This window comes from Mesorhizobium sp. M0771, from assembly GCF_040320155.1.
GTDB lineage: Bacteria > Pseudomonadota > Alphaproteobacteria > Rhizobiales > Rhizobiaceae > Mesorhizobium.
In genome coordinates, this window is record NZ_JAMYPC010000022.1 from 1 (window position 1) to 57,671 (window position 57,671).

Here is a 57,671-nt window from a genome sequence, read left to right on the forward strand (position 1 = left end):
GATCAGTGCTCCCGCCGAATATGTTTGGTCCCGGCATTTAATGGAGCGCGTCAACAACACCGTCCGGCTGAAGGTTTGGAAGGGATTCATCGTGGGCGGCCGCAAGGGCCCGAACAGGCTTCCGCCTCCACACCTTCAGGCGCGTTCATATTCGTCATCGGACAATTGCAGAAATCGATTGCTTGGATAGGCACACATTTACGAAATGGATTCACTCTCGTTCGCTTCGCCCTTCTGCTGAGCAGTTGCGGGGTCGCAGGCGGCGGGGCATCGCCATCCATGCCTCCTCTCATAGTCGAGGGGGGGGCATTTTCTCAATTTGGGGACAACTGAGACGTCCGGTGCTCTTAGGCAGAGGAATCATACGAGATCCCTCCTGCAACATCATTTCCCGCATCCACAGGCTTGCCGGATCACTATTGTGGAGCGCAGGCCATTGAACGGCCTCCGTGAATGCGGGAGGAAGTGGCGGCGGAAGTTTGACAATCCGCAGGGGTGTTGTTTTTGCGAAATGCTGCGCCAGCCGTAAGGGCATGGTCCCGATGCGGCTGGTGCCTGATACAACGGGCGGGATCAGGCTAAAGCCGTGTACGACAACTTCGATGCGTCTCTCGAAACCGTGCTCGAGCAAATACCATTCCTCCATGGAGAGCTGCCGGGTGTCCCCGAATTTGAACACAACCTGCCCCATCGATAAGTATCGCTCCAATGTAAGTGGCTCTGACAGCTGCTTGTTCGTGCCGCAGCCTACGCACACGAGCATATCTTCGAACAGGGCTGCGCGAGGATGTTTCGACATGAATACTTCCGGCATAATTAGAAAATCAACGTCGCCGCGCCGGAGAAGCTCCTCGGGGTCGTCGGAAATAGGGAGACATTCAAAGCGGACGGCGGGAGCTTCCCGCGCAGCACGTTCTACGATCTTCTTAAAAAATACGAGCGTGATGTAATCGGAAAGGATAATCCGGAAGCGACGATCCGATTGGGCTGGGTTGAAGGCGTCCCAGGAAATAATCGATAGCTGGATGTGCAGCAATGCCTCCCTGACTGCTGGGGCGAGCCCCTCAGCGCGAGGTGTCAAAATGAGCTCGCGGCCGCTCATCGTAAATAGCTCATCGCTGAAATAGGCGCGTAACCGAGCAACGGCGGCGCTCATTGCCGGCTGGCTCAGGTTAATACTGCGGGCCGCCGCGGTGACTTTACGTTCCCTGACCAGAGCGTCCAACACAACGAGGAGATTCAGATCGAGTCCCTTAAAACGCATGTCTTGATCTAGGCGGCGTGTGAATGGGTTGCGACCAAACATTCAATTCGAATGGTGAGTAGCGTCAACGCATCAGCCTTCGACGAAAAAGAGCAATCGAAAAGAAGAAGGGCAAAACTGTGTATATGCAAAGCGCGCCGATATGCAGGCCCATTTTGTCAATCGGACGGCCAAGCATCGCTGGACGAATGAGGTCGATTGCATGTGCGAGCGGTAATAAGGAGGCAGCATACTGAAAAGCGCCGGGCAATTGGTTGACCGGAAACATCGCGCCGCAAAGGAACAGCATGGGTGTAATAACAAGCGTATTATAAAATATGAAATATTCATAACTGGGCGCAAGCGCCGTGACGACCATCGCTAGACTCGCGAAGGCGAGGCCATTGAGAGCGATGACTGGCAGCAAGCAGAGGATGGATGGCCACGATGCGTAGCCGAGCGTGGTAGCAACAATAGTGATTGCTGTGCCCGCCATGAGGGCCTTCGTGGCTGCCCACGCCAATTCGCCGAGTAAGATATCGCCGAGCGTCAGCTGAGTGCATAGCATTCCTTCCCAGGTGCGCTGGTCGCCCATGCGGCCGAAACTCCCGTAGACCGTTTCAGCGGTCGCCGATGCCATCACGCTTGTGGCAACCATGCCAGCCGCGAGAAACGCAATGTACGAAGTGCCCTCAACAGGACCTATCATTGTTCCGATGCCAAAGCCGAGACCGAACAGATAGATCATCGGATCAGCGAGGTTGCCGAGAACCGATGCAAGCCCGATTTTCTTCCATCCAAGATAGTTGCGGCGCCAAACCGCGACCCAATTCCACGCATTGGCGGGCATGCCCGCCGCATAACGTTCGCCCATTGTTCAGTCCTCCATCTCGCGCCCGGTTAACCGCAAAAACACATCCTCGAGATTGGGGGGACGCTGCAGAAGGCGTAGACCCGTGCGCCCGCGTAGCTGCGCCAGCACCTGCTCCGGATCGGGTGCATAGCAAAAAAGCGTCTCACCGCTCACCTCGATGCGTTGTGCGTACGGCCGGATCAGCGCACCTAGTTCATGCGGATTGCCGCCGTAGACCTCCACCACGTCACAGCCGATCTGCTCGTCAATGAGTTCGGACGGGCGACCTTCGGCGATCTTGCGCCCCTCCTCCATAACGCACAGCCGATCGCACAGCCGCTCGGCCTCTTCCATGAAATGGGTAGTCAAAAGAATAGTCTTGCCCCGCGCCAGCAGCGATCGCAGCCGATCCCAGATCAGGTGGCGGGCCTGCGGATCGAGGCCGGTGGTCGGCTCGTCCATCACCAGCAAGTGCGGGTCATTGATGAGCGCACGCGCGAGCGTCAGGCGCCGCTTCATGCCGCCGGACAGTTCGGCGACGCGCGCATCCGCTTTGTTCTCGAGGCGGGCGAACTCAAGCAGCGATGGTATGACCGCATCGATCTGGCGTCTGCTCATCCGGAAGTAACGCCCGAACACCAACAGGTTCTCGCGTACAGTGAACGCGGCATCAAGATTGTCGAACTGCGGGACCACGCCGATGCGCATACGTGCCAAACGCGCGCGCGCCGGCACTGGAGCGCCGAGCACAGTAATCTTGCCCGCATCAGGCGATGTCATGCCGAGGACCATACGCGCAATCGTGCTTTTGCCCGCGCCGTTCGGTCCCAAGAGCCCGAAGCATTCCCCCGCCGCAACGCGGAACGACAGCCTGTCGACAACGAGCTTGTCATAAGTTTTGCTTACGTCAGTAAGGTCGATCGCTATCATGGACATGGGTTCATTTTACCGAGAGGGACGACAAAACTGGCGGTTGCTTGGTTCCCTGCCGACCTGAAACTGTGACTCGTCTTCGTCATCCCCGCCGTCGATAACGAACTGATCGACATCACAAGGATCTAGCCGCTGCTCCGCTAAAGCGGCGACAATTGCGTCGAGATTATCGATGGATTGGTATCGCGGATCGTTGTGCCGCTTTTCCTGGTCATCGCAGAAGACGAGCCGTCCATCCTGGACCAGGGCGATCGCCCCATCATGGGTCAGCTTGGTACCACAGATGCGCATAGTGTCTCCACGTTAACGGCGATAGATTCGAGATTCATCAGGAAGCGGAAATCGGGTTCCGGAAACGGACGAGCAAGCAGTCTTCGTTGACCGACTCGCCCCGACACTCAAGCCGCTCTACTTCGATCAACGTTTCGTTCAGCATGGCGATGACCGGCTCAGCACCAGCGGCGTGACCCCAGCGACGGCAATTAGCATCCCTTGCCGATCCGAAGATCAGATGCCCGCCTGGCGCAAGCACCCGCACCAGGTTTTTGACGGCCGCGCGCATCTCGGCTATGTCTCCGAGGTAGTAGAGGACCTCCGCCACAACGATCACGTCAAACAACTCGTCGGTCGAAAACTGTTGAACATCGCAGACTATCCAGTTGATGCGCGACGGCTCCTTTATCCGTTGACGTGCTCGAGCAATCGCTTGCGCCACGACATCGATGACGGTGAGCCCTTGGCAGTAGGGGGCTAGTTTTTCCGTGAATGCGCCGGCAGCGCACCCGACTTCGAGGGCATTTGTAATGGAGCCTTGGGCAAGCGCCAGCTGGAGCATTTGCGTGTGGCGCTTCCGCTCGAATGGATTGCCGTCGAGGCGCCACGGATCGTCGGCGGCCAATTCCCGATCAAGCAACTGATGATTCACGTTCTGGGTCAAACTCGTGCACCTCTCGTCCATTAGGTATTTGCGATCAATCGTCGCCGCAAATGTTGTCCGACAGGACTAATTCCGAAGAATCCCGCGCAAGACTGAGCCTGCGAAGCGGAGCCGAATGGGGCGAGAGTTCTGCCCTGCTGGAACCAGTGATCGGAGCTTGGGTGGGGGCCTGTTTTCCCCCAGTGTTCGATGTAGCGACAGCAGAGCTTCGCGACAGCCAATCGCTATTGCTCAAGGTACACAGCGCGTAGGCCTTCAACGGAAGCAAGAGAAAGACGTTGATGAACGTGTGCAGCGAAAAGCCAAGAAATCGAAATTGTCGAGCACGAAATGCTACCACGCTGCATCGGAGCAAGGTCATGGACACAATCATCAGTCCTGTCCACCAAGGCACAGTGCCTGTCAGTGCGAAATGCGCGAGGCCCGTTAATACCGATAGGGCGAGGAGTAGCGCGCCGAGATTCTGTCCGACCACGTCCAACGTGAGATAGCTATTTAGGCTAGGCAGCAAGCGCAGCCCAAGCAGTGTGTCCCGGAATGTGCTTCGTGCCCAACGGAGTTGTTGGCGCAGATACGGTCCGAGTCTGTTCGGAACGACTGTGGCCGCGATGGCGCTCGGAACGTATTCGGTTCGAAAGCCTGCTTTCAGCATCAGGATAGTGAGATGGCGATCCTCACCGAAGTCGCTTGGCTTGCCCCGAAAAAATTGCGACTCGTACTGGTCCAGTAACAAAAGGAGCGCAGACCGGCGGTACATGGCACATGGGCCGCAACAGCACATAACGGCACCGAAGCGAGCCTGTGCCGCGCGCTCCTCGTTGCAAGCCAGCCAGTACTCCATGTCTATCAGCCTGGTCAGCCAGCTCTCGGTTCGGTTACTGGCCGTCAACTGACCCATGACTGCGCCGACCGCTGAATCTCGCATCTTCGGTACAAGCTTGGAAATGACGTCGGGCGCGAGTACCGTGTCTGAATCAACGTTAAGCACCAGATCCCCTGATGAGCGTCGTATCGCGGCGATCTGCGCCTTGCGCTTTCCAACATTCTCGGGAAGCAAAATGATGTCGAACCTGGGGTCGCGCGCGTAGTCTTCGTGGACAGTTCCTAAGGCTTCGCGATTTCCAGAACCGTCATCAACCAAATAGACCCGAAGTCTTCCGGCGTATTCTTGGTCTGCAATGGAAGCCAGGCACTCTGAAAGCGTGCGCGGATCCTCGTTGAAGCAGGGGACGATGACATCGACGCTGGGCAGTTTGTCGGAGCCGGCGAGAACCTCCAACGCCGACGAATCCTTTGTCGGCATAGCATAAAGCCCTTGCATGCTCTTATAGGCAGTCGAGAGCAGTGCATAAAGCGAAATGGCCACAGTGCTGGTTGTACCAAGAAGAGTCATGGGATCTCGTTGTTCAGTGATGTTGAGGAAGTGAGCGGATTACAAATCCGCGCTCACGCAGTGCTGGAATCAGCCGGGACAGCGCCGTGACCGTCTGGTCGCGCATGCCGGCGTGAGCGCCCTGGCTCAACTCGCCGGGAGGGCATCCGTCGTGCAAGAGTACAATTGCGCCCGGCCGGACGGAGGCGAGCACTTTATCGATAATCGCCTCGACTCCAGGGCGAGACCAATCTCGAGGGTCGACGGACCAATGAAGGGCCGCCAGCCCGGCGATCTGTGATGCTGTGCAGACTTCTTCGCTCCAGGCGCCGTAGGGCGCGCGAACAAAGCGGACCGAGGCCTGCGGGCACGCTCTCATGATCGCGTCGTTCGCTTCAAAGACCTCACGTTGCACTTCGCCGAAACCGCATTGGTACGGATCCGGATGAGACATCGTGTGGTTGCCTACCTCGTGCCCTTCTGCGATCATCCGTTGGATTAGATATGGGTGCTCTAAGGCGTAGGCGCCGATGACGAAGAAAGTCGCCGGCACCCGCTGCTCTGCCAGCACGTCGAGAATCTCCGGTGTGAAAAGTGGATTGGGACCGTCGTCAAACGTCAGATAAACGCTTCGACGGCCGGTGCCGTCAGAGCACTCACGGCGCACTTCGTACAAGCAATCGGACCGGCTCATAGCTCTGGTCCGTTCCGATCTATCATCGTGCCCGTGGGCCATTCGCTGATCGGCCGTCCAACTGGCAGAACAATTGTGAGTGCGTCATCGATGCGTGTGGGCGGCAGGTCGAGGCGGGCCTCTGGTCGGGTGGAGCGCACGCGAATTCCCGACAAAACGGCCATAGGGCTGTATCGCCGTCCGAACCTCTCAACATGATTCCGCATCGCGTCCCTGACCGTTCCGAAAGCGAATGGAACGCCAAGCTCCTGCAGTATTGGAAGCATGACATGGATTGAATGGGCGATTCCCAGACCCTCAAGGTCCGGACGTACCCCGTACAGGCCCAGTTCAGCCACCAACAGGTCGACCGCGTCGACCTTGATGAAACGGCGCAGTATGCCCATGTGAGCCGCTACACCGCTTGAATCATAGGCGATTACGCGGAGTTCAGGCCTGGCTCCGGCCCAGCTTCGACTACCTTCGAACGGTTCTGCGTTGGACGCCCCAGTCGGCCCGTACGTATCACGAAAGAACTCGGCGAGCTTAACGTGATCGGAGAGCTGCAACTCGTTTTCCCAGCACAACTTCCACTGCACCTGATGGCGCATTCAGGACCTCTCTTCATATTGGTTTTTGCGGCCGCATTACTCGACCAAAGCGGCGTTGGTGGCTGCACTCAGCCGTTGTCGTTGGCGAAGGTGAGCCAGACGCTCTCTCGAGTTCCGGCCCGTGTCGTCGATTTGAGCTTGACGTCGCTCACTTTCCGTTCCTCTAATGCATGGCTCGTAAATTCGTAAAATTGATTGTTTGAATGATACGCATCCACACGTTGGATAGAACATGACATGCGTTTTAAAGGGCTGGATCTAAATCTCCTCGTTGTGCTGGACGCTCTGATGAGGGAGCGTAAAGTCACTGCCGCGGCTCGCAGTATCAACCTGAGCCAGCCGGCCATGAGCGCCGCCGTTGCTCGGCTACGCGCCTATTTCAACGATGAGCTATTTACGATGAACGGCCGCGAGCTCATTTTGACGCCGCGCGCCGACGGGCTCGCCCCAGCAGTCCGGGACGCATTGCTGCACATCCAGCTATCGATTATTTCCCCCGACGCCTTCAACCCGGCCCAATCGGATCGTCTCTTCCGAATCATGCTTTCCGATTACATCACGCTCGTATTTTTTAGGAAGATAGTAGAGCGCGCTGCGCGGGAAGCTCCCGCCGTTCGCTTTGAATGTCTGCCTATTTGCGACGACCCCGAGGAGCTTCTCCGGCGCGGCGACGTTGATTTTCTGATTATGCCGGAAGTGTTCATGTCGAAACATCCTCGGGCAGCCCTGTTCGAAGATAAGCTCGTAGGCGTAGGCTGCGGCACGAACAAGCAGCTGTCGGAGCCACTTACATTCGAGCGATACTTGTGCATGGGGCATGTTGTGCTCAAATTCAGGCACACCCGGCAGCCCACCATGGAGGAATGGTATTTGCTCGAGCACGGTTTCGAGAGACGTATCGAAGTTGTCGTACAGGGCTTTAGCCTGATCCCGCCCGTCCTGTCAGGCACCAACCGCATCGGGACCATGCCCTTACGGCTGGCGCAGCATTTCGCAAAAACAACACCCCTGCGGATTGTCCAACTTCCGCCGCCACTTCCTCCTCCTGCATTCACGGAAGCCGTCCAATGGCCTGAGCTTCACAATAGTGATCCGGCAAGCATGTGGATGCGGGAAATGATGTTGCAGGAGGCATCTCGCCTGGCGCCTTTGCCTGAAGTCATTGAGCGTCTCGGGCACGCCGATCCGACCTTTCGTTTCTTGGTACCGACTGCCACCTCGAAATCGCGTGCGAAGTCCCGGAAGATGTTGAGCCCCACCTAATCACCGCCTGTAAGACAGGCTGATCAGCATGTTCGACAAGCGCCGGCGCGGCGCGTGTTACCTACGTTCTGGGGCTGATCTCAGGCGAGTTGCTCGTCGAGGGTGTGTGGCAGAGTGATGCCAGCTGCCTTGATTGCCCGCTTTGGCCGTAGGTGGTGACGACGCGAGCATTCTTTTCGATGGCGGCTTCTGGAGGCGGACGCGATCGCGTAGGAGCGGTTGCCCTTCGGGCGTCGGGCCTTTGGCCCGGCAGAGCGGCGCAGTTCCTTGCTAAGTGCGAGGGGCCGGAATGAGCAGAACACACGCCCGGGCTGCTACTGAATTGACTGCCGCCTCGATTTGCGTGCGAAGTCCCAGAAGATGGTTAGCCCGGTTAAATTCCTACCTTGCCGGCTGTGCCGCGGCTTTTCACGTGCAGCCAGGCGAGGAGATGGCGGTCGACGAGGTCGATCCCAAATGGACTGTGCTGGCCTCGCTCTGCTATTGCCGTGCGGGATCATTGACCACACCCCCTGCACGAGAACGTCGGGCATGTTGGCAAGTGAAGCCGGTGGAGGTTGACGCTGCGGATCCAGGCAATCTACCTCGCGCTTCCGCCTTAAGGCGCGGCCGTACCCAATTGGCTCTTCGTCCTGGGCCGCGGCTAAAGCCCGTGGGTGCGCCCACCCGTGTGGAGGGACCATCATTCAACTTTCTCTCGTTATGAAAGGAAACTCCCCGCTTAGGATAGAGTCCTTCATATATTTTCCGGCAGATGGATGTCGAACGGCAGAAATGTCTGTCCGGGTGTTTCAGCGGTGCCGGTCTCGATAGCCCGTGTCATCAGCGTTATCAGCTCCTGGCAAAGCCGGCGCATTGGCGTGGCGACCGCCATCGTGACGATGTTATCTGCGAGCGCTGCCCGAGACTCAGGTGTGATTTCATTCACGATCGCGACGAGATCCCGACTTTTGCCCTCTTCTCGGAGCGCGGAGATGGCGCCCTCCATGCCGCCGCCGGCGACATAGAAGCCGACGAGCTCGGGCTCCCGCTGCATGAGATCAAGCGTTGCCTCGTAGGTGATCTGCCGTTTCTCGAGGTTCATGACCGGATCCAGCACCTCGAACGTGGGCGCGTTCTCACGGCAATAGGAGCGAAAGCCGACGTCACGGAGCTCGTGACCCTGGAAACGATGGCTGCCGACAAACACCGCCACTTTGCCGGGCCGTTTTGCGACCTTGGACACCATCCAAGCGGCCGTGCGCCCCACCTTGCGGTTGTTGAGGCCGATATACCCCTGTCGCACGCCGGCGGCGAAGTCGGAAAGCAGCGAGAAAACCGGAATGCCCTTGGCCTTGAGGTCCTCAACCGCTGCTGTGATTTTCGGGTGGTCCGGTGCCACCATCGCGATTGCATGGCAGCGTGCGCCCAACTCCTTGAGCGGCGCGATCAGGTCGCTCGGCATATGTGACGGGGCGAATTCGACGAGCGGAATGCCGTGGAAGGACCGGGCCAAATTGACCGATGCTTCGACCTCGCGCGCAAAATCTTGGTAGAAATGCTGGGCCGGTTTTCTCAAGATGAAGCCCAGACGGTAGTGCGGTAGGTCTCGCCGCAACCGCTGCTTGATTAGCCCGGCAGCATGATAGCCGATCGCCTGGGCGGCGTCGTGGACCCGCCGCGCGGTCTCCTCGCGCACCGGATGGCGGGCGTTCAGAACCCGATCGATCGTTGCTACGCTTACTCGGGCTTCGCGGGCGAGATCGGCAATTGTGGGGCGCTTGGTCATAGGTCCTATTCTGATTGGTTTTTGACGCGGGCCGGCTCTCTGTCCGCCTAACGCGTGTCGGTTTCGGGTGGCAAAGTGAAGACGTCCCCATACGAATGGGCACAGCGTGTTGGACGAACATCATTGCAGACGTAAACCGGCCGGGTATACTGAAAGGCTCATTCGCTTAAAGGGCGGTGACGATTTGCACTCACACATTTAGCGCTTCTGATACATGGTCCGTGAGGAGCCGTTTAGAGGCTGCGGGGCGGTCGTTCAGTTATCGTGACCAGCTAAGCGACTTCACAGGTCGTGGGCCGCCCACCTTACTTGCAGGAGGGTAGCCGGTTTGATGCCTCGGTAAGCAGATGACCGCTGAAGGCAGCTTTCATCTGTGCTCGGTCCAACTCTCCTTCCCAGCGTGCGACGACGAGGGATGCCACTGCGTTGCCGACGCAATTCGTCAGCGCCCGGCATTCGGACATGAATCGGTCGATGCCGAGTATCAGTGCCATCCCAGCAACGGGAACACTCGGAACTACCGCGAGCGTAGCCGCCAGGGTGATGAAGCCCGCACCTGTCACACCTGCAGCGCCCTTGGAGGAAAGCATTGCTACGAGCAGCAGCAGCACCTGATCGCCGATGGACAGATCCGTGTTCGTCGCCTGTGCGATGAAGAGAGCCGCTAGCGTCATGTAGATATTCGTGCCGTCCAGATTGAACGAATATCCGGCCGGGATGACGAGACCCACAACCGAACGCCTGGCGCCCGCCTTCTCCATTTTCTCCATCAGCGACGGGAGCGCCGCCTCCGAGGAGGACGTTGCGAGGACAAGCAGCAGCTCTTCCTTGATGTAACGAATGAGAGAACAAATCGAAAAGCCGTTGTAACGGCAGACTGCGCCGAGAACCCCGAACACGAAGAGGAAGGCGGTGAAATAGAACGTCGCGACCAGCATCGCGAGGTTGACTACCGAACCGATGCCATATCTGCCGATGGTGAAGGCCATCGCGCCAAAAGCGCCGATCGGCGCGGCCTTCATCAGAATTCCGACGAGCTTGAAGACAGGCACAATGAGCGCCTGGAGGAAGGAAACGACAGGCTTGCCCGTCTCTCCGGCCATCGCAAGCGCCATGCCGAACAGAACCGAGAAGAACAGCACCTGCAGGATGTCGCCTTCCGCGAAGGCACCGACGATCGTTGGCGGGATGATGTTCATCAGGAAGCCGGTGACCGACTGCGCTTTGGCTTTTGCGGCATAGGTATTCACGGCCTGGACATCGAGCGAGGCCGGATCGATGTTCAGGCCGTCGCCAGGCTGGACGACATTGGCGACGATGAGGCCGACGATCAGCGCGAGCGTTGAGAAGGTGAGGAAATAAACCATTGCCTTGCCGGCGACCCGGCCGACTTTATGAAGATCGTTCATGCCGGCAATGCCGGTCGCAATTGTCAGGAAGATGACAGGCGCGATGATCATCTTGACCAGCTTGATGAAGGCATCACCCAGCGGCTTCAGGCTCTCGCCGGTCTCCGGATAAAAATAGCCAATTGCGACGCCGAGCGCGATGGCGGCTAGCACCTGGGCGTAGAGCTTGGTGTAGAAGGGTTTGCGGGGCGCGGGACTGGCGCCGCGGACTTGTGCAGCTGACACTGTTTCTCTCTCCCTGACCGGATCGAGGTGGCGTGACTTCTCCCGGGCTTCTCCCTATCGCGGCGCTCCGGTCGAACGCTGCACCAACGCCGCCGCAATACCCATGCCAGATGAATCCGCATCACCTGAACTGATGTGGGCTCGCCAATGATGGAGGAATGCGGTGTCAGACCAGCGGGCAAGGCCGCGGTCCCAACGCCCTTGATGGTCTGTGGCAGAGTGCTGCCGGTCGATCCCTCTGGCTAGCGGTTTTGCTGCACAGAGCGTGGTGGGTTCCTCGTTAGCCGGCTTTGGACCGGGCCCCATCGTTGGCGCCAGCGCGTACCAATAGGTCGCCTGTTCAAGGCCGTCCAGATGACAGGCTAACTTACCCCTGTTCGGAAGCGCTCGTTTCTGGACAGCCTACGACCGTACAGCCACTCCAATGCACAGAATAAATTCGGACGGTCCTTTGGACGACCCATTTTGCAAATCAACGCCCGCAGCAGGGGCAGCCGTTTTCAAGCGGTCGCATCGTAACTGTTCAGACTTTTCGATACGCTCATTGAGTGTGCCGATTTCGGCCCCAGGCTGGTGATGGTGCTGACCACGACGATGCGATTCAGAAGTTGCGAGCACCGCCTACGAAGTCGTACTCGACGCCAGCTTCGCGCCTTCACACCCGACATCGCCGCCGCCTGATCAACTCGAGAAAGATGGCGGTTGCCGCAACCGACCAGTGCCGTTGGCGGTTATTATCGCTCCCGACCCTCCTTCGCGGGCGCTGGTGAATGGCACGGCCCCGCATTTACACTCCGCGCGGTCAGCCGCTCGGGCAACGCATGGCCGGCCCAGGTATTTCTGCTTCAACGCAAAGATAGAACTGATGAATCCTATCATAGGCCGCGAGGTTTCCTTTCACAGATGAAAGAAAGCTCGATTGACTATGCCGCCTCGCTCCAGTCTTTTGAAAACAACGTGTGTTTGCCCGGGGCAAGCCAATAACATGGCCAAGCCTCGTGGAGGGAGTAGCCAAGCGATGCGTCAGGGCTAGACCCGCTTTGCACTCGACCACACGGCGGCGGCACGAGTTCACGTCGGAGCATTTTCGCGCGTGCCCGCGATGTCGCGGCGCACATGCCGCCAGCCTAGATTTGATGGCGCGAGATCGAGGATCACATGCACCACAACATTAGCAAGTCAGAACAGAATGCCCGCGACTGCGGCATATCGCTGCCGAATGCGATAAAGGGTTGTCCAAAGTCCGAAACGAATCCTGCGAGTGTGGCATTGCACGAGCGCGCGCTAACCGGCATCTTCGAAATATCGAAAGTACTCGCCGATGCCGCCCGGCTCGAACTCAAGTTGGCCAAGGTAGTCGATCTCCTGCACTCGTTTGTGCAGATGCGGCACGGCATCATCGCTCTCTGCGATGCCGAGGGCGGACTGGACATCACAGTGGCCAGCGGCTGCGGCACGAACGGCAATGAGCCCTCCCGGTCGCGCCTGCCGCGCAACGCTATCGACCGGATTGTGACGACCGACACGCCGCTCCTCGCCGAGGACATAGCGATGCATCCGACCTTCACTGCCGCTGATATCGAGGTGCTTGGGGCCTCCGACACCGTGTCGTTCATCGGCGTTCCCATTCGTGTTGATGGGAACGCCATAGGCGCGCTGACTTTGGACCGGGTTTTGGAAAGCAGGTCAAGCTATCGGCTCGACGATGATGTCCGGCTGCTTACCATGATTGCCAACATGGTGGGACAGACAGTCAAGTTGCATCGCTTCTCCGCGGCCGACCGCGAGCGAACGCCGGAGCTGGAACATCGGCCGCAAACGAAATTTTCTGATGTTAAGCACCCTGCACCCCGGCGCAAAAAGGTCCGCGTCGAGGGGATGATTGGTGACAGTCCGGCGATAAGCGCCCTGCTGGAGAAGATCGCGGTCGTAGCCAAGGCAAAAACCACAGTTCTGCTGCGAGGTGAGTCCGGTACCGGGAAGGAGCTGGCTGCCAAGGCAATTCACGAGTTGTCGCCGCGCGCCAAGCGGCCCTTCGTTAAACTCAATTGTGCAGCGCTCCCAGAGACAGTCCTGGAATCCGAATTGTTCGGTCATGAGAAGGGTGCCTTCACAAGCGCATTCAATTCCCGCAAGGGGCGCTTTGAGCTCGCTGACAAGGGGACGTTGTTTCTGGATGAGATTGGCGAGATCTCGGCCTCGTTCCAGGCAAAGCTACTGCGCGTGCTGCAGGAGCAGGAGTTTGAGCGCGTCGGCAGCAATCAGACCATCAAGGTAGATGTTCGCGTGATTGCCGCCACGAACAGGAACCTGGAAGAGGCGGTTGCAAGGAATGAGTTCCGCGCCGACCTATACTACCGCATCAACGTGGTTCCCTTGCTGGTACCAGCATTGCGCCAAAGGCGCAGCGATATTCCGCTCCTCGCAGCTGAGTTTCTCAAGAAGTTCAACGACGAGAACGGCTGTACGCTCACCTTCGATCCGCGTGCGATTGAAGTGCTGATGAAATGTGAGTTTCCCGGCAACATTCGCGAGCTTGAAAATTGCGTGCACCGGACAGCGATCCTGGCCGAGGGACTGTCAATCGGGAGAAACGACTTTGCCTGCTCCCAAGGCCAATGCTTTGCCGAGGCGCTGTGGAAGTGCAGATCGGGCAAGGCCGCGCTGCAACCACCGCCGATCCTGCCGGAGTCAGCGAATTTGGCCACGCCCCCGGACGAGGCCGCCAGTTCGGCCGCGACTACAGGCCCGCTTGCCGGCGCAACCCACCCAATTGGCGCGAGGACGCCCGACATAGAGCGCGTCATTGCTGCCATGGAAAGATGTGGCTGGGTGCAGGCAAAGGCAGCGCGCTTGCTTGGGCTGACCCCGCGCCAGATTGGCTACGTGCTGAGGAAATACGGCGTCGAGATCAAGCGTCTTTGAAAGCATGACCCTGGGCATGAGCTGAGCCGCTTAGCGCCGCGCAGCGATGCAGATCCGCGTGCGCGTCAACTCGATTCGACCGAGGACAGCCTGGCTGAATTCCCATGTCAGCCGGCGCTGCGACCATTGTGTGAAAGGCAACCCTGCCATCGTCAATCCCGTCCGCCATGTTGCTCTCGTTGCGAGCTCATACGCATGCCCCCTGTACTGAAACGGAGTCAAATATGTCCGACGCAAAACTGCAAACTGTGCTTTCGGCTCTTTCGCAAGTGACACGACAGTTGGATGCTCTGCCGTCCAACGGACCAGCGCCGGACGCAAATTTTATCAAGCTGAATACGAATGAGAACCCGTTTCCGTTGCCGCCAATCATAATGCAAAGTGCAGTGGCGGCCCTCAAGCGCCAGTATCTATATCCGGATGACGATAACTTCAGATTGAGGGAAGCAGCGTCCAGCACCTATGGCGTTTCCAGGGATCAGGTCATCGCTGGCAACGGGTCGTCTGAACTGCTCGGACTGATCTACAGAGCTTTCCTCGCACCCGGCGACAAGGTTGCGATGATGTCGCCAGGGTTTTCGTTCAACCGCAAACTTGCCATGCTCCAGGGCGCTGAGTTCCTCGAAATCGGATGTCAAGCTCCTTCCCTGCCAATGGAGCAATTGCTTTCTGGTCCGGCAAAAGACGCCAAGTTTATTATGTTGGCCAATCCAAACAATCCGACCGGAACATTCCTCCCGATAAGCGATATCGAACGCCTCGTAGCACAATCGGACCGCTTGATTGTCCTCGATGAGGCCTACGTAGACTTTGCACCCGATCACGGACTGCGCCTCATCAACCGGTATTCGAACCTTCTGATCTTGAGGTCATTCTCGAAAAGCTATGCCGTCGCCGGCATTCGCGTCGGTTTCGGTTTCGGTCACCCTGAAATTATTGGAAGGCTGCGAAACATCCAGAACGTCTTCAACATGAACGTGATCGGGCATGCCGTTGGTATCAGCGTGCTTGCGCATCGCGGCGCCTACGCAGACAACCACAAGCACATCAAGGATGAACGAGAGCGAGTGACAGTTGCACTATCGCAACTCGGATTTTCGGTAACACCCTCCCGCGCAAATTTCTTGCTGGCCCGTGTGCCCGCGGGACAGGACGGCTCATGGTGGCAAGCAGCATTGGAGAGGCAAAAGATACTTGTCGCGTTTTTTCCGGACAAAGGCTTGGAACACTGTATCCGCGTCAGCATCGGCACAAAAGAGCAGATGGATGAATTTCTTGCTGCCGCTGGCGACATTGCTGGAAGCTTAACGGTGCCAAGCTCCAGAGGCAGGGAAGCGTCAGGCTCTGCTTCTTCGTTACGCTGACGCTAATCGGTGATCACACACATCTCTTCCGACTTGCTGGTGATCCCAGCAGGAAAACAGCCTGCTTTTAAAATCGGGGACTTAAAGAGTGACAAACGTCTTTCCTTCAAACCTGGCTTTCGGCATCTTCGATCATTTGGATGAGGATGGCCGCGATATAGGCCGGCAGTACGAAGATCGCCTGATATTAGCAGAGGCGTGCGATCAGCTAGGGTTCTATGCCTATCATCTCGCAGAACACCACTGTACTCCCCATGGGAGAGGTCCATCGCCGAATCTGTTCTTATCGAGCGTCGCCCAGCGCACCCGGCGCTTGCGTCTCGGACCCTTGGTGATGCTGCTTGCGCTTTATCATCCGCTGCGTGCGTTCGAAGAGATCTGTATGCTGGACCAGTTGAGCGGTGGCAGGCTCGAACTGGGCATAGGGCGCGGTGCTCTCCCGACCGAATTGGGCTACTTCGGGATTGGTGCGGACGCGGTGCCGGGCCGTTATGCCGAAGCCAGCGAAATTCTTATGCAAATACTTGTTAATTCGAGGGAGGTCGGCACGCTATGCTATCAAGGCCGCCATTTTGATCTCAATGACGTTCCTTTGACGCTAAGACCTCATCAGCGTCCACATCCGCCCACATGGGTCGCTGCCAATCGACCCGAGTCCACAGCTTGGGCCGCTGCGAATGGAACAAATATCGCGTGTGTAGGACCTTCCTCTTCTGTTCGCAAAACTACTGATGCGTTCCGCGCCTATCGAGAGGACAACGCAGGCGGGGGGAATCAAGGGAGATTTGTCGGATTGCTCCGCATGGTCGTGATTGGGCGTTGTGACACACATGCCTATTCGCTCGCGGCACCTGCTTACGCACGCTGGCTCAAGAGCTTCCAATTCCTTTACGAGCTTAACGCTATCCCCACTCCACCAAACTTGCCGCTGACCTTCGATGCGGCAGTCGAGAGTGAATTGTGCGTGGTAGGATCAGCAGAGTCTGTGCGAAAAGCTCTGCTAGATCAGTTGGAAGAGGCAGGTGCCAACTACCTGCTTTGTCAAATGGCATTTGGAAATCTGCCGCTAGATGCTTCCCTTTACACTGCGAGGACGATTCAGTCCGAAATCATGGCTCGACTTGGCTGACCATGAAATTCGCGGTCTGAGGTTAAATCGTTGTGTAGCGCTCTCACACTCACGTGATCGAGCGTGCACGTGGTGGGGCGGGCAATCGAGAGGAGGCCAAACTGACGACGAGCAGGCGGCACAGAATACCAGCTTTGTGCGTTGGCTGGCGTCTGGGCCATCGTGTGAACATGCACGATCCTAAGGAGAGGGTAGCCGAGCGCGTCACGATGCCGGCACGCGTCTGCTCGTCGCGCTGGCGCTAGTCGTTGCCCATAGCCAGCCGCAGGAGGTTCTTCTCGCCCGGGGCGGCGTCGGTGCGGCGCCCATTAATCCAGCTTCATCAGCGGCCCGTCGGTAGCAAAGCCGTCACTCGCTACGGCGCTATTGAGGGCGCGCTCGCGAGCGGCTTTGCGACGCCGAGCCAACACCTCGAGCGAGCTCGCCCGATGATGGTGGTGCACCGCGGTCGGATACGATGCTGGAGGAAATCGTTCGCAGCCGGTCTTCACGAATTGCGAGGAGTGCTCGTTCTTGAATGCTGGCTGCTGGCCGGATGCGGTGGCCTGAGTGGTCTGCCGACACGCCCGAAAGTTAACGCCACTACCACAAGGCCGCCAAGATGTCAGGTCTGAGAGCCAGCTTGGACGGTGGTATCGTGTTCGGGAAGGTCGTCGAAGGAGGCGTAGTTGAGATAGTAGAGTTTGGAATACAGGCCGCCCATGGCTATTAACTTATCGTGGTTGCCAGTCGCAATAACTTGGCCATTCTGAAGCACGATGATGCGGTCGGCCCCCCGGACCGTGGCGAGACGGTGGGCGATGACGAGGCCAGTCCGCCCTTCAAGCAGCTTGATCAGAGCCTTCTGAATCTGCAATTCCGTGTAGCTGTCGATGTTGGCGGTAGCTTCGTCGAGCACGAGGATCTTGGCGTCAGCGACGAGGGCGCGGGCGAAACTGATAAGCTGGCGCTGGCCGAGAGATAAGTTGTCGCCGCGTTCGCCAAGTTGGGTCTCATACCCGTCGGCGAGGCTCATGACGAAGTCATGCGCGCCGACAGCCTTGGCCGCCTCGATCACCTTGTCGCGCGTGGCTTCCGTCTTCTGGTATCGAATGTTCTCGAAGACCGTCCCGGTGAACAGGAATGGCTCCTGCAGCACCATGGCGACCTGGCGGCCGAGCGATTCCTGGGTGAGGTCGCGTACATCATGTCCGCCGACCAGCACCTGACCCTGCTGAACATCATAGAAGCGGTGGACCAGGGCCATCGCACTCGATTTGCCAGAACCGCTCGGTCCGACTAGTGCGACCGTCTCGCCCGGATTGACCTTGAACGAGACATTTTTCAGAACCGAACGGTTCGGATCGTAGCCGAAGGTGACGTCCCTAAACTCGACCGAGCCGTCCATTTCGGGCGAAAGCACCTCGGCATTGGGTTTGTCCTTAACATCGATCTTGACGTCGAGCACATCGGTCAGGCGCTTGCCTGAGGCCATGGCGCGCTGCATGACCGAATATTGCAGGGTGAGTGAGCGGATCGGGTCAAAGAAGCGCTGGATGTAAAATAGGTAGGCTACCAACACGCCCACATCTATACGGCTATTCATGACCATCGAGCCGCCGACCACAATAACGGCGGCCAAGGCGAGGCCGGTGATGCCATCGACGATGGGCACCATGACCAGTGCATATCTGGCAGCGATCAGGTGGGTCCTGAGGTTGGCATGGGCCCGATCGTCAAAAAGACTGAAATTCACCTGCTGGCGGTCCATTGACTGTATGGTCCGCACGCCGTGAATGGCTTCGGCCAGCGCGCCATTGACGACGGAATTGGTTTCGTGTGCAGCCATGAAGGCGTCGCGGGCACGCGGCAACCAGACAATGCGGACGATCACCAGGATCGGCAGAACCGATAGCGTCAGGAGGCCGAGGCGAAAGTCGAGCCACAGCATTACGAAAACGATGCCGAAGAGAAGCGCAACATCGCCTAGGGAATATACCGAGGTTTCCAGGAACTCCTGTATGGAGTTAACGTCGCCTTGCAGGCGCGACATCAGGCGTCCGACCTCGGTCTTGTCCATGAAAGAGAGCGAAACCTTTTGCAGATGGCCAAACATGGCGCGGCGGATGTCGAACAGGACAGTTTCGGCCATTTTCCCATCCAAGGCTTCCTGCATGTAGCCGGCGGCGAAATTGACCAAAATCGCCGAAAGGAACGCGCCGACGGCCGCAAGCTGGGCTGAGCGATCGGGCCTTGCCGGGTTCATGCCGAGGTCGATCGCGTAGCGGATGATCAAGGGGATGAGAAGCTGCGTCCCGGTGAAGATCAGCATCGCGACAATCGTGACAACTACCTTTGCCCGGTAGGGATGGACGAAGCCCCAGATGCGACGGAGGATGCTCTTGTCGAAAGCCCGGCCGAACATCTCCTCCTCGATCCGGTGCGAGCCGACGACCGCGCGCGGAGGGCGTCTCCCGTCGTCACGTTCGGCTTCGAGTTCGCCGCGGCCCTGGTCCATCAGCGGGCGCCCCCATCCTGGGTAATAATGCTATCACCCGGGCGCGTCTGGAGATCGTAAAGGGCCCTGTAGCGTCCCCGCTTCGCCAGAAGCTCTTCATGCGTGCCGCGTTCTACGATTTCGCCTTTATCGACAAAAAGGATTTGATCGGCATGCTTAAGCGCACTCAGCCGGTGCGCGATGATGATCGTCACCCGATCCTTTGCGAAGCGCCGCATCGCCGCGCGAATGCGCAGCTCGGTGCCGGCATCGATCGCGGCCATCGAGTCGTCGAAAATGATGACGGAGGGGCGCAGCATCATGGTGCGAGCAATCGTGAGACGCTGGCGCTGGCCGCCAGAGAGAGAAACGCCGCGTTCGCCCACGACCGTCTCATACCCTGCCGGGAGCCCGAGGATGTAGTCGTGGAGCTGGGCGTATTCTCCAGCGCGTTCAATTCGCTGTCTCTTCGCCCAGGGATCGCCATAAGCGATGTTGTTCTCGATCGTTGTGGTGAATAGGAACGCATCCTGCTGTACAACCGCGACCGCCTTGCGAAGGCTCTCGAGGGTGACATTGCGTATGTCCTGGCCGTCCAACGTGATGGCGCCACCGGTCACGTCGTAAAAGCGGGGGACCAGATGAGCCATCGTCGATTTGCCGGAACCCGGCGGACCGACGATCGCGATCGACTCGCCTCTCCGGGCCTCAAAGCTGAGGTTCTTCAGAATGGCGCGGTTTTCGGCGTTGGGGTAGGCAAATGAGACATTGTGGAAGCGCAGAGTGCCGTCACTTATCTCAAGCGGTCTGGCCTCGAGAGCATCCCTGATGGTGATCTCCTGATCGAGGAGACCGAAAAGCCGCGAACCGCAGCTAGAAGCGCGGGCAAACGCATTGACCATGAGACCGATCTGGCGGACTGGCATTTGCAGCATGGTCATGAAGGTCAGGAAGGTCGCCATGGTTCCGACGCTGATCTCGCCAGCGACGAGCTTGTTGCCACCGATCCCAAGCACCAATCCCATTGCGAAAAAGTAGGACAAGGTCATCGCCGACGTGTTGGGTACGTAGATGTCAACGAGATCGTTGGCGAGGTCGAGCGCGTTCTTGGAAGCGCCGTCGAACTTCAGCATCTCATAGGATTGAGCCGCAAAAGCGCGGACCACACGGATACCTGCGAGATTTTCCTTCATCACGCGGCTTAGTACCGAAAGGCGCTCATAGAGGTCGAGCCAGGTGGCGCGCAGCCTAAGCTGTGTGGTCGATGAGCGCCAAGCGACAAAAGGCACGAAGCTGAGCGCGGCCAAGCCGAGCATCGGATCGGTCGAGATCATCATGTAAGCGCCAATCCCGATCAGCATCGTCAGCAGGAGCACCCGCATGAGCCCGGTGGAAAAATACATCCGCACGCCTTCGAGATCGAGCATTCCGGCGGTTATCAGATCGCCTGAATGGACCCGGTCGTGAAAGGAAAAGCTGAGACGCTGGATCTTGTCGTAGTAGGCGAGCCGCAATTCGTACGCGACATGATGCCCGACGGCTTCGGCAAAATAGTTCTGCGCCATCGTGAAAACGCCGCGTAGCGCGCTGACGGCGAGCAGCAGGAGAGCCGGGGCCCAGAGCGCTTGTCCTGCCGCGGCCCCCGCGACACCGCCCCCGATAGCTGTCTGGGTCTGGTCGACAGCCCGGCCGAGAAGCTGGGGAATGAGCAACTGGAGGATTGCCGCCATGATCGTCGAGCCCATAGCGAGGGCAACCTGCCACGGATGGCGCAGATTCATACGCGTGATGCGCAACAGCGTACTCAAATCCCGGCCCCAGCGCGCCGCTTCAACATGGGCCAACGAATTCAGTGCGTTCGTTGCGCCGCTGACAGCTTCACTGTTCACGGGTGTATTCCCGACTGCATTTTGCGCCTTCGAGGAAAGCCGAAGCAGACATCATCAAAGGCATCCGCCATTGTTAATCCCGTCCTCAACCTGCAGCCGTGCCCGTTCCCACAAGCCGAGCCGCCGCTTGACTTAGTGGCATGTCGATCACCGTGATTCCGCTTGCCGCAAGAAAACGCGCTTCGTTTCTGGTCAGGGTTTCCGCGTCCATTACGGTGCAATAGGGACCGCGGGAGCGCTTCATGATCTGTCTGGCGTAGGTGCGCAGCATCTGATCGTTGAAGCGGCAGCCAACGAAGAAAAATCCACGGGTGATGCGCCGTTCCTTCACAGCGTCTGGGATCGGTGTCTGGATATCAATTTCGGACAGGACTTCGACGTAGTCGGAATCTGCGACGAGAAAGTTTTGCGCGGGCGTAATACTCCCGTGAGGTGAATAGAGAACCGTCTTGGCCCCCAATCGGGGGTCGAGCTCCCTCCCGGACAAATCGTAGGTTTTCGTCCAAATGTTGCCGATTTCATTCGCGCGCGTGACGCCTTGTATCTCAACGACGTCCGTTCGGCCGGTCTCTACCAGAGCCGTGCGCATCGCGCTGTCATACCAGCTGTCGATGATGAGGGAGAGTGGCAGCCTTGCGAGCCAGGCGTGGAAGGGGGTCGGCCCCACCGGCGCTGCGAATATGTCGGTCATCCAAGCTTGAAGCGTCCGGCGATGCCGGCGCTGTTCGATGAACTGTGCAACCGACCACATATTGGTGCGGATCCTGGAAGGGGCTGGAGCCCGTGCATTGAGTGCCGCGGCAACAACCTCCGGGGTATGCGGCACAGGCGGTTCCACACAGTTCAACTCAAGAAGACCCGGACCGAGATAGGGGATCACCTCATCGGCGGCGAGCGCTTCCTTCGCCAGGTCAAGCAGCTTTTCAGCAAAACTGTCCCGCACAATGACGAGGTGGCCCGATGTCAGGATCGTGTTCATCTCGTTTCCTCGCGACGCACCCAGGGGCAGCATCAGCCCTCTTCGGAAATCTTCCTTGCCTCGACGGTGATCGGCAGACGCGTATCATGTGGGAGATCGGGTAGGAGGAGCCGCCACCCGTTCCTGAGCGTGACCGTTCCGCCCCACAACTCTTCCTTCTCGAGTTTGATGATCGGCTCTTCGAGGTCCTTTTTGGGGACATACGCTGACAAACCAGCATCGCTCCTGCGGATCATGACTTTCATCTGGCCGTCCCTTCATTGGTATTGCTTTCAGCACTGCAGGGCGCCTCGGCCTTGTCGAGGCTCATCAGTTCACGCGCTCGCATACCGACGACGGTGCCACGGTCGATCCACTCGACCGCATAGATGAAGAACTGCTGGAGAAAGGTGCCAATGTCGCGCACATATCCCTCGTCCCCCTTCCGCACGAGATTTTCGCCGATCTCCCTGCCAGGATAGGTGCCGTCATTCTTTATGTGGCGAGTGGCACGTACCCGCTCTCCCGGCATGAATCGTGGAGGCCTGCGGATTTCGATCTCCTCTTCGCGTCCGAGCGACATGTCCGTTCCCTGATTTCTCTTGCGGCTGAGATTGCGAACAAGGCGTTCCAGGCGTCCTGCGTAGGCAGCCCCCAACCATGTCGGCAGTCCAATGTCCGTTACGCAGGAACGCAGGTCTTCGGCACCGGACATACCGAGGCACATTGCTGCGCATCGAAGACCCCCTCGCATTCGGTGCACTTCTGTGACTCGATCACGTAGCTCTCGCCTTTGAACTTGATCGCGCCCGAAGGACATTCGAATTCGCAGGCGCCGCATTGGGTGCATTGGGATGCGATGATCTTGAAAGCCATTTTAACTCCTGGTCCGAATGAATGAGACAGCTCAGGCCGTCGCCGCGAGTGTGGGGGTCCCAGACGCGGCGATGTAAATCGCGCTGATTGCTGTCTCGATATAGTCATGGGCACAGGCGTCGGTGGCTCTGATTCCGGCCTCCGCGAGCTGATCCTGCGGGCAATTTCCGATCTTGGCGCACAGCACGATATCTATGCCTTGAAGCGCTGCGATGACGCCATCGAGGGCGGCTTCTGCGCCCCAGCCGCCGAGGCAATACTTGTCCACCTTCCGATGCCCGACGAAGCTGATCCCTTTCAGCGAGGCTTGATAAACCTGGAATTCCTTCGCATGGCCGAAATGCTCATTGACGCGGCCGCCGCCCTTGGTCGCCACCGCGAAGAGAAGGGACTTGCCGCGGCTCGCTGCCTTGACCAATCCGATCGCTTCTCTCCTAGCCTCGACGTGATCACGGCGCTCCTCCGCGACCAGCTCCCGATAGGCCTTGCGTTTGCTGGCATCGTAGGTGACCTCGCCGGGAATCCGGTCGACTGTGAATTCCTGGCCACGATCTTCTCCGAGCAGGCCCACGGCATCTGCCCGGCACTGCCGGCAGTGCCGCATCAACTGGGCGCCACCTTCGACACGATCCTGAAGAGCCTTCATCTCCATTGCGTTTGGGCCGCGCTGCCCGCTCAGTCCGTAATGCGTGCCGTGTGCCGGGTCCGAAATCAGCGGCATAAGGTTGTGCAGGAACGCGCCTCGCTCCTTAACCCATCTATTCACCTCGATCAGATGCTCATCGTTCACGCCTGGGATCACCACCGAGTTGATTTTGGTGAGGATGCCCCGCGCGGTCAGCATCTCCAGGCCCAACATCTGCCGTTGGTGCAGGATCCGGGTGGCTTCAATGCCGACGTAGCGGCGATGATCGTGAAAGATCCAAGGATAGATCTTTGCACCGACCTCAGGGTCGACCATGTTGATCGTGATCGTCACGTGATCGACATTCATGTCAGCAAGCTCATCGACATGGTCGGGCAGCGCCAGCCCATTCGTGGATATGCAAAACTTGATGTCTGGGATTTCCCTGGCGACCCTGGCGAAGGTCGCCTTCGTCTTCTTCCAGTCGTAGCAGGCGTCGCCCGGTCCGGCGATGCCGAGCACGGAAAGCTGCGGCACCTCATTGGCGACCGCGATCACCTTGCGTAGCGCCTGATCGGGCGTCAGCTTTTCAGAGGCCACCCCAGGCCGGCTTTCGTTGGCGCAGTCATATTTGCGATTGCAGTAGTTGCACTGGATGTTGCAGCCCGGCGCGACCGCGACGTGCATACGCGCGAAATAGTGATGCGCCTCTTCTGAAAAGCAGGGGTGATCCTTGATCTTCTCCCAGACAGCCGGATCCGTGTCGTCGGGCTTTGTCGACGAGCCGCAGGACGAAGACGCGCAGCCCCCGAGTTTCATGGTGCCAAGCAACTGGTCACCGAATGTCGTGCTGAGGCTCTCAAGCGAAATTGCCGGTGCAGACATGAACGGCTCCGTTGCTGCGTGATGTCGCAGTTCAAAGCGCAAGAGCTATGCCAGCTCAAAGAGCTGTTTCGGTTCACGAATAGGCTTCTCGTGTCAGATTCCTTCGGATTGCTCCGACACACCTTTGTCGGGCTTACGACAGTGGACAAGCAAATAGGGTCGCGAGGCTAGCAGCCTCGGGCGCGCAGAGTGTGAGCGAGACCACTCCGGGCTGCTTACGCTTGACGTCATCGCGACGTCTGGAATTTCTTCACCTTGATACCATGCCGGCCCAGGGCGTAGCCGATTTGCCATGGCGTGAGGCCGAGGATACGAGCCGCCCTGGAAGAACCCAACCGGCCTAGTCAATCGCGTCGATCAGCCGGTTGCGTGCCGTCAGATGCGGGCGACAAGCGGCATGGTTCGGATGCGGCCGTAAGAGGAGATACCTTGCTGCGGAGGCGCCGATGCGACTGGCCGGCAGCCGCAATTCGCTTGATCTGTTACGGCCTGTGATATGAGGCGGCGAGTGCCTGATTGAGGTGCGTGGGTATTGCCGGCAGTGGCGGCAATCTCCGGCTCTCCTTCAGCGTCCAGGACGACGATCGCTCAATTACCCGTCTGCAGAAACGTGGGCAGGACGTTCACGACAATTGGCCAGCGTATGGCGAGCGTAATCTCCAGCTCGCTCGGGGCGGTCAGCACCTTCACATATCGTAGAGTCCCTGAGCGGGTATCTGCTTAGGGCATGCTCGATGGGCGGTTCAGGGCCTCGTCGACCCGATCTGCGGCCCGGTGGCTCATAGAGACGACTTCAGCGGTTGTCGTCCAGAGTGAACCTGCATTTTTTATCTGAGGCTGAATTATGCAAGAACAGTATTCGTGCAATTTCTCTTCATTTATTGGCGATTAAAGCAAAAAATGGCATGGCCGAGACTCAGCTGTACTGGATGATCGCCGCCTTAAGTGTGCGTGCGCCGGTCATCCGAATTTAAAGAGGATTCCGAAACCGCCGCGTGGATAGTTCCACTCGATCTCACCACTCGTCTCGCACAAAATCCGGCAGGTGCCGCACTCCATGCAGCCGTCGGCAGTGATCTCCACTTGACCCTTGTCGTTCAACTCATAACATTTCGCCGGGCAGACGTGGGTCAGCGCGAGCAAATTCGCGCTCGGCTTCTGGTGCGGTCGCACTTTGATGTGCGGGCGGCCGGAATCCACCAAGTAGCGGTTCTGGTAAAGCTTGTCCTCGACACGTGACTTCGTCGCTGCGCTGGTCATATCGTCTCCCCTCAGCGCCACGCCAATGCAAGGCGGACCGCGTCGCTGACCAGCCCCCAGCGCGAGCGCGCCTTGATGAAGGCCGCCGTGGTCGCCTTTTCCTTCTCGATCTTCGGCGTGCCGTCGACACGCATGAAGTTCTGCGCAGCTTGCGACATCAACCGCGGATAAGTCGTGAAATAATTGCTGGAATTGGTGTGGAGCAAGGCCGGCATGTCTTTGTATTTCCTCAGGTCCTTGACCACGAAGGACTTGTCCAGCATGGCTTTGTAAAGGGCGAGATTCCGTTTGTTCATCGGACCGTTGCGGCTCTTGACCTCGACGATTGCCTCAGCCGCAATGCGGCCGGAGGTCATGGCGAGGTTCGAACCCTCGCGGTGAATCGCGTTGTTCAGTTGCGCGGCATCGCCGACCACGACCCAACCATCGCCAAAGAGCTGCGGAATAGCCTTGTAGCCGCCTTCGGGAATGAGGTGTGCGGAATATTCTTTCACTTCCGAGCCGGCGATCAGCGGCCGGATCGAAGGATGGCTCTTCAAGGCATCAAGGAGAACGTAGGGGCTCTCGACCATCGCGGCAAAATCGGAGACGAGGCAGCCAATGCCCAGTGAGATGGACTCCTTGTTGGTATAGAGGAAGCCGAGCCCGGCCATGCTGCGGGAGGTCGTGCCCACCGCCTCGATCACGCAGCCCTCATCGCCCTTTACGCCGAACCGCTGCTCAATGACCTCTTCGGGCAAGAAATGCATTTCCTTGACGGCGAGGGCCACGGTTTGCGGCTTTGGCATCTCGCGCAGGCCGGCTCGAGTGCCAAGCAGTCCGCAGACACCTTCTGCGAGAACGACCACGTCCGCGTAGATGGCCCCGCCCGCCCGGTCTGTGCGGACGCCGATCACCCTGTCCTTGGCATCACGGATGAGTTCCGTCACGGTCGTCTCGCACAGAACGGTCGCGCCGGCCGCGCGCACCTTACGCGAAAACCATTTATCGAACTGGGCACGGATGATCGTGTATCGGTTGGGCTTCGCCTCATTGAAGTCGTCCGACCTATAGTGAATCCCGGTATGGGATGTGTCGTCCATCACCCAAAGCCGCTGTTCAACCAAATGCCGCTCGAGAGGCGCATCATCCCGGAAATCCGGGATGATCTTCTCCAGCATGTTCGCGTACATGATGGCACCCTGGACATTCTTGGAGCCCGGGTATTCACCCCGCTCCAACTGCAGCACCTTCAGGCCATGGCTGGCCATGGTGTAAGCAGCTGCGTTTCCGGACATGCCTGCCCCAACAACAATGGCGTCGAAGTTTTCCTCGATCATGTCCATCCCCTTAGCTCGAAAGCTTATCGCGACTGTGGGGCGACAGCCGCCGGGTGAAGGCTTCCGTCAGTGCGGGCAGGAAGCGGATCGCGTCGGTGACGATTCCGAGGTGAGCGAAATCGAAAATCGGCGCGTTCGGGTCGGTGTTGATGGCCACGATGAGATCCGCCCCCTCCACGCCAACCCGATGCTGGACGGCGCCGGAAATCCCGGCCGCTATGTAAAGCTTCGGCCGGATCGTCTTGCCAGTTTGGCCGATCTGCCGATCAGCTGGCATCCAGCTCTTCTGGACTAACGGACGCGAACAGCCGTGCTCGGCGCCGATTGCTCGTGCGAGGTTCTTCACAAGCTGCAGGTTCTCCGCCGCGCCAAGACCAAGGCCTCCCGCAACCACGACGTCGGCATAGGCAAGGTTTGCCTTCGCCGACTGATTGTCCGGCAGGAAGCCGAGGACTTTGGTAGCGATCTCGTCCTCGGCAAGCGAAAGCTTGTGCCGGATGACACGCCCGACCGGTTTATCCGTCCGCTGCGGCATGGGCATGACCCTCGGCCGCACGGTCGCCATCTGCGGGCGGAAATTGAGCGTATAGATCGTGCACAACAAGGAACCGCCGAAAGTCGGACGCGTGGCGGCGAGCGAACTGTCGGTATCTACATCGAGTTCGGTGCAGTCGGCCGTGAGCCCCGTCTGCAAGGTCGTCGCCACGGAGCCGGCAAGATCCCTGCCCAGTGTGGTGGCACCGAGAAGAAGGATTTCGGGTTTGTGGGTATCGACCAGATCCGTCAACGCCTTGGTGAAAGGTTCATTCCGATAGTCGGCGAGCAGGGGCGCCTCGGCGATGTAGACAAGGTCAGCGCCATACGCGAATGCTTCGGCAACGGCGTTCCCCACGGCCTCTCCCGGCGGTCCAAGCACGACACCTGCAAGCTGGACCTGAAGCTTGTCTGCTAAGTTGCGGCCTTCGCCGAGCAGTTCGAACGATACCGGATGGACCTCGCCACGTTCGAGCTCGATGAAAACCCAAACGTGCCGGTAGTCCTTGAAATGGGCGGGCAACTCCTTCTTTATGCCGGCGCGGCCGGCGGCAGGGCGAGGGGTTTCTCCGTTCGCGGTCGACATCGTTTTTGCTCCTTGCCGTCACGCGCCGCCGTTAAAGGCGAGCTCATGTTCCAGCGCCGGCTGGCGGGTGAAGATTGCGGTGATGAGTTCGTCAGCGACATCGCGCAAGGCCTTCTCGGCGGTGTCGATTTGTGCCGCCTTTTCAGCTCGAGCAGGAGGGGCGAAAACACGTTTGACGACCGTCGGTGAACCGCGCAGGCCGCATTTGGTGAGATCCTCAATGCCGGCGTCGGCCGCGCTCCATTTCAAGACCTGGCTGCGCGCGGCGCACAAGGCGTCCTGGATCGAGCCCCGGCGGATCTCGTTTGTGCCTTCCAGCATGGTGATGAGGCAAGGGAGCCTGCTCTTCAGCATCTGTGTGCCGCCTTCGGAACGGCGCTCGACCTTGATCTCGCGTGCAGCAAGGTCGACAGAAGGGATCTTCGCGACATAGGTCAGTTGCAGGAGTCCGAGGCGCTTGGCGATGCCGGGCCCGACCTGGGCGGTGTCGCCATCGATCGTCTGCTTGCCGGTGAAGACGAGGTCTGGCGTGCCGAACGTCTCGCCAATCTTCGCGATTGCCTGGGAAAGGGCGAACGAGGTTGCCAGCGTGTCGGAGCCGGCAAAATAGCGGTCGGTCAAGAGCACCGCTCGGTCGGCGCCGTAACCGAGCGCCTTGCGCAGCGCGTCCTCTGCCATGGGCGGACCCATGGTGAGCACAGTGACTTCGCCGCCATGTGCGTCGCGCAGTCTGAGCGCTTCTTCGAGGGCGAACAGGTCGTAAGGGTTGATGATGGTCGGAACACCCTGGCGCATGATCGTGTTCGTGACCGGATGGACCCTTATCTGTGCCGAGTCCGGCACCTGCTTGATGCAGATTACGATGTGCATTGGCGGTTTCTCTAGGCTCCTGTCCGGGTCCGGCATTGCGGTTATCTCCTTTGTCCGCATTATTCGTGCCAAGTCTCTTGCGCTCCCCCTTTCCTACAACTTCGGCTGGTTGCTTCTGACGGCGCTGTGGTGATGACCGCATTTGGCGGCTGCTCGACATTGTCGCGTCGCACCCTTGTCGCCGATCATTCCCGTCCGAACCGCTTCAGTACCGAGTCGAACGGAACAAAGGTGTGACCCGGCGCGGCAGGTTTGTTCGGATCGTGGTCCTTGAGCACCTTGAAAATCCGATGCGTGAGCGGCGAGGAAATCGCAAAGTCCTCGTAAGCTCGTTCGAGCGTCGCGCGCACCCTCGCGGCAATCACCTGGTCGGGCAGACCGGAGAAATCTTCTTCGGCGAGGTATTGGCCCACACGCTTCATGATATGGAGCCGCGAGACATTCAGTACCTTCGGGTCATAGGCGACGCCTAGGACTGAGAAGAATTCCTCTGCAGCCGACAAGCGCTTCAGTCGTGCGAGGATGTCGGTGACATCCATGGGGCGGCTGTCAGCGGAACAATTCATTGCATTCTTCCTGGTCGCAAAACTGTGGCCTCTGTGCGCTCGCGCACGGCTGACTTGGACCCGCACAGCTCGATAGGGATGCCTCGCTGCACATTCCATCGTAGAGCTCGACCAGTCGAGTTGCAGTGACGGTCGATTTGGTCTCGGCCGCCTCGCGTCGGACGCGGGCCACCATCGCGGCTGCCAGATCCGGGTCGAGATCGCGACCGCTTTCGCTCAGCACATGGGCAATCGCAGTGGCGCCGGAATGCTTGCCGATGACGATCCGCCGGCAGCGGCCCACGAGAGTCGGATCGAGCCCCTGATAAGTACGCGAGTCCTTCAGCAGCCCTGCGACGTGAATGCCGGATTCGTGGGTGAAAACATCGGCGCCGACGACCGGCTTAGTGGCTGCGGTCTGCCGGCGGGCGGCCCAAGCCACCTGGGCGGCGAGGCCGGGCAATGCGGTCAGCTCAATGCCGGTGTCTGCGCCGTCGAAGACTGCCATTGCGGCGGCCACCTCCTCCAGCGCGGCATTGCCCGCACGCTCGCCGAGCCCCAGGACGGTGACGGAGGCATGGCGCGCGCCTGCGCGGATCGCCGCCAGCGTGTTGGCGCCAGCAAGTCCGAGATCGTTGTGCGCATGAAATTCAAGGTCGATTGGAGACTGCACCACGAGCTGGGCGACAAGTTCGAAGGTCGAAAACGGGTCGAGAACACCGACTGTGTCGGCCAGCCTCACGCGGCTTGCGCCGGCGCGTGCGGCCGTCTCGATGACGCGGGCGAGATGATCCCGATTGGCCCGCGAGGCATCCTCGCAGCCCACCGCGACGAAGAAGCCGGCATCGGCGGCGCGCCTGACCATATGATCGATGACCTGGAGCGCTCCCGCCTTGTCGAGGCCGAGCTTGGCGGCAAGTTGGATGTCCGACGCAGGCAGCGACAAATTGACCGCTTGGACGCCGCTCTCGATCGCTGCATCGAGATCCAACGACGTCATCCGGCACCAGGCCATGAGCCGAACCGGAAGACGCCGCGCTACCACGGCGCGAATTGTTTCCATCTCGTCGACGCCCATGACCGGCGTGCCGATCTCGATCTCTGTCACGCCAGCCGCCGCAAGAGACTCAGCGATCTCCAGCTTTTCCGTCGTGGTGAAGGCGACGCCCGGCGCCTGCTCGCCATCGCGCAAGGTCGTATCGTTGAGGGAGACATGACCGGTCATGACAGGCAGCCTGTTCTTCTGCGGCTCACGCATAGACCGGACTACCCGGCCCAGAACCGGAAAAGCTGCGCAGCTTCCCCACGATTCCCGGCATGACCTCGAGCACCCGGTCGATGTCCTCTTCGCTGTTGTCCCGCGCCAAGGAGAAGCGGACTGCCGCGTGTGGCGTTTTCATCGCGCTTAGGACATGGCTTGGTTCCAGAGAGCCGGAGGTGCAGGCCGAGCCAGAGGAACACGCGATGCCAATGCGGCTGAGGAGAAGTGGAATTCCATCACTTTCGACATGTTCGAAGGAGATGTTTGCGGTGTTGGGCAACCGTTGCAAGGGATCACCAGTGACACAGGTGCTTGGGATGCGCTGGAGGATCCCGCCCTCCAGGCGATCGCGGAGCGACTTTACCCGTGTGGTCTCGTCGTCCATGAATTTCAAGGCGAGTTCGGCCGCCGTGCCGAGCCCGGCTATGCCGGGCGTATTCTCGGTGCCAGCACGCCGGTTGTGCTCTTGGTGACCCCCCTTGATCAGCGAATGGAAATCGACGCCACGTTTTACGAAAAGCGCACCGATCCCTTTCGGCCCGTGCAGCTTGTGGCCGGAGAGCGACAGCATGTCGATTGCGGTCGACTTCAGGTCCATCGGAAGCTTGCCGACCGCCTGCACAGCATCGGTATGGAATAGGGCGCCCACTTCCTTGGCCAACTCGGAAAGCCTTGCCACGGGGAAGATCACACCAGTCTCGTTGTTCGCCCACATTATTGACACGATTGCAACCTGTGGGGTGAGGGCGGCCATATAGGCGTCGAGATCGAGCCGACCACGGCAATCCACCGGGATCCTGTGCACCTTGAGGCGGCGGGTCTTCTCAAGATGCGCGCAGAGCGTGAGCACGGCGGGATGCTCGACCGCGGACGTCACGATCTCGGTTCGGTTGGGCGCCGCCTCGAGCGCTGAAAGAAGCGCTGCATTGTCGCTTTCTGTCCCACCCGAGGTGAAAGTGATCTCATCCTCGAACTCCGCGCCGATCAGAGCTTGCAACTGCCTCCGCGCCTTTCTCACCGCCGCACTGACTGAGGCGCCAAGAGCGTGTGCCGACGAAGGGTTGCCGAATTGATCCCTAAAGAACGGCAACATCGCTTGCACGACCTCAGGATCGACCCGTGTGGTTGCGTTGTTGTCGAGGTAGACAGGCTTCATAGGTGCGATCCTCAGTTAAACAGAATGACGCGAGCGCTAGACCGACTCGTTGAGCCTCTGGCGCATGCCGTTGATGATCATTTGAACTGGCAGCGCGCGCAGGCGCCCGGAGTGTTTGACGTAAACCGGATCTCCGTCGATATGGACATGTTCGCAGTGGCCGTAGGTCAGCCCGCAGGTAAGGACGCCCGAACGCGATAACGCTACCGATGAGCCGAATTTGGCGCAGCGGCGCGATTTGTCCGCAAGCAGCTCGGGTGCCACCAGGAACCGAGCTGCTTCGGGAGGCGACGTTCTTTGAATCCTACTGGGAGCGAATGGCGGTCCCGAGATCGGCTTTGACCTTGTCTTGTTTTTTAGGACGGGGACATCTGTTGTGCCGGCCATATAAGTCTCCTCTGCCGCAAAATCACTCTGTCGGCCGCACAGGCGCTTCGGGCGTTTAACTGAAGGACTTGCCGCAGCCGCACTTTTCGCGCGCATTGGGGTTATCGAAGACAAAACCGGAAGATTGGAGCCCGGTGAGGAAGTCGACGGTCATGCCGGCTACATGGGGTTGGGAGCCCGCGTCCACGAACAGCTTGACCCCATCTGTGTCAGTGATCGCGTCGCCCTCGCGCGACACGCTCTCCAGGCCCATTAAGTATTTGAAGCCTGCGCAGCCGCCGGCCTCGACCATAATGCGAAAGCCGTCCGCCGGCTCGCTGGCACGGCAAAGAGCAGTCTTGAAGGCGGCAACAGCGTTGTCGGTGAGCGTAATCATGGCTCCATTCTCCTCAGTCCGCGACCTGCTTGCCCATCACGTTGCATGCACCGTGCCAAAGCCAAAAAACGTTTCAACACAGCGCGGCATCTCTCGCACTGGTGCCTCTTGATTGCTGATAAGGTGTCGGCCAATCGACACGTGCTGTCGGGTTTGTCGGGTCCGGCACGAGGGATGTTGGCCTGAGTTCTTGGGTGAACTCACATCACCAAGGACAGAACTTCTTCTGAGCTTGCCTCGGCGCAATTGGCACGGTTTTTGAAGCTCCGTTTGGCGAGACGGCAAGAGCATGCCGATCCACAACCATGCCGTGGGTGCCATCGCGATGGATGGGCGAAGCAAGGGAGTAACATGTCAGGACCGTGGTCAGATACGCGTTGTTGGCAAAGCAGCGCCGCTCGTGGCATCCGAATGCCCGCTTGGCCGATTGCGACAACATCCATACTGGCTCACCACCGCCCAGTAGCCGCCGACCGGCTCGATGGGATGCCATCGGCATGTGGCTGCTCGCCGGTTTTCGCATCGGTGCGACGCCGTGCGCACGCTGTCCAGCGACACCTTGTTCATGGGCCAGCAGCAGATCAGGATCGAGCATTTCGGCGCGCCTTATCGGCTGAAGATTCCCGGGCAGGGCAGATGATCCTCACACGTCGTAGAAACAGGGGTAAGCATGGACCAACGCGAGAAACCGTCGCCCGACGAAATCCGGCGGGCGTGCAAAGACAATCCGAAGATCCGGGAGCATGATCTCGCCGCTCGATTGGGCATTTCGGAAGCCGAGTTGGTCGCGGCGCATTGTGGTCACGGCGCGGTGCGCATCGAGCCGCGCGTCGATGATCTGCTGACCGGCCTCGAAGCGGTCGGCGAGGTAATGGCGGTCACCAGCAACGAAAGTGCCGTGCACCAAAAGATTGGCGTCTACGGCAAAGTGGTCACCGGCAACCAGCATGCCATACTGCTCGGCGACGAGATCGACCTGCGCATCTTCCCGAAAGCGTGGGCGTATGGCTTCGCCGTCGAGAAGCGCGAGGGGGCCGAGATCCCCCGCAGCCTGCAATTCTTTGATGCCACCGGCGAGGCGATGCACAAAGCTCATCTCACGCCCGCCTCGAACCTGCAGGCCTATCAGGATCTGACGGCAGAGCTTGTATCCCCCGACCAGGAGCCGATCATATCGCTCGAGGCGAGCGGGGCGCGCGATAACGCAGTGAGTCCAGACCACGCCACCACGGTCGACGACCTACGCGAGCACTGGGGCCGGCTAAGCGACGTGCATCAGTTCTACCATATGTTGAAGACACTGACGCTCAGCCGCTGCCAGGCGATGCGTATGGCCGACGAGGATGACGCCTGGCTACTCGACAATGATGCCATTGGCGCCCTGTTCCAACAGGCGGCCGAAGACGAGATGCCGATCATGTGCTTTGTCGGCAATCGTGGTTGCATTCAGATCCATTCCGGCCCGATCAGGTCGGTCAAGCAGATCGGGCCGCGGATCAATGTGCTCGAAGAGACCTTCCATCTGCATCTTAGGACCCATCGCATCCGCGAGGTCTGGGCCGTGCGCAAGCCGACGAGGGATGGTCACGTTACGTCCATTGAAGCCTATGGCGCGGACGGCAAGATGATCATCCAGTTCTTCGGCACGCGCAAGGAAGGCGAACGCGAGGGCAGCGACTGGCGGTTTCTGGCCGAGAGTCTGCCACGCGTTCCCGGTCCGACCTCCAGGGGTGTGTTGACTGCCGACAGGTCCTCGGATTGAATTGGCCGCGATAGGACTCAGCACCACGTTCCGACAGCGGCTCGCGAGCAAATCTAGGTCCATGAGCGGAAAGGATGCCGTCGTAGCGCATGCGCATGGTCAGGTGATGCACGCCGGATGGACCGCATCTATACAGTCAAGCTGGTCGCCGGTCGGCACCGGTGCGCACGAGTGCATCGCCGTCTGCCGGAAAAGCCTTGCAGCGCCTGCGAGCGATAAAACGCATACGCCATCAGCGCCGAACCGAAGCGCGGCTTGACCTTTTTGATACTCGCGCAAGCGCCGTCGGGTCTTCTCGGACCGCACCCGATCCTTGCGCTGGATCGCGTCGTTGCTCAATCCGGGCCGTGCGGGCGATCTACTCGCTCGTCGACCGGCAGGCTGTGCAGCAACAGCCAAGCCGAACAGCCCGATGTCGCGGGCTCGACAAAACCGACCACGGATGTCGGTTGTCGGACGTTGTCACAAGAATGATGGACAGGTGATCATCAGCGGCGGGCCCAGGCTGGCATTGCTTTGGTGCAGCGCCATGGCTACCCCTATCCGGCACGCGACTTGCTTCGACAATTTGATCAGCAGGGCAGAGGTGATTGACCAGTCCCTCAACCCTAACGGGGATAAGCGGCCGCTTTGCTTCATGACCGGAGCGCGGCGGTGATGCCCCTCTGATCGACTTCGCAACCCATCTCATCCGCGGGTGCAGGTGGGCTGTATCAGATCTAGAAGGCGCCCGACAAGAGACGTGCCCATGCTGGAAATCGACTTTATGAACAGCGGTGCAATCTCAATTGAGCCATGAACGCCAATGTAGAGAAAACAAAATGGCGACCAACCCCGTTCCAGATCATGTCCCGCCCGAAATGGTGAGGGACTTCAGCCTGTTTACATCGCCAGGGATGCCACCAACACCAAACGGGGATCCACACGCAGCTGTCGCTTGCGTACATGACGGGCCTCCGATCTTTTACTCCCGCTACAACACGCAAGATGGCCGGGGTACCTGGGTCATCACCCGTGCTGCGGACCAGCGGAAGGTGCTGCAGGACGCAGAGACTTTTTCCAGCCATCGCAGCATCTTCTCCTCCATACTGGGTGAGAACTGGCCGACGATCCCGCTTGAGCTCGATCCACCGGCCCATGGCGTCTTTCGCTCACTGCTTAATCCGCTGCTTTCGCCAAAGCGGGTGTTGGCTTTGGAACCGGCTGTCCGCGAACGGGCGGTCGAGCTGATCGAAAGGATCGCCGCGTCGCGCACAAGCTGCGACGTGATGAAGGATTTTGCCTTTCCTTTTGCGGTGAGCACCTTTCTTCGCTTTCTGGGGTTGCCTGATGACCGACTCGATACATTCGTCGGCTGGGGGAAAGATCTGCTCCACGGCGACGATAAGGAACGACCTGTGGCTGCCCGGACGATCGTGGCATTCATCGACGAACTTGCAGCCATGCGCCGCGATGAGGCGGTTGACGATTTCATGACCTTTATAGTGCAGGCACAGGTCGAGGGCCGCCGGCTGACTGACACCCAAGTCCGCGGCATCGGCGTGCTTGTCTTCGTCGCTGGGCTCGACACGGTCGCAGCAGCTATAGGCTTTGACTTGGCGTACCTCGCACGCAACCTCAAAGATCAGCAATTGCTGCGGAGCGAACCGGACCGCATCCCGCTCGCAACCGAAGAATTGCTGCGGGCCTATCCGCCCATTCAGTTGATCCGCGTGGCCACGAAAGATATCGACTTCGAAGGCGCGCCGATCCGGAAGGGGGACTATGTTTCCTGCGCCACGATGATTGCCAATCGTGACCCGGCGGAATTCGAATGCCCCAACACGATTGATTTGGAGCGGGAGGACAACCGCCACGCAGCGTTTGGCTATGGTCCCCACCGTTGCCTTGGCTCACACCTTGCCCGGCGCGAGATTGTCATTGGCCTGGAGGAGTGGCTGGCGCGCATCCCGGCTTTCAGGATCAAGCAGGGTACGGCGCCGATAACTTCTGGCGGCCATGTGTTCGGGATCGAAAATTTGATCCTGTACTGGTCTTAGGCCCGCCCCGAGCCCGGGCACAGACAATGGAGGCAGCGCCATGCGCATCATCGTCCAAAAGGCCAAATGCCAGGGCCACGCGCGATGCGCGGCGCAAGCGCCGGACATCTTTAAACTCGATAATGACGGTTACATCCTGCCTGGTGACATTGAAGTTGCGGAAGGGGAGGAACTGCCTGCATCACGAGGCGCGCGATCCTGTCCTGAACGTGCGCTGGAACTCACTCGCTGACGCTCTGGATGAGACGGCATTCAACCGTGAGTCTGGCGGCTTGAACCATGTGGCCGCACTCAGCACGCGACCTCTGTCCCGCACTGTTCACGTCCAACTCTGCGGGGCAAATTCCGGCGCCAGTGTTCCCCGTGAGGCGCAAACGGCAGGGCCGGGGTTCGCGAACCTCTTCGAATCACAGAATTTGCGCCAGAGCCGATGGACCAGACGAGAATTGCCGAACTACTCGACGCGAGGCGACCCGGAGTGCCGTACCGAAGAACTGCCCGACCCATTTTGCGGCAGGTCGGGTCTCTGCATGATTTGATAGGGCGAAACCAGGAGAACGCACCATATTTGCCCAACATTATGCCCGGCTCAGCACCGGCCAATGGCCGCAGCTGGAGAGAAGGTTCGACCAGCATGTGCTTGCCTGTGTGCTTTCACGTGCGCTCGAGGAGATCGAGGCCGGCGAGGCGACGGCGACGGAGGCAACCGGACTTTCGCGCGTCGAGTTGCGCGATGTCCTGTCCCGCTGTTTCCCTGCTTTTCCTATCAACGCGTTTGCCTTGGAAGAGGGGAGCGAGCCTGAGCCGGATCTGGAAGAAGAACTTCTGCGCGGACTGCTGCTGGCGCATGCCCGGCCCGACGACAAGGCAAGCGCCCGCTTCGCCAAGATCATCGCCCGGCGTGCCATGCGCAATGACCACCTCTGGCAAGACCTTGGCCTTTTTAGTCGAAGCGACCTCGGCCGCCTGCTCGCCTCGCATTTTCCGACGCTGGCGGCCGGCAACACCCAAAACATGAAATGGAAAAAATACTTTTACCGAAAGCTCTGCGAGGCCGAAGGCTTTTCGCTGTGCAGCTCCCCCAGTTGCCGGGACTGCAACGATTTCGAAAGCTGCTTCGGCCCGGAGGAAGGCGAAAGCCGCCTCACACGGACCAAGGACAACGCCCAGGATTGAGAGCCGCTTGCGTCAGTCGTACAGCGTCAGAGCTCGCGCCGCGCCATCTGTCTGTTGTCAAATCTCGACGGACGCCTTGGGGGATTTGAATACTGTGCGCTCGCGATGCTCGCTTCGGCGGGTCGTTGTCATGGCAGGCGCGAGTCGAATGTTTGTTAGATGCCGCCACAACCTAAGCCGGCATCATCAATCGCTACAAGCGCAAGGAGTTGAAGGACACGTTGCGCGATCTTGAGCAGGCCGGACTTGGTGACCAGCTCGTTAGGTTTTCCAATTCATGAGTGGCTAGAGCGATGGCTGTACTGGCGTTCGATCTCGTTTATTTTTCCGGCCTGACGGCAGACCAACTGCTAGGCAGCGTCATCTCACTTCTGGCGTGTTTGCTCCTTTATAACGCTCTGGCTCCGGACCGAGTTAATCGATAGGTCGGCGGCCGCTCGGCGTCACTGCTAATGCCCTGATACGATTTTAGGAAACGGGGTCTGCAGTGTTTTCTTCCGCTTCGGCGCCACATAGCTTTCAACCAGGCGAAATGCTCGACGTCGACAGTTACCAGCGGCCGTAGGTTGATGGTCACCGTGTTTGGCGCTCAGAACTTCCTCCGTGCTAGTCAATGGCGAGCATCGGAAGCGATTTTGCAGGTTTTGCGCTGACGGGATTCTGGCTCGGCCCGCCGGTCGGGTTCGTCAAAGGTGCTAATATAGCGTTGTATGTCCGATCGGCGGTAGTAGCCGCTTACTGATCGCCGGACGGTCATCCCTGAACTTTGTTGCACCGCACCTGGAGTGCTTAGGGAATGATATTATCTGACAAATGGAAAAATCACGTAGGAGCCACAGTAAAATTTTATTATATCTGACTCCTGAGAATTACCAAGTAATGATCCAAGAACGAATCTTTCGCGGGCCGTTAAGTTGTTTTTCAACTCTAGTGCGTCACTATGGGGTCCGTAGGTCCCAAAAAATGTCCCATCCTTTGCAGGGCAACAAGGAGGCGTACTATGGCAAGAATTTTTGAAATTCTTACGGGCAGTCTGACTGCCGGATGTGTTGTCGTAATTCTTTGCATGCCAGCGACTGCAGCTGGAATTAATGTCGGAGGCGTCGGCGGGGTATCCGTCGGCAGCGGAGGCGCCAGCGCTAATGTGGGCGGCAACAGCGGCGCTACGGCTAGCGTATCCCTAGGCGGTTCTGGGGCAAATGCCGCAGCCTCCGTCGGCGGCACTGGCGGAGCGACTGCTTCCATCGGCACCGGCGGCGCCAATGTCGGTGTCGTCACCGGGGTCGGTACCGACGTAAATGTCGGCGTTGGAACCAATCCAGCCGCCAACCCCAGCAACCCGACCGCTTCGAGCAACCCGAATCTGGCTCGCGTTGTCGGCGATATGTCGAACGCCCAGGTCACTCGGATGAAGAAGCGCTGCGTCGAAGTGCTTAGCAACGAAGATACCTATGATCGTGACCTGCGCCGGCTCTGCTTGCTGATCTCGCGCCGCTAACCAGCGACCCCTTTCCGACCTGTCGGGGCTGTCGACATGACACTCTCCAGTTCCGGCAGTGGAAGCCCGCCCGCCGAAAGGTTGGCGGGCTTTACAGTCAGCGTTTTTCCATCCGCAGCAGGCACGATGTTTAGGCACTTTCGCGTATGTAAACGTTGACACTTAAGGCGCTTTCGCCTCGTAGGCAAGTTGTGTAACGCCTTGTTCTTGAACAAAAAATGTGAGAACGCCTAGTTGCTTAAGCGAAAAGCGCCTTACCGAGCGGATATCAAAAATAAACATTGTAGCGATCTTGCAACCGCCCGAGGCCGCTTTTACGCGTTCGGAGCAAGTCTAAGGCCGATAAGTCATCGTTTTGCTTATGTTTCTTCACGTCACGGCGGCGGTAGGTGTAGCCGGGAATGTCCTGCAAATGGAACGTATTGCCGGGAGGCGAGTAGCGGTAGATAAATCCGAATTGGTCGGTGATCCCGTTGACGCTCGTATAAGTGATCTCGCCATACAGATACATATGGAAGGGAACCCGCCCCTATGTGAGTATCGGACAGGAAAAGCTCATTCAGCACATGGTTTGTGATAGGGCCGCCGCGATCAAAAGCTGCAGGGCTAAGAGCATCGTCTGCCCCGAGCACCCGTTCAACGTCATTGATTTCTCCGGGATGGTAATGCGGAGTTGGCGGCAAGTTGCAAAGCCGGAGGCTCGCCCGAATCTCGTTTATGATGGCAGGAGTGCGTCCGAAATTCTTGATCGAGTATGCCGCTTCCGGAATTGGTCTTTTGTTGTCGGGCTTGTCAGCCCAATCTTGCGTCACCCCCACCAACGGTTTGGTGGCGGTGACGAACAAATACGGGCGCTCGATATCGAGCAAAGCCTTTTCGGCAATGTCGGCGCTGCGCTGGGTGTGCCTAGCAGCCTCTTTGGCGTAGTAAGCAGCGGCCATAGCAGCGGCGAGCGTGAAAGCACCCACGATAGCGCCAATGGTGGTCCAGTTCGCCGACTGTTGGGCAGCGTCGGCAGCGTTCCACTGGGCACACAGATCGGAACTGCGTCATCGTGACCTGCTTGGCATGGGTTAGTGTAACTTGGGGGTTCATTTGCCTGTTGGACTGGCGGAGGGCTTGCCGCAACAGGGTTGCCTATGGTCTCTTGATGCTGTTCGGAATGTTGGGGCTGAGTGCTCTTGCGCTCGTCTGGCGGTAAAGCCGCCCCGAGTAAAACTACTCCGAAAGCCGCAATGAGGATGCCCCGATAGCGTCTAAGCATTGCAGTAAGAACGCAGCGCTAAAGCCCCCCGGCTTATTTGGTTGTTCAAATTTCGCTCGGTTTCGTGAATGTCCATAGTCGCCAATTTTTCGGCGAGTTGGGCATAGGTAACGCCCTTCCGCTTCAACTCTGACTTCAAAAGGTTCTTGGCTTTCGTCTCGTATTCGACGGTCTGCGGGTCGTCCTTGCCTGCCATAGCCTCGCCTCAAAAAATATCATCACAGTCGGTGGTACAGGCCCCTGTATTTGGCGATACAAGCCCCGCATATAACCGGATATGATGACAATGGCCCAACACTTCCTCCTTTCCGCCGAAAGCCGCTCCCTTTCTCTGAAAGAGATTTACAAGGGTGGCGAGGAAAAGGCTTACGACGCGTTCAAGCGCCTTCGCTGGGCTTCGACTCAAGGCGAGCCTGTTTGCCGGAAATGCGGGTGCCTGGATCATTACGACATTCCGACCCGTCGCAAGTTCAAGTGCGCCGCTTGCGGGGGCGCAGTTCTCGGTTACGAGGGCACGATCTTCGCCTTGGCGCAAGCTGTCGTTTGTCGATCTGCTCGCCGCGATCTGACTGTTTGTTAACGGCGCGAAGGGCATGTCGGCGGTCCAGTTCTCTCGCGATCTGGACGTGCAGTACAAGACCGCCTTTGTGCTGGCTCACAAGCTGCGCGAAGCCTGTCGGCTGAAACCAAGAACGAAACCCTTGAAGGCGAGGTCGAGATTGACGGCGCTTACTTTGGTGGCGTGGTGCGCGCCGAGGGCGCGCGCTTCTGCTACTGCGCGAACGCCTCTGGAGTCGATTTTTAGCAGCTCATTGGCGTGATCTTCAGTTCCTTCGCCACAAAGCCCGGCGGAGAAGAGTATGCTGCCTGGCCTATTCATTGGCCCAAGTCCGCTTGCCACGGCAGCTATCGTTGTCATTTTTACATCAGACGATCGTCTCGTGAGCAGTGGACCGCAAAGTTGCGAAGACGCAGTTGCCCTTTGCTTCTACTGTGCATAGAAGCCATTTGTGCGGGCAGAGGTACAAAAATGGGTGCGGTGCTGTGGGAATAAAATTCGAAAAGCTAAATAAACTGCGGGAGTCTCTACTAGAGGCAAATCACGATTTCCGCGCCAGCACCCAATTGTTCAATAGCTTGGATGTCGCGAAAATTGATCGCGAAATGGATCTTGAAGGTCGTGGAACGCAGCGAGGCGAGGCTAACCAGCCCCCGAAAACGGCCAAGAATTTCGACGATATAGAGCACACAGTTATCGAGAGGGTCGAGGACGAAAAGAAGGCCGCACATCACACACTCGAAGACAGCCTACAGCTACTCTCCGGCCGATTGGCTGGCCTCGACTTTGAAGAGCAGTTTGGTCTGATCCGTCAGGCGAACGCCGCCAGTGTTTCCGATTTCAAGGCCTCGATCGCGGTGGGCCTGGACGAACTTCACGGATTGCGCAAATCGCTCAACGATGCGGAGAAAGAACACGACTGGTTCAAACAGAAGCACGGGCTTGTCCGGGCTGTGAGGGTTCAACACGGAGCGGCCCATGTTTTCCGAGTGTCCCTGCTAATCTTCCTGTTCCTCATTGAAACGGCGATGAACGGAAATTTCCTCGCAAAGGGAAATGAACAGGGATTCTTTGGCGGGCTCCTCGAAGCCGCCGCTTTCTCGTTTTTGAACATCGGCGCCGCTCTGCTGTTCGCAATATTCTGTGCACGCCTGGTGACTCACAGATCGCTTTTTGTGAAGTTGATCGGCGCGCTGTCGATAGTGGCCTATATCGGCTTGGCATTGACCATAAACCTAGCGCTTGCGCATTACCGCGAGGTTAGCGGGTCCTTTGTGGACGGAGCCGGCGTCGAGGTCGTGCGCAGCATGCTCGCCAATCCGGCTGGCCTTATGGACGTGAAATCCTGGCTTCTGTTCGGCATTGGTCTCATGTTTTCGATCTTTGCGTTTATCGACGGCTGGTTCGTTCTCGACCCATACCCGGGCTATGCGGGTGTCGAAAACAGATTGGTGGCTCGCCGGGAAGACTACATCGAGCGCAAGAGCGAGCTCATCGAGGCTCTGCAAGAGGTGCGCGATGAGCACAACGAGAAGGTGGAGGACATCGTCAAGCGGCTGGGGAGCAGACGCAGGGAGCATCGAGCGATCATCGACCATCGGTCGAGGCTGCTGACGCTCTTTGCGCAGCATCAAGACCAGCTGGAGCGAGCCTGCAACCAGCTTCTCTCAAAGTACAGGGAGGCCAATTTCCAGGCCCGCACAGAGCCAGCGCCAAAACATTTTGCCACACCCTACAAACTTGAGCGCATAAAACCCCTGATATCGTCCGACGATGAATGGAGCGAGAAGGACCTGGGCGCCTCAATTCGTGACGCGCAGGAAGAACTCAACGCTCAGGTGCGGCTCATCGGGCTGGAATGCGAGCGCGGGATCGAACAGTACCGAGATCTCGACAAGCTTCATCCGGATAGCGTGAATGGCTAGGCGGGGTCGCAGAAGAAAGAAAGGCAGTGGCGGCACAATTGTCGCAGCAGCCGGATTGGCCGTGCTGTCGGCTGTGATGCTGGCCGGTTTTGTTTGGATGTGGTCGACATCCGGGAAGGACCAAATCGACATCAGCACGAATTGCCCACTGAACGGACCTGTGAGCCTGACAGCGTTCTTGATCGACGCCACCGACCCGATTTCGCCGATAACCATGGCGGATCTGAAGAATGAATTCCGCAAGACCATTGGGCGCGTCGAGCCTGGCGGTTATCTCAAGATATTGACGCTGGGCGCGAGGCCCGGCGACCTGACTGTGATGTTTGATGGATGCAATCCGGGCGACGGCTCGACGGTCGACAGCTGGACGAACAATCCGTCTCGGCGGCAGAAGAAATGGGAAGATGCGTTCGAGGACCCTTTGACGAACCTTCCCGACCAGATTCCCAATGGAGAATCCGCGAGCCAATCTCCGATCATGGCCGGAATTCAGAAAATCAAACTATCGCTATTCGATAGCAGTTTGGCGAAAGAGAAGACCGCTAAGCGAATAATAGTCGCGTCAGATATGATCGAACATACGGCGCTGTACTCACAATATCGTTCGGGTCTCGATTATCAGAAGTACCTTGATAGCGCGGCTGACAGGACTTACGGGACATCGCTCGATGGCGTCGGGTTTACGATACTCTACGTCGATAGGGCGAAGAAGCCATTTGGCTCTTTCGAACATGCAGAGTTCTGGACCCGGTGGGTTCAAAGCCATCATGGTGATTTTGAGAAGCTGGTAGGGTTGGAGGGGTTAAACTAATGGCCAAGAAGCGAGGGGAGTCGTTCTTAGGACATCCGAGCCTGCCCCTTTTCGTCTTTGCGACGCTAACCCTGGGTGGCTGCGTGTTCATCGCAATAGCCAAGCTGTCGGGCGTAGACCCTATAATGGCGGCGAGCGCACCGGTGTGCCTGATGCTCATCTATCTTGCCGCGTCCGTCTTCACCGGCAAGCTACGGCTCCACGATGAGCAAACAGGCGACAATCTCTACTACATGGGTTTCCTGTTTACGTTGACGAGTCTCGGCGTATCGCTGTTTCAGTTTGGTTCCGAAGGATCCACCGACACAATCGTGAGGAACTTTGGTATCGCGGTGACGTCGACGATCACGGGCATTGCTTTGCGGATCTTTTACAATCAGATGCGCCGCGATCCTGCCGACATCGAACGGACGGTCAGGCACGAACTCGCGGATATGACGCGGCGTGTAAGAGCCGAGATGGAAAGTGTAACCAGGGAATTCGCTGACTTTCGCCGCGTAAGCAATCAGATGTTGGAGGAGGGTTTTGCCGAAATCGCCGTTCAAGCGGAGCGGAACGGAGAGCACATAAGATCGGCCCTGGATAAAATCGCGATGGAATCGATCAGACCAGTTCAAGAGGCCTCGGGAAAGCTCAGCAATGCTTTGAGCCACAATTTTGGGCAGATCGAAAGTCAGTTCTCGTCGATCGCACAGCGCGTCGAGGCGGCAGCCGATCTGCTCGACAAAGCCAACAACTCAATGTCCTCTTCAGTTGGCAGACTGGGTGAACAGGCCGAAAGCGTAGCCACCAAGTTGGAGAAGGTTGTCGTCCCTGATGAGGTCCTTAAGAACGATCTGGCGCCGATGGTGAAACTTCTTGGCAGCGCGGTCGCTCAGTATGCTGTCAAAACAGAGACGGCTTCGCAGGAACAGCAAGCCCGCATGGCGGGCATCGTTGATGCTGTGGCTAAAGTGGCCGCAGGTGTGGAAAAGGCTGTGGCAGCCGCAGAGCAAACAGCGGAGAGCGTCCAAGCGCAACAACGCTTGACCCAGGCGCTTGCCGCAGTGGTGCAAAAGCAAAGCAAGGACACCGGAGACCTTGTCGCAACCTTGGCAGGAAGAACCCTTCACGCGCCGAGGCCTGTTCCCCCTCTCAACGCTCCTATCGCGATTGAACAGCCATTGGCAGATCTGGCCGCAAATGACACCGTCGAGAGCGCACCAATTCGGGTCGAGCCTGAGCCCCAACCAGACGCTTTCCAAACTCTGGGAAGCGAGCCTCCCGCCGAACGAACGGAACCGCCTAAGCGAACCAGTTGGTGGGGCAGGTGAGTGACGCTGGCGGGACTTCGGTCGCCTTCGAGCGCAAGGGTTTTGGCCGCGGTTTGATACTGGGCCTGACCATGGCCGAGACGATGCTGCTTTTGGTGTTCTGCCTGTTGCTAGCAGCCGGTGCTATCATCACGAAAAAGCAGAAAGAGACCGATGAGGCACTGCGAGCCACTCAATCAAACAAGGAAAACATGCAGAGGCTCGAAGCCGAGAACAAGCGGCTTCTGGCTCAGATAAAAGCGGTGTTTCAGCCCACGAGGGGAGGAACCGTTCCCGACGAACAATGGCGCGAGCTGGTCCTTGCCAAGGATGCTGTTCAGTCGGTCAAGGAAGCAGGTATTTCTCTGGAGGAGGTCGTGCGAAATGCCCCTGTCGCGAAAGTCCTTGCGGACAACGACATAAGCATTGATCAGACCAAGGCCATGATAGATGCGGCGAAGGTCTTGAGAGAATTCGGTTACGCCGGCACCGACAAAGGGCTGCAGGATCTGGCTGATGTGCTCAAGGAGGCTGCAGAGCCGACGCAAGCAGCAAAACCTCACGATTGGCCGCCGATCATCAGTCTCAGCGAACTGGATGGCTATAATTTCGATACCGGAAGCGCAGAGCTTTCGAAGCCGTTCAAAACAAAGTTGCGCGATCTGTCAAAGACAATCGCGGGCATTGCAACGTCGTACGGTGTCGACGTGATTGAGGTGATCGGACACACGGATGAGCAGGCAATGGCGGGCGAATTCTCCAACATGGACAAGGGGCTCCAACCGGTTTTGTCCGGGAAAGTGGAAATTGGCTCGCTCCATCCAGCCGACAATGCCGGCCTTGGGCTGGCGCGAGCGATTTCCGTGACGAGCATCCTCAGCGACATGCCCGAATTGAAGGGGTTCACCATTCTGCCGATGTCAGGCGGCCAGCTCATACTGCCCGGCGATCATCTCACTGACGGCGCGCAGATGGGCGATGTGAGAGCTCGAAGACGCATTGAGATTAGGGTGAGGCAGCGGTCCAAATTGGCGCCGGTTGGTGACGCCAAGCCATGAATTGGACGAAACACCGGCGCCTTAGCCGGTACGGCAGTTGAATTGGGGGGACTGGCGCATGGGGTTTTACGTTCGAAAATCGATCAGTGCGGGACCATTCCGCTTTAACTTTTCGTCCGGTGGGGTTGGCGCTTCCGTTGGCGTGAAGGGCCTCCGCATCGGCACTGGGCCAAGAGGTCACTACATCCACGCCGGCGTGGGTGGGCTCTACTATCGTGGCACTTTAGGCAAGGCCAGCGCGAAGAAGGTAGTTCAGCTCTCTCAGACCCCATCTGCGCCGCAACCCCGTCCACAATCCTCGCGCCCGGAATACGTCTCTGACGGCGTCGTGATGAGAGAAATCGAGTCCCGCGATGTGGTGGAGATGCGTGACGAGACATTCGCCAATGTGCTCGATGAAATCAATGCCAGGCAATCGCAGACGCGGCTGTCCGTAGCACTCGCGGTTTTGTTCGGGATTGCAGGTTTCCTTGTGGGGACCAAGCTCGGAGGTGCCGCACCGGTGCTGGGCATCGGTGCCTTTGTGCCGGGTATGCTCATTGGCAAATGGTTTGACAGTTACCGCCGGGTGAGCGTGCTCTATTACGATCTGGAAAAAGACGCGGAGGCCGCCTACGGGCGACTTGTCGGCGCGTTCGAAACTCTCACCGGCTGCGCAGGGAGATGGCATGTCGCTGCCGGCGGCAGATAGAGGATCTGACTGCTTGGAAGCGAAATGCCGGGGCCAGCATGCTGGTCGACAAAAAGCCCACGACACTTACAAGCTCCTTGCCGAAGGTTGTACGCAGCAACGTTACTCCTCCTTCAATCCATGTGGGTCGGCAGGTGCTCTTCTTCATGCCTGACCTAGTGCTGGTGAAGGACGGAAACCGATACGGCGCAGTCGGATATGCCGATCTGCAGACCCAATTCGCCCCGAGTAATTTTATCGAGACCGGCAAAGTTCCATCTGATGCGGAGATCGTGAGCTACACCTGGGCTCACCCAAACAAAAACGGCGGGCATGACAAGCGCTTCAAAGACAATCGGCAGATCCCTGTATGCCGCTACGAAGCCTTGCGGTTTTCTAGCCCGTCCGGACTTAACGAGTTGGTGGAATTTTCCAAGACAAACGTCAGCCAGCCCTTTTGCCAGGCTCTATCGGCACTCGCGCAATTGCATCGAAGCTCCGACCGCCAATTCATAACGCTAAATGCGCACACTAGGGAGTGATGGTTGGGGATGGGCTCAAAGCGTGAGCCCAGGTCAGCAAACGCCTTCGCACGGAATCCCGTCGCTATCTCGATCCAACTTGCTCCCCCATGAGCAGTTGGCGAGATACCAACGTGCTTCTTCGCAAGATGAAATCTGCGTGCACAAGCGGCGAGGTTGGCATGAGTAGCTCTGTGCTACTTGGCGACGGCTGACAAGCCCAAGGGGGCTTTTGGTTGGGCTCGCAGATTCGGCATGTTGTTCGCGCCAATCCCAAGGGTTGTCAAACGTCCCAATCCAGATTCCAACCCTTGCGCTTTCAGCATAAGTTTGCTGTTGCGCATAGGCGCCGTGGCTATAGCGGGGCCAGTCCAAGGCTTGGCCATGTTCGACCATCCAGGACGCGACGCTGACACCGTCCGCGCGCCGACAATCACCGACGAAGCGACGGTACCGATCCCATGAAACAAATGTGCATTGGACAGGCTGCGAAGCCGCAAGGAAATTCGCCAATGCTTCGGCCGCCCGGCGCCCGCAGGGGTATTGATGTGCGCTAGCGTCATTGCAGTATTGGCGGCTTTCGGGTGCATCGATGCCGTTGAAGCGGACGCGCTGCCCGTGGATCTCTATCGTGTCTCCATCAATCACCGATGCTATGCCTACTATCGGCGCCCGTCTCGACCCGGCCGAGTTTGCTATATCGAGACCACGTAACTGGTCACCCGAGCCTGTAAAATAGTGGGTCGCGTAAGCAGCCAAGGCCACCACGATCACCAGGATCAGAGGCAAGCGCACATCTGGAGAGAAACGTCTGCGGACGATTGGTTCAGCGCCGCGCCTTGGTCGCGCGCGGCGACGATGAGAATAGCGATTGTTATTCAATTTCCGATCCTTTGCGAAACGCAAGCTGCATGATTTGTAACGTGCCTCTGCACCATTCATAGGCGCCTTTTTCGCTGGCGCTGGTTTGCCTTGTAGTTCGGCGCTTTGAACACCATGGTGCCTTCGCAGATCAGCCCGAAGTCACGACTTTGTAGTTACCTTTTCCGTAAACACGACCATCTTTCCGCGCTGGAGCCTACAAGTTTTCTCGGAATGAAATTAGGAGGCCGATTCAAAAAGAAGTCGGCTTGTGCGCCAGTTGGGCGTGGCCGGCGAGGCGGATGCCAGAGCTGCCAACACCTCGTCTACACGTATGATGGCATTTTGTCCGAAAGGGAACCTCGAGATCAAGGTGGGGATGCGAAGTGTCCGGAACATTAAACAAACATCCGCAATTTTTCCACCAAGCCGCAGTGCTCACAATACTAAACGATTGAAGTGTTGGTGGTTGCCATTCGAGGTTGAAAAACCAGCATTTTATGTTGCGGACAGCCCTTGTCTAGGCTCTATGTGTCCAGCCTATCAGGGGGGTGTGAGTGTCGGAAGTTGAAAAATCGGTCTTTCAAAGCGATCTGCCTTTAAAGGAAAAGCTCGAGCGAGCCAGGATGGAATTGCTCGACCTTTCTGCTCGCAACCGACTTTTGAATGTGCCACGGTTTTCAAAGAGCGCGAAGACGATCGATATTGTCGACGAGAGGTCGTCTGAGATCTATCGATTGCTGGTGAGCGACGGAAAGGCTTTTACCTTCCTGGCCGGCAAGCCGGATCGGCCGAAGGCAGGCCAGGTTGAAAGCAGCCCTCCAGACGAGGAAATCGACTATTCCCCCGTTGCTCTTGCTCAGCCTGAGGACGAAGGATTCGACGACAGAGGGGTATCTGCGCGACATTCTGACACCAAGCTTCAGACGAGGATGACCCCAACGGGGCTGCAGCGCCGGCTCCTTGATCTCTACCACGATGCCCGCACACTTGAGGAAGAGCAGGGCGTCAATATCCTCTTTCTGGCCCTTGGCATGCTGAAGTGGATTGACCCGAGCAACAAAGAAAACATCCGCCAGGCTCCTCTCATTTTGGTCCCGGTACGGCTGGAGCGAGGGGCCGCTGGAGAAAAGTTTCGGCTGCGAGCTCGTACGGAAGATCTTACCGCAAACCTCTCCTTGGAACTCTATCTCGACCGCATTCACAAGCTCGCCCTGCCGCGTTTTGAAGTAGGAGACGACTTCGACGTCTCGGCCTATCTCGATGCCGTTGCCGAAGCAGTGTCGACCAAAGAGGGTTGGCAGGTGCTTGCCGATGATATGGTGCTCGGCTTCTTCTCGTTCGCTAAGTTCTTGATGTACCGTGACCTGGATCCGGATCTCTGGCCGGATGGCGCAAAGATTATCGAACAACCGAAGATCCGCTCGCTTCTTTCAGATGGTTTCGAAACACGCGAACCGCTGATGTCGGACGACATTGCGATTGATCCGCATATCGCGCCTGCCGAAATGTTGCATATCGTCGACAGTGACAGTTCTCAGACGCTGGCGATCCATGATGCAAGAAAGGGTCGCGACCTCGTTATCCAAGGTCCTCCCGGGACAGGAAAATCGCAGACGATCGCAAACATTATCGGGTCGGCCGTTGCCGATGGAAAGACCGTGTTGTTCGTTGCGGAAAAAATGGCCGCACTTGAGGTCGTAAAGCGACGGCTTGACACTGCGGGGGTGGGGGACGCCTGCCTTGAGCTCCATAGCAACAAGGCAAACAAGCGCATGATGCTGGAGGAGTTGCGGCGCACCTGGCAACTCGGATCGCCTCGCGGACAGCTTGCTTCTTCCCTTACTGAACGCCTGCTGGAGGCTAGGGATAAACTCAATGCACATGCTACAAGGATGCATGTTCCATTTGGAACGTCCGAACTCACTCCATACCAGGTTCTTGGCCAGCTAACCCGACTAAGGCAGAACGGGCAAAAGACAGTTGATATTGAACTTGAGGATGCCACCGCTTGGACGAATGACGGTGTCTCGCAACGTCGCAAACTTCTCGATGACGTGTCTCAGCGGATCAACGAGATCGGCTTGCCGATCCACCACCCATGGCGGGGAGTTGGCCTGGATGTCGTCCTACCAACGACCATTGAGAGGCTCGTCCCACGCATTGCGTCGTCGCTGGATCAAGCAAAGGCTCTGCACGCCAAACTGGCCGATATTGCTGAGCGGATCGAGGCGAAGCCTCCGCAAATCCTCAGCGACAGCGGCGAGGTAGAAGATCGCGCTGAGCTTCTCGCGTCCGCACCTGGACTTCCTGCCGAGGCGCTAGTCTCGCCGGTTTGGGATGAGCGTCCAAAGGACATTGCATCGCTTCTCTGGACAGGAACAGATTTCAACCGCAAATCCGAGGAACTGTCGGAGCAGTTGGTGGCGACGGCTATCGACACGCCAATTGAAGGTCTCGAGACAGAGCTTGCTAAGCTTCCTTCAGACTTTCCGAAAGATGGTTTCGTTCGTGCGCGCCAGCTAACCGTGTTGCTCCCACGCTTAAGAGAAGAAGCTGAGCGGCTAAATCAAGAACTGGGGTCTACGGTTTTACCGGACACGCTTGCAGGACTCCTCAGGTTAGTGATGACCGGCGAGAGAGTTGCGGCAGCCCCCGATGCGAGCCCTGAGGCATTCGCAGCCACAGTTTGGGACTCCGGGCTGGAACAGGCTGGTGACCTTGCCGACAGCGTAGCAACGCTAGAGACTGCTAGAGCCGAGCTTCAGGGCAAAGTTGTTGATGCCGCGTGGAGTACCAACGTGGCCGCGGCGCGGCAAGCGCTCGCCGAGCACACGGGAATATTGAAAGCATTGAATGGCGACTACCGTCGTGCCACTGCACTTGTGCGGACTATTTTGGTGGCCCCTAGCGCGCCTGCGGCGGAGATAGTGGGTCTCCTCGACATTCTAATGAAGGGCCAAGCGGCCGCAGCAAAAGTGCGGGAAGGCGACGCCTTTGGCGGTTCCGCCTTCGGAGCCGATTGGCGCGGTGAGAGATCGTCTTCGGCACCACTCCAGGCCTTAGTGGAGTGGATGCGCACGCTGAGGGGACTTGGCTCGGAACCGCGAATTATAGCCGGGCGGATGGCGGAGCGCTCTGAAGCGGGCGCGCGTGCGGTCCGAGTTCGTAAGGTGATCGACATCGGTCAGCCGATTATCGAGGGGTTTTGGAACGATTTAGGCCACCTTGCGTCATCCCTGCAAGGTGACGTGGCTTCCGCCGAGCGGGCCTCGCTGCAAATGATGGAAGCGAAGGCAAGCACTGTAGCTCAAGCCGATGACGCGTCACGACAGGTTCTGACTGACGTTCCAGATCTGATCAGTGAGCGGGTGGAGATACTACGCCGACTAGGCAGACTACAAGCGCTTGATCAAGAGATCGAGGACGGGGAAAGCCTTGGCAAGTTCGCATTCGGCTCGTCGTGGCTCGGTCGAGGATCCGATTGGGCCGCTCTCGCGCAAGCCGAACTTTGGCTGAGAGAAAATGGCTCAATCCGGCATTTGGCTGCGCGGTTGCCTGAAAGAAAAGAGATCGCAAACTTGGCGCGTTCAGCGCGTGAAGCGGCCCAAGCGGCAGCGCGGGAATTGAAGGCGCTTGCAGGGGATTTGAAAGCCGATGCTCCCTCCTTGTTTGGAGTAGACGATTTTCCAGACGTCGCGATAGTCGAGGTTGTTTCTCGACTGGAGGGGTGGCTTGATCATCAGGAACAGCTCTCAAAATGGGTTGCCTATGGAGAGCGATCCGAAACAGCCCGAAAGGCTGGACTGGGACAGTTGATAGACGGCCTGGCCGACGGCCAGATTACAACAGGATCGGCGCGATCAGTCTTCGATATGGCCTACTACGAACGAATGTTTCTAGCGATGGCGACCGATGAGCCGGAGCTGGCAAGGTTCGACGGGGAATTGCATTCCAGGGCTGTACGTGACTTCGCGGATCTGGACCGACAGAGGATCAAGGCCGGTGCCATCGAAGTTGTGACGGCTCATCACCGAAAAATTCCTTCAAGAGACGGCGGAGCTGGACCAGTCGGACTGCTTCGTTCTGAGATGGCGCGCAGACGGGGCCACATGCCTATCCGGCAGTTGATGCAGAAGGCAGGGCCTGCCATCCAGGCACTCAAGCCAGTGTTCATGATGAGCCCGCTTTCGGTGGCCCAATTCCTGTCGCCCGGCAGGATGTCCTTCGATCTTCTTGTGATGGACGAGGCGTCTCAGATACAGCCTGTGGACGCGCTCGGCTCGATCGCCAGGGCCAATCAGGTGGTCGTTGTTGGCGACGAACGCCAACTGCCACCCACGACATTCTTCGCCAAGGTGACAGGCTCGCAGTCTGAAGATGACGAGGGTGAGGGCGCGCAGGTCGCCGACATCGAAAGCATCCTCGGCCTGTTCACGGCCCGCGGCTTGCCGCAGCGTATGCTCCGCTGGCACTACCGTAGCCGTCACCAATCTCTGATCGCCGTATCGAACAGCCAGTTCTACGAGAACCGGCTTTTCATCGTGCCAAGCCCCTATACTCAAGAGGCAGGCATGGGGTTGCGGTTTCATCATGTGCCAGAGGGGGTCTTCGATTCCGGTGGCACAGGAACCAATCCGGTAGAGGCGAGAGCAGTAGCCGAAGCGATCATCCGTCATGCGAAGGTGAACCCGCGAGAGACTCTAGGCGTTGCAACATTTTCGGTTAGCCAACGCCGCGCGATCCAGGATGAACTCGAAGGGCTGCGGCGACTAAATCCCGATACGGAGGCGTTCTTTCACGCGCACCCCAGCGAGCCATTCTTCGTCAAGAGCCTTGAAAATGTTCAAGGCGATGAGCGCGACGTGATCATGATCTCAGTGGGGTATGCCAAGAATGCGCAGGGGTACATGGCCATGCGTTTCGGCCCTCTTGGTGCGGAAGGCGGCGAGCGTCGGCTCAACGTCCTCATAAGCCGCGCCAAGCGCAGCTGCGAAGTATTCGCGTCCATCACAGACGAGGACATCGACCTGGAGCGTGGCAAAGGGAAAGGCATCTTCGCCTTCAAGCTCTTCTTGCACTACGCGAGAACAGGGCGAATTTCGCTTGCCCAGGCCACGGTTCGCGAAATGGATTCAATCTTTGAAGAGCAGGTAGCCAACGCGCTGATCGGAAAGGGTTACCAGGTTCATGCTCAGGTTGGCATTGCAGGCTTCTTCATCGATCTCGCGGTTGCTGATCCGGAGAGGCCAGGCCGCTATATTCTTGGCATCGAATGTGATGGCGCAGAATATCATTCATCGCGCTCGGCCCGAGATCGAGACCGGCTACGGCAGTCTGTTCTGGAAGACCATGGTTGGATAATCCATCGCATCTGGAACGCTGACTGGTTTCAGAGGCCACGCGAGCAGCTGGAGCGAACCATATTAGCGATTGAGGCTGCGAGAAAAGAGCTCGATGAGCGGGCCGAATTGGGGGTCCAGAGAAATCGTGCTGTAGCCGTGCAGGTTGTTACGGTCGACAGAGGCAACGTGACGGAAATCGGTCTCGAAAGCACAAAGGGATCCGAGATACCCAATCGAGCCTACGAAGAGGCCGAACTAAACCGACCGGGATCGTTCGAACTCCACGAGACGCCCAGCGGAATCATGGCCGGACTGGTCGAGCAGGTGGTGGCTATAGAAACACCAATCCATGTCGACGAAATAGTTTCGCGTATTCGGGGCGCGTGGGGTCTGCAGCGGGCCGGTGGCAGGATTCAGGATGCAATCGAGCGAGGGGTAGGCCTAGCGCAGAGAGGTGGTGCAGTAGCCCGTCGAGGCAGCTTCTGCTTCAAGCCAGGTGCTCCTGTTCGTCTCAGGGATCGCAGCGGCGTCGTGTCCGCTGGATTGCGCAAGCCCGAAATGATTGCGCAGGACGAAGTCGCCCAAGGCGCCATGGAAGTCGTGAAATCCAACCTCGGTGCGACGGAGGAAGAAATCGCAATAACCGTTGCGAGAATGCTGGGCTTCAAAGCCACAAGTGCACAATTGCGGCAGTTGATTTCAGCTGGGGTCGCCGATTTGATGGCCAAGGGCTTGCTGCGGCCCCAAGACGGTTTGTTGGTGGCCGGCGAGTCCGCGAGCGAGGCATTAGCTGAAGTGTGACTGGGCATTGTAGAGCCCTCGTTGCAATCTCTGTTGAAGCTCGGAACACCTCTTTTGCTGGCGGAGGCCGAATGGCATTTCGATTCGTACACACGGCCGATATTCATCTCGACTCGCCGCTGCGTTCGCTCGCGATGCGTAATCCCGATCTTGCCGGGCTCGTGGGCGACGCCAGCCGCCAGGCATTCGTTTCGATAGTGGATCTCTGCCTAGAGGAACGCGTGGATGCGTTGGTAATAGCCGGCGACCTATACGATGGTGATCAAACCTCGATGAAGACGGCGCGGTTCCTGGCAGCGCAGATGACACGCCTGCACCAGGCCGGCATCAGGGTTTTCAAGATCCGCGGCAATCATGACGCCCTGTCGCGGATTTCCAAACAGCTGGTGTTTCCTGACACCGTGACCATTTTTGGCGGTCGTGCTCAGTCGGTATTGCAGACAGCCGGCGGTGTGGACGTCGTTTTCCATGGTTTGAGCTTTGCGAACCCTAAGGCGCCGGACAGCCTGCTGCCCAAATATCCGGCTGCTCGCGAAGGAGCCGTCAATATTGGCATCATGCATACCAGTCTGGCCGGATCGCCCGGTCACGACGTTTACGCGCCCTGCAGCATCGCTGACCTGCACGCCCACGGTTTCGACTATTGGGGGCTTGGCCACATTCATCTTCGCCAAGTCCATTCCGGCGCAAGCACGGTGGTGATGCCGGGAATACCGCAGGGGAGGGATATCAACGAGGCCGGCGAGAAATCAGTCACCCTTGTGACGGTGCGAGACGACCGTTCGGTGGAGATCGAGGAAAGGCTGACCAGCGTTGCGCAGTTCGAAAGGGTCAGCGTCGACCTTACGGGAGCAGTGGAGTGGTCCGAGGCCGTCGCGCGTGTTCGAAACGCACTCGAAGAGATGCGGGCCGCCGTCCGGTCGCGTCATGCTGTGGCCCGCGTTGGCCTAACAGGAACATCACCATTGTTATGGGCGCTGATCCGCGACAGAGATCTCCTTCTTGCCGAAGCCGAACAGGCTGCGGAACAGCTAGGCCAAACGTGGGTGGAGAAGCTCGAGCTTGACCTCGCGCCACCTCGGGCGGAGACGGCCGAGGATATTGCTGATCCGATTTTCGAACTCGAGCAATCCATGCGCGCCGATGCCACCTCGGATGCCTTCCGCGCCGAGGCGAGGGCGTTCGTCCAAAGGATGGTCGCCGACCTTCCGGCCGACGGACGGGATTTTGCTGGGAAGGACGAAGCCGGGCTGGAACGGTTCCTCGATCAGGTGCTTTCCAAGGGCGCAGACTTGGTGACTTCCCGCCTTAAGTCCGGTGGAGCGTCATGAGGCTGCAGCGCCTTGACCTCATTCGCTATGGAAAGTTCACCGATGGTACGATCGACTTCGGACCCAAACCGGAATCCGGACCTGATCTGCATATCGTGTTTGGCCTGAATGAGGCCGGCAAATCGACAGCGCTTTCCGCCTATCTAGATTTGCTGTTCGGCATCGAGGAACGGAGCCGCTACAACTTCCTGCATGAGTACAGCGCAATGCGCATCGGTGGGGTTCTGGAACTGGCCGGCTCCGAGCACACGTTCACGCGTACGAAACAGCGTACTAATTCGCTATTGAACGCGACGGGCCAATCGATGAGCGAGGTGGCGATCACGGCGCATCTCGCCGGACTGTCGCGTGACGCTTACACGACTATGTTTTCACTCGATGACGAGACGCTGGAAGCCGGCGGAAAATCGATCCTGGAGTCGCGGGGCGACCTCGGCAAGCTCCTCTTCACGGCCAGCGCCGGTCTTGGGAACGCAAGCGATACGTTGAACGCCCTCGAGGCCGAAGCAGACGCGCTGTATCGGAAGCAGGCGCATGGCACCGAACTGGCGCTGCTGAAGAAGCGCCTTGTTGACGTGAAGTCGCGCAGGGATGCGATCGACACACTTGCATCGACCTATGAGGGGCTGGAGGCCGAACGTCTCGATGCATCGCAGCAGTACGGCCGAACCATCAGCGATCGGGCGGTGCTGGTGGCCAGGCTGGATACCATTGCTCGTTACGTACGTGCTGCGCCGATGCTGGCGGATATGCGCCGCAAGATTGCCCGGCTGGATCAGCTGCCGGACATCACCTCCCCAGCCCGGACATGGACGGGAAGTGTCACCGAACTGATCGATGACGATGCCAGCCTCAGAACGCGACTGTCCGCAAACATCGATGAGGTCGAGCGGCTGTCGGCAAAAGTCACTGCGGTCGACGAGGACGAACGGATCCTGTCGATTTCCGAACGCATTCGCAGCCTGGCGGAGGGCAAGGTGCGCCATACCGCGGCTGGCTTTGACTTGCCCACTCGCAGGATGGGGCTGCAAATCCTCAACAACACCGTGGCAAGCTGCCTTGCCGCCTTGGGCCGGTCTTCCGAGCCGGATCCTGCCGCACTGCTTCTGCCTGCCGTCACAGTTGGCGTCGTTCGCGCTATGGTCGAGCAGAGGTCCGGTATTGCCACGGGCGCGCGCGCCGCCCGCGACGAGGCGGCGGCAGCACTCGATGCGTTGCAGGTGGCAAGGCAGCGGGTCGGCGAGGAAAGGGCGGTGCCCGAACCCGCCAGGGCAAGGCTGGGCTCGGCTTTGTCGAAAGCGCGAGCAAGCGGACACAAGGCAGAGATCAAGACGGCTCGCGAGGCGGGAGATGCGGGAACAATCCGATGGAAGGCATCACTGGCTCGCTTGCGTCCATGGAACGGAGATGCCCTCGCTCTCGTCAACGTTGCGGTTCCGAGCGCCGGGCAGATTGCCGCCTGGAAGACAGTAGCGTCAGTACTGGCAAGGAACACCGCGGTACTTGCCGAACGCCTCGCCGAATACGAGGGCCACCATGCAATGCTCGCCGCACGATTGGATGCCCTTCGAGCCTCGGTCGACGTTGTCGACGATGAAGCGGCTGCCGCCATCCGCCGTCTCCGCGATGATGCGTGGGCAACGCACCGCGCAGTGTTGACTGGTGACACCGCTGACGATTTCGCCGTGGCACTGACGCGCGATGACGTTGCCAGCGCAGGCCGGCTGGCCGGCGCGGCGGATCTGGCCGAGATCCGGGCAATGACGCGTGCCCTGGCCGAGGCCACGGCCAACCTGTCACGAAACGGCATCCAAAGCCAACAGCTCGTCAAGGATGCGGATACCCAATTGTTGGAAATCCGTGTGGCCGCCAGCGACCTCCTCGGAGAAGCCCTGGAACCTTCGTCTGAGCGCCTGATCGAAAGGATCGAGGATCAGATCGAGGGGCGCAGCGATGCGCTCGCTGCCTGGGAGCAGATCGAACTTGCTCGCTTGAAAGCCGAGCGAGCCGCTGACGCAGGCGAGCAGATACACTTGGAAATGAGAGCGGC

General features: G+C 58.6%; 51 protein-coding genes and 3 pseudogenes (1 of these 54 running past the window's edge). 23 read left to right on the forward strand and 31 right to left on the reverse strand.

From position 1 onward, the window contains the following. Positions 1-190: hypothetical protein (locus NKI05_RS26630; RefSeq protein ID WP_352793509.1), on the forward strand; the 190-nt coding region annotated here is incomplete at its 5' end. Between the two features lie 99 nt (positions 191-289). Here NKI05_RS26630 and NKI05_RS26635 read toward each other — a convergent pair. The 8 genes and pseudogenes from NKI05_RS26635 to NKI05_RS26670 form a co-directional block, all read right to left on the reverse strand. After that, positions 290-1,264: a LysR family transcriptional regulator gene (locus NKI05_RS26635; protein WP_023703124.1), complete on the reverse strand. Its 975-nt coding sequence runs from the start codon at positions 1,262-1,264 to the stop codon at positions 290-292. A gap of 64 nt (positions 1,265-1,328) precedes the next feature. Next, positions 1,329-2,117, reverse strand: coding sequence for an ABC transporter permease (locus NKI05_RS26640; protein WP_023687364.1), 789 nt, complete (start codon positions 2,115-2,117; stop codon positions 1,329-1,331). A gap of 3 nt (positions 2,118-2,120) precedes the next feature. Then, positions 2,121-3,032 (reverse strand): nodulation factor ABC transporter ATP-binding protein NodI, encoded by a 912-nt coding sequence (gene nodI / locus NKI05_RS26645; protein WP_023685034.1) that lies wholly within the window; start codon positions 3,030-3,032, stop codon positions 2,121-2,123. 54 nt (positions 3,033-3,086) lie between these two features. Next, a pseudogene (locus tag NKI05_RS26650) lies at positions 3,087-3,320 on the reverse strand (carbamoyltransferase N-terminal domain-containing protein); the annotation flags it as partial. A gap of 37 nt (positions 3,321-3,357) precedes the next feature. Further along, entirely contained in the window at positions 3,358-3,987 is a 630-nt protein-coding gene (gene nodS / locus NKI05_RS26655) for a nodulation methyltransferase NodS (RefSeq protein ID WP_023713711.1), read from the reverse strand. Between the two features lie 13 nt (positions 3,988-4,000). Next, positions 4,001-5,359: a chitooligosaccharide synthase NodC gene (gene nodC, locus NKI05_RS26660; RefSeq protein ID WP_352793512.1), complete on the reverse strand. Its 1,359-nt coding sequence runs from the start codon at positions 5,357-5,359 to the stop codon at positions 4,001-4,003. A 13-nt stretch (positions 5,360-5,372) separates the two neighbouring features. Then, positions 5,373-6,032: a chitooligosaccharide deacetylase NodB gene (gene nodB, locus NKI05_RS26665; protein ID WP_023685030.1), complete on the reverse strand. Its 660-nt coding sequence runs from the start codon at positions 6,030-6,032 to the stop codon at positions 5,373-5,375. Continuing rightward, positions 6,029-6,622 (reverse strand): NodA family N-acyltransferase, encoded by a 594-nt coding sequence (locus NKI05_RS26670; protein ID WP_023685029.1) that lies wholly within the window; start codon positions 6,620-6,622, stop codon positions 6,029-6,031. Before NKI05_RS26670 ends, nodB begins: the two co-directional genes overlap by 4 nt. A gap of 237 nt (positions 6,623-6,859) precedes the next feature. On the opposite strand from NKI05_RS26670, the gene NKI05_RS26675 reads away from it, so the two are divergent. Next, on the forward strand, positions 6,860-7,885 hold the full coding sequence (locus NKI05_RS26675; RefSeq protein WP_352793515.1) for a LysR family transcriptional regulator: 1,026 nt from the start codon (positions 6,860-6,862) through the stop codon (positions 7,883-7,885). Positions 7,886-7,965: 80 nt separating this feature from the next. On the opposite strand, the pseudogene NKI05_RS32280 reads toward NKI05_RS26675, so the two are convergent. The 3 genes and pseudogenes from NKI05_RS32280 to NKI05_RS26685 all read right to left on the reverse strand — a co-directional run. Continuing rightward, positions 7,966-8,193 (reverse strand): annotated as a pseudogene (locus NKI05_RS32280) (IS1634 family transposase); the annotation flags it as partial. Positions 8,194-8,621: 428 nt separating this feature from the next. Further along, positions 8,622-9,653 carry a LacI family DNA-binding transcriptional regulator gene (locus tag NKI05_RS26680; RefSeq protein ID WP_352793517.1) on the reverse strand — a complete coding sequence of 344 codons (1,032 nt, stop codon included), beginning with the start codon at positions 9,651-9,653 and terminating at the stop codon, positions 8,622-8,624. 305 nt (positions 9,654-9,958) lie between these two features. After that, on the reverse strand, positions 9,959-11,287 hold the full coding sequence (locus NKI05_RS26685; RefSeq protein ID WP_352793519.1) for a dicarboxylate/amino acid:cation symporter: 1,329 nt from the start codon (positions 11,285-11,287) through the stop codon (positions 9,959-9,961). Positions 11,288-12,445: 1,158 nt separating this feature from the next. Between NKI05_RS26685 and nifA the strand changes: the two genes are divergently transcribed. The 3 genes from nifA to NKI05_RS26700 all read left to right on the forward strand — a co-directional run bounded on the left by nifA (position 12,446) and on the right by NKI05_RS26700 (position 16,705). Then, a complete protein-coding gene (gene nifA / locus NKI05_RS26690; RefSeq protein ID WP_352793520.1) occupies positions 12,446-14,212 on the forward strand; it encodes a nif-specific transcriptional activator NifA in 1,767 nt (588 codons plus the stop codon). Positions 14,213-14,436: 224 nt separating this feature from the next. Then, complete coding sequence (gene hisC, locus NKI05_RS26695) at positions 14,437-15,576, forward strand: histidinol-phosphate transaminase (RefSeq protein ID WP_352793522.1); 1,140 nt, start codon at positions 14,437-14,439, stop codon at positions 15,574-15,576. 88 nt (positions 15,577-15,664) lie between these two features. After that, positions 15,665-16,705 (forward strand): LLM class flavin-dependent oxidoreductase, encoded by a 1,041-nt coding sequence (locus NKI05_RS26700; protein WP_352793524.1) that lies wholly within the window; start codon positions 15,665-15,667, stop codon positions 16,703-16,705. Positions 16,706-17,309: 604 nt separating this feature from the next. On the opposite strand, the gene NKI05_RS26705 is transcribed toward NKI05_RS26700, so the two are convergent. From NKI05_RS26705 to NKI05_RS26755, 11 genes are all read right to left on the reverse strand, one after another. Then, the gene (locus NKI05_RS26705; RefSeq protein WP_352793526.1) at positions 17,310-19,202 is read right to left on the reverse strand and encodes an ABC transporter ATP-binding protein; all 1,893 of its coding nucleotides are present in this window, start codon (positions 19,200-19,202) and stop codon (positions 17,310-17,312) included. Then, positions 19,202-21,070, reverse strand: coding sequence for an ABC transporter ATP-binding protein (locus tag NKI05_RS26710; protein WP_352793528.1), 1,869 nt, complete (start codon positions 21,068-21,070; stop codon positions 19,202-19,204). The genes NKI05_RS26705 and NKI05_RS26710 overlap by 1 nt, the downstream gene beginning before the upstream one ends. Before the next feature lie 85 nt (positions 21,071-21,155). Beyond that, positions 21,156-22,049 (reverse strand): SIR2 family NAD-dependent protein deacylase, encoded by an 894-nt coding sequence (locus tag NKI05_RS26715; RefSeq protein ID WP_031198798.1) that lies wholly within the window; start codon positions 22,047-22,049, stop codon positions 21,156-21,158. Positions 22,050-22,081: 32 nt separating this feature from the next. Continuing rightward, positions 22,082-22,294, reverse strand: coding sequence for a putative nitrogen fixation protein NifT (nifT, locus tag NKI05_RS26720; protein ID WP_352793530.1), 213 nt, complete (start codon positions 22,292-22,294; stop codon positions 22,082-22,084). Continuing rightward, complete coding sequence (locus tag NKI05_RS26725; protein ID WP_023687354.1) at positions 22,291-22,611, reverse strand: nitrogen fixation protein NifZ; 321 nt, start codon at positions 22,609-22,611, stop codon at positions 22,291-22,293. The genes nifT and NKI05_RS26725 overlap by 4 nt, the downstream gene beginning before the upstream one ends. A 98-nt stretch (positions 22,612-22,709) precedes the next feature. After that, on the reverse strand, positions 22,710-22,904 hold the full coding sequence (locus NKI05_RS26730; protein WP_023672218.1) for a 4Fe-4S dicluster domain-containing protein: 195 nt from the start codon (positions 22,902-22,904) through the stop codon (positions 22,710-22,712). A gap of 31 nt (positions 22,905-22,935) precedes the next feature. Continuing rightward, the gene (gene nifB, locus NKI05_RS26735) at positions 22,936-24,414 is read right to left on the reverse strand and encodes a nitrogenase cofactor biosynthesis protein NifB (protein ID WP_352793532.1); all 1,479 of its coding nucleotides are present in this window, start codon (positions 24,412-24,414) and stop codon (positions 22,936-22,938) included. A 960-nt stretch (positions 24,415-25,374) separates the two neighbouring features. Beyond that, the gene (locus NKI05_RS26740) at positions 25,375-25,674 is read right to left on the reverse strand and encodes a ferredoxin family protein (protein ID WP_023687351.1); all 300 of its coding nucleotides are present in this window, start codon (positions 25,672-25,674) and stop codon (positions 25,375-25,377) included. A gap of 11 nt (positions 25,675-25,685) precedes the next feature. Next, the gene (locus NKI05_RS26745; RefSeq protein WP_023687350.1) at positions 25,686-26,993 is read right to left on the reverse strand and encodes an FAD-binding protein; all 1,308 of its coding nucleotides are present in this window, start codon (positions 26,991-26,993) and stop codon (positions 25,686-25,688) included. A gap of 10 nt (positions 26,994-27,003) precedes the next feature. Continuing rightward, positions 27,004-28,113, reverse strand: a complete 1,110-nt coding sequence (locus NKI05_RS26750) for an electron transfer flavoprotein subunit alpha/FixB family protein (RefSeq protein ID WP_023685019.1) — start codon at positions 28,111-28,113, stop codon at positions 27,004-27,006. Between the two features lie 18 nt (positions 28,114-28,131). Next, positions 28,132-28,983, reverse strand: a complete 852-nt coding sequence (locus NKI05_RS26755) for an electron transfer flavoprotein subunit beta/FixA family protein (protein WP_023672212.1) — start codon at positions 28,981-28,983, stop codon at positions 28,132-28,134. Here NKI05_RS26755 and NKI05_RS26760 point away from each other — a divergent pair. Continuing rightward, the gene (locus NKI05_RS26760) at positions 28,907-29,116 is read left to right on the forward strand and encodes a hypothetical protein (protein WP_023708822.1); all 210 of its coding nucleotides are present in this window, start codon (positions 28,907-28,909) and stop codon (positions 29,114-29,116) included. The two genes, NKI05_RS26755 and NKI05_RS26760, sit on opposite strands and share 77 nt — an antisense overlap. Before the next feature lie 52 nt (positions 29,117-29,168). Here NKI05_RS26760 and nifW read toward each other — a convergent pair whose 3' ends face one another. The 6 genes from nifW to NKI05_RS26790 all read right to left on the reverse strand — a co-directional run bounded on the left by nifW (position 29,169) and on the right by NKI05_RS26790 (position 33,303). Continuing rightward, positions 29,169-29,549 carry a nitrogenase stabilizing/protective protein NifW gene (gene nifW / locus NKI05_RS26765; protein WP_023687348.1) on the reverse strand — a complete coding sequence of 127 codons (381 nt, stop codon included), beginning with the start codon at positions 29,547-29,549 and terminating at the stop codon, positions 29,169-29,171. Beyond that, entirely contained in the window at positions 29,533-30,753 is a 1,221-nt protein-coding gene (nifV, locus tag NKI05_RS26770) for a homocitrate synthase (protein ID WP_352793535.1), read from the reverse strand. Before nifV ends, nifW begins: the two co-directional genes overlap by 17 nt. Before the next feature lie 25 nt (positions 30,754-30,778). Continuing rightward, positions 30,779-31,945: a cysteine desulfurase NifS gene (gene nifS, locus NKI05_RS26775; protein ID WP_023685015.1), complete on the reverse strand. Its 1,167-nt coding sequence runs from the start codon at positions 31,943-31,945 to the stop codon at positions 30,779-30,781. Positions 31,946-31,981: 36 nt separating this feature from the next. Then, positions 31,982-32,332, reverse strand: coding sequence for a hypothetical protein (locus NKI05_RS26780; RefSeq protein WP_155921674.1), 351 nt, complete (start codon positions 32,330-32,332; stop codon positions 31,982-31,984). Positions 32,333-32,387: 55 nt separating this feature from the next. Beyond that, positions 32,388-32,708 (reverse strand): HesB/IscA family protein, encoded by a 321-nt coding sequence (locus NKI05_RS26785; protein ID WP_023685013.1) that lies wholly within the window; start codon positions 32,706-32,708, stop codon positions 32,388-32,390. Between the two features lie 205 nt (positions 32,709-32,913). Continuing rightward, positions 32,914-33,303 (reverse strand): hypothetical protein, encoded by a 390-nt coding sequence (locus NKI05_RS26790; protein ID WP_245267180.1) that lies wholly within the window; start codon positions 33,301-33,303, stop codon positions 32,914-32,916. On the opposite strand from NKI05_RS26790, the gene NKI05_RS26795 reads away from it, so the two are divergent. The 6 genes from NKI05_RS26795 (at position 33,274) to NKI05_RS26820 (ending at position 39,183) form a co-directional block, all read left to right on the forward strand. Next, positions 33,274-33,348 carry a hypothetical protein gene (locus tag NKI05_RS26795; RefSeq protein ID WP_156941050.1) on the forward strand — a complete coding sequence of 25 codons (75 nt, stop codon included), beginning with the start codon at positions 33,274-33,276 and terminating at the stop codon, positions 33,346-33,348. The two genes, NKI05_RS26790 and NKI05_RS26795, sit on opposite strands and share 30 nt — an antisense overlap. A gap of 30 nt (positions 33,349-33,378) precedes the next feature. Continuing rightward, complete coding sequence (locus tag NKI05_RS26800; RefSeq protein ID WP_352793536.1) at positions 33,379-34,470, forward strand: hemin-degrading factor; 1,092 nt, start codon at positions 33,379-33,381, stop codon at positions 34,468-34,470. Between the two features lie 821 nt (positions 34,471-35,291). After that, complete coding sequence (locus NKI05_RS26805) at positions 35,292-36,509, forward strand: cytochrome P450 (RefSeq protein ID WP_352793538.1); 1,218 nt, start codon at positions 35,292-35,294, stop codon at positions 36,507-36,509. A 40-nt stretch (positions 36,510-36,549) separates the two neighbouring features. Further along, positions 36,550-36,741, forward strand: coding sequence for a ferredoxin (locus tag NKI05_RS26810; RefSeq protein WP_081725572.1), 192 nt, complete (start codon positions 36,550-36,552; stop codon positions 36,739-36,741). Between the two features lie 332 nt (positions 36,742-37,073). Further along, entirely contained in the window at positions 37,074-37,685 is a 612-nt protein-coding gene (locus NKI05_RS26815; protein ID WP_352793614.1) for a nitrogen fixation protein NifQ, read from the forward strand. Between the two features lie 1,000 nt (positions 37,686-38,685). Next, complete coding sequence (locus tag NKI05_RS26820) at positions 38,686-39,183, forward strand: hypothetical protein (protein ID WP_352793540.1); 498 nt, start codon at positions 38,686-38,688, stop codon at positions 39,181-39,183. Positions 39,184-39,451: 268 nt separating this feature from the next. Here the strand turns inward: NKI05_RS26820 and NKI05_RS26825 are convergent, their stop codons facing one another. Then, on the reverse strand, positions 39,452-39,694 hold the full coding sequence (locus NKI05_RS26825) for a hypothetical protein (RefSeq protein ID WP_023806332.1): 243 nt from the start codon (positions 39,692-39,694) through the stop codon (positions 39,452-39,454). Between the two features lie 22 nt (positions 39,695-39,716). On the opposite strand from NKI05_RS26825, the gene NKI05_RS26830 reads away from it, so the two are divergent. Then, positions 39,717-40,241 (forward strand): hypothetical protein, encoded by a 525-nt coding sequence (locus tag NKI05_RS26830; protein ID WP_352793542.1) that lies wholly within the window; start codon positions 39,717-39,719, stop codon positions 40,239-40,241. Positions 40,242-40,439: 198 nt separating this feature from the next. Here NKI05_RS26830 and NKI05_RS26835 read toward each other — a convergent pair whose 3' ends face one another. After that, a complete protein-coding gene (locus NKI05_RS26835) occupies positions 40,440-40,643 on the reverse strand; it encodes a DUF6471 domain-containing protein (protein WP_352793544.1) in 204 nt (67 codons plus the stop codon). Between the two features lie 90 nt (positions 40,644-40,733). Between NKI05_RS26835 and NKI05_RS26840 the strand changes: the two are divergent. The 7 genes and pseudogenes from NKI05_RS26840 to NKI05_RS26870 form a co-directional block, all read left to right on the forward strand. Continuing rightward, positions 40,734-41,213 (forward strand): annotated as a pseudogene (locus tag NKI05_RS26840) (transposase); the annotation flags it as partial. A gap of 284 nt (positions 41,214-41,497) precedes the next feature. Continuing rightward, complete coding sequence (locus NKI05_RS26845; RefSeq protein ID WP_023706372.1) at positions 41,498-42,931, forward strand: hypothetical protein; 1,434 nt, start codon at positions 41,498-41,500, stop codon at positions 42,929-42,931. After that, a complete protein-coding gene (locus NKI05_RS26850; RefSeq protein ID WP_352793546.1) occupies positions 42,924-43,742 on the forward strand; it encodes a hypothetical protein in 819 nt (272 codons plus the stop codon). The genes NKI05_RS26845 and NKI05_RS26850 overlap by 8 nt, the downstream gene beginning before the upstream one ends. Next, a complete protein-coding gene (locus NKI05_RS26855) occupies positions 43,742-45,055 on the forward strand; it encodes a methyl-accepting chemotaxis protein (RefSeq protein WP_352793547.1) in 1,314 nt (437 codons plus the stop codon). The genes NKI05_RS26850 and NKI05_RS26855 overlap by 1 nt, the downstream gene beginning before the upstream one ends. Then, positions 45,052-46,092, forward strand: a complete 1,041-nt coding sequence (locus tag NKI05_RS26860) for an OmpA family protein (RefSeq protein ID WP_352793548.1) — start codon at positions 45,052-45,054, stop codon at positions 46,090-46,092. The genes NKI05_RS26855 and NKI05_RS26860 overlap by 4 nt, the downstream gene beginning before the upstream one ends. A 58-nt stretch (positions 46,093-46,150) precedes the next feature. Beyond that, a complete protein-coding gene (locus tag NKI05_RS26865) occupies positions 46,151-46,783 on the forward strand; it encodes a DUF4236 domain-containing protein (RefSeq protein ID WP_352793549.1) in 633 nt (210 codons plus the stop codon). Positions 46,784-46,821: 38 nt separating this feature from the next. Then, positions 46,822-47,304, forward strand: a complete 483-nt coding sequence (locus NKI05_RS26870) for a hypothetical protein (protein WP_352793551.1) — start codon at positions 46,822-46,824, stop codon at positions 47,302-47,304. 33 nt (positions 47,305-47,337) lie between these two features. Here NKI05_RS26870 and NKI05_RS26875 read toward each other — a convergent pair whose 3' ends face one another. Continuing rightward, positions 47,338-48,225 (reverse strand): thermonuclease family protein, encoded by an 888-nt coding sequence (locus NKI05_RS26875; RefSeq protein ID WP_352793553.1) that lies wholly within the window; start codon positions 48,223-48,225, stop codon positions 47,338-47,340. A gap of 476 nt (positions 48,226-48,701) precedes the next feature. Here NKI05_RS26875 and NKI05_RS26880 point away from each other — a divergent pair, with 476 nt between their 5' ends. The 3 genes from NKI05_RS26880 to NKI05_RS26890 form a co-directional block, all read left to right on the forward strand. Then, positions 48,702-54,290 (forward strand): DUF3320 domain-containing protein, encoded by a 5,589-nt coding sequence (locus NKI05_RS26880; protein WP_352793555.1) that lies wholly within the window; start codon positions 48,702-48,704, stop codon positions 54,288-54,290. Positions 54,291-54,361: 71 nt separating this feature from the next. Beyond that, on the forward strand, positions 54,362-55,621 hold the full coding sequence (locus NKI05_RS26885; protein ID WP_352793556.1) for a metallophosphoesterase family protein: 1,260 nt from the start codon (positions 54,362-54,364) through the stop codon (positions 55,619-55,621). After that, positions 55,618-57,671, forward strand: partial view of an ATP-binding protein gene (locus NKI05_RS26890; RefSeq protein ID WP_352793558.1) — the 5' portion only. Its footprint extends 1,417 nt past the window's final position; the window shows 2,054 of its 3,471 coding nt (coding positions 1-2,054); its start codon is at positions 55,618-55,620; its stop codon lies beyond the right edge, outside the window. The genes NKI05_RS26885 and NKI05_RS26890 overlap by 4 nt, the downstream gene beginning before the upstream one ends.

Excerpts from the sequence above, each read along its gene's own strand:
- NKI05_RS26675 (WP_352793515.1), top strand. The coding sequence starts at position 6,860 with ATGCGTTTTAAAGGGCTGGATCTAAATCTCCTCGTTGTGCTGGACGCT.
- NKI05_RS26885 (WP_352793556.1), top strand. The coding sequence starts at position 54,362 with ATGGCATTTCGATTCGTACACACGGCCGATATTCATCTCGACTCGCCG.
- nifA (WP_352793520.1), top strand. The coding sequence starts at position 12,446 with ATGCACCACAACATTAGCAAGTCAGAACAGAATGCCCGCGACTGCGGC.
- NKI05_RS26640 (WP_023687364.1), bottom strand. The coding sequence starts at position 2,117 with ATGGGCGAACGTTATGCGGCGGGCATGCCCGCCAATGCGTGGAATTGG.
- NKI05_RS26780 (WP_155921674.1), bottom strand. The coding sequence starts at position 32,332 with ATGGCCGGCACAACAGATGTCCCCGTCCTAAAAAACAAGACAAGGTCA.
- NKI05_RS26750 (WP_023685019.1), bottom strand. The coding sequence starts at position 28,113 with ATGTCGACCGCGAACGGAGAAACCCCTCGCCCTGCCGCCGGCCGCGCC.
- NKI05_RS26760 (WP_023708822.1), top strand. The coding sequence starts at position 28,907 with ATGATCGTGTTCGTGACCGGATGGACCCTTATCTGTGCCGAGTCCGGC.
- NKI05_RS26680 (WP_352793517.1), bottom strand. The coding sequence starts at position 9,653 with ATGACCAAGCGCCCCACAATTGCCGATCTCGCCCGCGAAGCCCGAGTA.
- NKI05_RS26820 (WP_352793540.1), top strand. The coding sequence starts at position 38,686 with ATGGCAAGAATTTTTGAAATTCTTACGGGCAGTCTGACTGCCGGATGT.
- NKI05_RS26805 (WP_352793538.1), top strand. The coding sequence starts at position 35,292 with ATGGCGACCAACCCCGTTCCAGATCATGTCCCGCCCGAAATGGTGAGG.
- NKI05_RS26870 (WP_352793551.1), top strand. The coding sequence starts at position 46,822 with ATGCTGGTCGACAAAAAGCCCACGACACTTACAAGCTCCTTGCCGAAG.
- NKI05_RS26835 (WP_352793544.1), bottom strand. The coding sequence starts at position 40,643 with ATGGCAGGCAAGGACGACCCGCAGACCGTCGAATACGAGACGAAAGCC.
- nifB (WP_352793532.1), bottom strand. The coding sequence starts at position 24,414 with ATGTCTGCACCGGCAATTTCGCTTGAGAGCCTCAGCACGACATTCGGT.
- NKI05_RS26825 (WP_023806332.1), bottom strand. The coding sequence starts at position 39,694 with ATGTATCTGTATGGCGAGATCACTTATACGAGCGTCAACGGGATCACC.
- nodC (WP_352793512.1), bottom strand. The coding sequence starts at position 5,359 with ATGACTCTTCTTGGTACAACCAGCACTGTGGCCATTTCGCTTTATGCA.
- NKI05_RS26725 (WP_023687354.1), bottom strand. The coding sequence starts at position 22,611 with ATGTCGCTCGGACGCGAAGAGGAGATCGAAATCCGCAGGCCTCCACGA.
- NKI05_RS26855 (WP_352793547.1), top strand. The coding sequence starts at position 43,742 with ATGGCCAAGAAGCGAGGGGAGTCGTTCTTAGGACATCCGAGCCTGCCC.
- nifS (WP_023685015.1), bottom strand. The coding sequence starts at position 31,945 with ATGAAGCCTGTCTACCTCGACAACAACGCAACCACACGGGTCGATCCT.
- NKI05_RS26790 (WP_245267180.1), bottom strand. The coding sequence starts at position 33,303 with ATGCTCGATCCTGATCTGCTGCTGGCCCATGAACAAGGTGTCGCTGGA.
- nodB (WP_023685030.1), bottom strand. The coding sequence starts at position 6,032 with ATGAGCCGGTCCGATTGCTTGTACGAAGTGCGCCGTGAGTGCTCTGAC.
- NKI05_RS26755 (WP_023672212.1), bottom strand. The coding sequence starts at position 28,983 with ATGCACATCGTAATCTGCATCAAGCAGGTGCCGGACTCGGCACAGATA.
- NKI05_RS26670 (WP_023685029.1), bottom strand. The coding sequence starts at position 6,622 with ATGCGCCATCAGGTGCAGTGGAAGTTGTGCTGGGAAAACGAGTTGCAG.
- NKI05_RS26850 (WP_352793546.1), top strand. The coding sequence starts at position 42,924 with ATGGCTAGGCGGGGTCGCAGAAGAAAGAAAGGCAGTGGCGGCACAATT.
- nifT (WP_352793530.1), bottom strand. The coding sequence starts at position 22,294 with ATGAAAGTCATGATCCGCAGGAGCGATGCTGGTTTGTCAGCGTATGTC.
- nifW (WP_023687348.1), bottom strand. The coding sequence starts at position 29,549 with ATGAATTGTTCCGCTGACAGCCGCCCCATGGATGTCACCGACATCCTC.
- NKI05_RS26715 (WP_031198798.1), bottom strand. The coding sequence starts at position 22,049 with ATGAACACGATCCTGACATCGGGCCACCTCGTCATTGTGCGGGACAGT.
- NKI05_RS26810 (WP_081725572.1), top strand. The coding sequence starts at position 36,550 with ATGCGCATCATCGTCCAAAAGGCCAAATGCCAGGGCCACGCGCGATGC.
- NKI05_RS26865 (WP_352793549.1), top strand. The coding sequence starts at position 46,151 with ATGGGGTTTTACGTTCGAAAATCGATCAGTGCGGGACCATTCCGCTTT.
- NKI05_RS26740 (WP_023687351.1), bottom strand. The coding sequence starts at position 25,674 with ATGACCAGCGCAGCGACGAAGTCACGTGTCGAGGACAAGCTTTACCAG.
- nodI (WP_023685034.1), bottom strand. The coding sequence starts at position 3,032 with ATGTCCATGATAGCGATCGACCTTACTGACGTAAGCAAAACTTATGAC.
- NKI05_RS26730 (WP_023672218.1), bottom strand. The coding sequence starts at position 22,904 with ATGGCTTTCAAGATCATCGCATCCCAATGCACCCAATGCGGCGCCTGC.
- NKI05_RS26875 (WP_352793553.1), bottom strand. The coding sequence starts at position 48,225 with ATGAATGGTGCAGAGGCACGTTACAAATCATGCAGCTTGCGTTTCGCA.
- NKI05_RS26785 (WP_023685013.1), bottom strand. The coding sequence starts at position 32,708 with ATGATTACGCTCACCGACAACGCTGTTGCCGCCTTCAAGACTGCTCTT.
- hisC (WP_352793522.1), top strand. The coding sequence starts at position 14,437 with ATGTCCGACGCAAAACTGCAAACTGTGCTTTCGGCTCTTTCGCAAGTG.
- NKI05_RS26705 (WP_352793526.1), bottom strand. The coding sequence starts at position 19,202 with ATGGACCAGGGCCGCGGCGAACTCGAAGCCGAACGTGACGACGGGAGA.
- NKI05_RS26745 (WP_023687350.1), bottom strand. The coding sequence starts at position 26,993 with ATGATCGAGGAAAACTTCGACGCCATTGTTGTTGGGGCAGGCATGTCC.
- NKI05_RS26800 (WP_352793536.1), top strand. The coding sequence starts at position 33,379 with ATGGACCAACGCGAGAAACCGTCGCCCGACGAAATCCGGCGGGCGTGC.
- nifV (WP_352793535.1), bottom strand. The coding sequence starts at position 30,753 with ATGACCGGTCATGTCTCCCTCAACGATACGACCTTGCGCGATGGCGAG.
- NKI05_RS26635 (WP_023703124.1), bottom strand. The coding sequence starts at position 1,264 with ATGCGTTTTAAGGGACTCGATCTGAATCTCCTCGTTGTGTTGGACGCT.
- nodS (WP_023713711.1), bottom strand. The coding sequence starts at position 3,987 with ATGGACGAGAGGTGCACGAGTTTGACCCAGAACGTGAATCATCAGTTG.